51 protein-coding genes and 5 pseudogenes (2 of these 56 cut by a window edge) are annotated in these 56,275 nt (G+C 62.2%); 22 read left to right on the top strand and 34 right to left on the bottom strand.

Annotated features, from left to right (window positions below; translation table 11 throughout):
- The 4 genes and pseudogenes from CSV86_RS27345 to ggt form a co-directional block, all read left to right on the top strand.
- Window positions 1–445, top strand: the end of a protein-coding gene (locus tag CSV86_RS27345; protein ID WP_009396758.1) for a GMC family oxidoreductase. The gene continues 1,184 nt to the left of window position 1, outside the view; the window shows 445 of its 1,629 coding nt (coding positions 1,185–1,629); its start codon lies off the left edge, out of view; its stop codon occupies window positions 443–445.
- Between the two features lie 72 nt (window positions 446–517).
- Window positions 518–997 (top strand): pantetheine-phosphate adenylyltransferase, encoded by a 480-nt coding sequence (gene coaD, locus CSV86_RS27340; RefSeq protein ID WP_009396756.1) that lies wholly within the window; start codon window positions 518–520, stop codon window positions 995–997.
- A 111-nt stretch (window positions 998–1,108) separates the two neighbouring features.
- Entirely contained in the window at window positions 1,109–1,360 is a 252-nt protein-coding gene (locus tag CSV86_RS27335; protein WP_009396754.1) for a YfhL family 4Fe-4S dicluster ferredoxin, read from the top strand.
- Window positions 1,360–3,018, top strand: a pseudogene (ggt, locus tag CSV86_RS27330) (gamma-glutamyltransferase); the annotation flags it as partial. The gene CSV86_RS27335 and the pseudogene ggt, both read left to right, overlap by 1 nt.
- 148 nt (window positions 3,019–3,166) lie before the next feature.
- Here ggt and CSV86_RS33915 read toward each other — a convergent pair.
- From CSV86_RS33915 to CSV86_RS27320, 3 genes are all read right to left on the bottom strand, one after another.
- Entirely contained in the window at window positions 3,167–3,217 is a 51-nt protein-coding gene (locus CSV86_RS33915) for a zinc finger domain-containing protein (RefSeq protein WP_512700234.1), read from the bottom strand.
- Between the two features lie 164 nt (window positions 3,218–3,381).
- Window positions 3,382–3,978 carry a bifunctional DNA-formamidopyrimidine glycosylase/DNA-(apurinic or apyrimidinic site) lyase gene (gene mutM, locus CSV86_RS27325; protein WP_512700235.1) on the bottom strand — a complete coding sequence of 199 codons (597 nt, stop codon included), beginning with the start codon at window positions 3,976–3,978 and terminating at the stop codon, window positions 3,382–3,384.
- A gap of 3 nt (window positions 3,979–3,981) precedes the next feature.
- Complete coding sequence (locus tag CSV86_RS27320; RefSeq protein WP_170395222.1) at window positions 3,982–4,794, bottom strand: HDOD domain-containing protein; 813 nt, start codon at window positions 4,792–4,794, stop codon at window positions 3,982–3,984.
- 195 nt (window positions 4,795–4,989) lie between these two features.
- On the opposite strand from CSV86_RS27320, the gene CSV86_RS27315 reads away from it, so the two are divergent.
- Both CSV86_RS27315 and CSV86_RS27310 read left to right on the top strand, forming a co-directional pair.
- Window positions 4,990–6,186 carry a class I SAM-dependent rRNA methyltransferase gene (locus tag CSV86_RS27315; RefSeq protein ID WP_009396750.1) on the top strand — a complete coding sequence of 399 codons (1,197 nt, stop codon included), beginning with the start codon at window positions 4,990–4,992 and terminating at the stop codon, window positions 6,184–6,186.
- A gap of 180 nt (window positions 6,187–6,366) precedes the next feature.
- A complete protein-coding gene (locus tag CSV86_RS27310) occupies window positions 6,367–7,533 on the top strand; it encodes an MFS transporter (RefSeq protein WP_009396749.1) in 1,167 nt (388 codons plus the stop codon).
- On the opposite strand, the gene CSV86_RS27305 is transcribed toward CSV86_RS27310, so the two are convergent.
- The 3 genes from CSV86_RS27305 to CSV86_RS27295 all read right to left on the bottom strand — a co-directional run bounded on the left by CSV86_RS27305 (window position 7,489) and on the right by CSV86_RS27295 (window position 8,925).
- Window positions 7,489–7,890, bottom strand: a complete 402-nt coding sequence (locus CSV86_RS27305) for a type II toxin-antitoxin system HicB family antitoxin (RefSeq protein WP_009396748.1) — start codon at window positions 7,888–7,890, stop codon at window positions 7,489–7,491. The two genes, CSV86_RS27310 and CSV86_RS27305, sit on opposite strands and share 45 nt — an antisense overlap.
- Window positions 7,891–7,916: 26 nt before the next feature.
- The gene (locus CSV86_RS27300) at window positions 7,917–8,099 is read right to left on the bottom strand and encodes a type II toxin-antitoxin system HicA family toxin (protein WP_009396747.1); all 183 of its coding nucleotides are present in this window, start codon (window positions 8,097–8,099) and stop codon (window positions 7,917–7,919) included.
- Between the two features lie 343 nt (window positions 8,100–8,442).
- Window positions 8,443–8,925 (bottom strand): DUF2867 domain-containing protein, encoded by a 483-nt coding sequence (locus CSV86_RS27295; RefSeq protein WP_009396746.1) that lies wholly within the window; start codon window positions 8,923–8,925, stop codon window positions 8,443–8,445.
- Between the two features lie 320 nt (window positions 8,926–9,245).
- Here CSV86_RS27295 and ilvD point away from each other — a divergent pair, with 320 nt between their 5' ends.
- Window positions 9,246–11,087 (top strand): dihydroxy-acid dehydratase, encoded by a 1,842-nt coding sequence (gene ilvD, locus CSV86_RS27290; protein ID WP_009396744.1) that lies wholly within the window; start codon window positions 9,246–9,248, stop codon window positions 11,085–11,087.
- Between the two features lie 54 nt (window positions 11,088–11,141).
- On the opposite strand, the gene darG is transcribed toward ilvD, so the two are convergent.
- From darG to CSV86_RS27270, 4 genes and pseudogenes are all read right to left on the bottom strand, one after another.
- Window positions 11,142–12,233, bottom strand: coding sequence for a type II toxin-antitoxin system antitoxin DNA ADP-ribosyl glycohydrolase DarG (darG, locus tag CSV86_RS27285; protein ID WP_009396742.1), 1,092 nt, complete (start codon window positions 12,231–12,233; stop codon window positions 11,142–11,144).
- Window positions 12,230–12,873: pseudogene (gene darT, locus CSV86_RS33100) on the bottom strand (type II toxin-antitoxin system toxin DNA ADP-ribosyl transferase DarT). The gene darG and the pseudogene darT overlap by 4 nt, the downstream one beginning before the upstream one ends.
- Complete coding sequence (locus tag CSV86_RS27275; protein ID WP_051032680.1) at window positions 12,870–13,451, bottom strand: DarT ssDNA thymidine ADP-ribosyltransferase family protein; 582 nt, start codon at window positions 13,449–13,451, stop codon at window positions 12,870–12,872. The pseudogene darT and the gene CSV86_RS27275 overlap by 4 nt, the downstream one beginning before the upstream one ends.
- A gap of 99 nt (window positions 13,452–13,550) precedes the next feature.
- Window positions 13,551–14,606, bottom strand: coding sequence for a hypothetical protein (locus tag CSV86_RS27270; RefSeq protein WP_009396738.1), 1,056 nt, complete (start codon window positions 14,604–14,606; stop codon window positions 13,551–13,553).
- A gap of 243 nt (window positions 14,607–14,849) precedes the next feature.
- Between CSV86_RS27270 and CSV86_RS27265 the strand changes: the two genes are divergently transcribed.
- Window positions 14,850–16,238, top strand: a complete 1,389-nt coding sequence (locus CSV86_RS27265; RefSeq protein ID WP_009396737.1) for an L-cystine transporter — start codon at window positions 14,850–14,852, stop codon at window positions 16,236–16,238.
- Between the two features lie 113 nt (window positions 16,239–16,351).
- On the opposite strand, the pseudogene CSV86_RS27260 reads toward CSV86_RS27265, so the two are convergent.
- A pseudogene (locus CSV86_RS27260) lies at window positions 16,352–16,869 on the bottom strand (dihydrofolate reductase).
- A 66-nt stretch (window positions 16,870–16,935) separates the two neighbouring features.
- Between CSV86_RS27260 and CSV86_RS27255 the strand changes: the two are divergent.
- Window positions 16,936–18,314: pseudogene (locus tag CSV86_RS27255) on the top strand (DUF2868 domain-containing protein).
- On the top strand, window positions 18,307–19,671 hold the full coding sequence (locus CSV86_RS27250; protein ID WP_009396734.1) for a GTPase/DUF3482 domain-containing protein: 1,365 nt from the start codon (window positions 18,307–18,309) through the stop codon (window positions 19,669–19,671). Before CSV86_RS27255 ends, CSV86_RS27250 begins: the two are co-directional and overlap by 8 nt.
- Window positions 19,672–19,703: 32 nt before the next feature.
- Here CSV86_RS27250 and CSV86_RS27245 read toward each other — a convergent pair whose 3' ends face one another.
- Window positions 19,704–21,956, bottom strand: a complete 2,253-nt coding sequence (locus tag CSV86_RS27245; protein ID WP_009396733.1) for a heavy metal translocating P-type ATPase — start codon at window positions 21,954–21,956, stop codon at window positions 19,704–19,706.
- Window positions 21,957–22,040: 84 nt separating this feature from the next.
- Between CSV86_RS27245 and cadR the strand changes: the two genes are divergently transcribed.
- On the top strand, window positions 22,041–22,484 hold the full coding sequence (gene cadR / locus CSV86_RS27240) for a Cd(II)/Pb(II)-responsive transcriptional regulator (protein WP_009396732.1): 444 nt from the start codon (window positions 22,041–22,043) through the stop codon (window positions 22,482–22,484).
- Window positions 22,485–22,629: 145 nt separating this feature from the next.
- Here the strand turns inward: cadR and CSV86_RS27235 are convergent.
- From CSV86_RS27235 to CSV86_RS27225, 3 genes and pseudogenes are all read right to left on the bottom strand, one after another.
- Window positions 22,630–23,600: pseudogene (locus CSV86_RS27235) on the bottom strand (thymidylate synthase).
- Between the two features lie 49 nt (window positions 23,601–23,649).
- Window positions 23,650–24,459: a prolipoprotein diacylglyceryl transferase gene (gene lgt, locus CSV86_RS27230; RefSeq protein WP_009396730.1), complete on the bottom strand. Its 810-nt coding sequence runs from the start codon at window positions 24,457–24,459 to the stop codon at window positions 23,650–23,652.
- Window positions 24,460–24,473: 14 nt separating this feature from the next.
- Window positions 24,474–25,256, bottom strand: a complete 783-nt coding sequence (locus CSV86_RS27225) for a sulfite exporter TauE/SafE family protein (protein WP_009396728.1) — start codon at window positions 25,254–25,256, stop codon at window positions 24,474–24,476.
- Between the two features lie 133 nt (window positions 25,257–25,389).
- On the opposite strand from CSV86_RS27225, the gene CSV86_RS27220 reads away from it, so the two are divergent.
- The gene (locus CSV86_RS27220; protein WP_009396726.1) at window positions 25,390–26,133 is read left to right on the top strand and encodes an NRDE family protein; all 744 of its coding nucleotides are present in this window, start codon (window positions 25,390–25,392) and stop codon (window positions 26,131–26,133) included.
- Between the two features lie 103 nt (window positions 26,134–26,236).
- Here the strand turns inward: CSV86_RS27220 and ptsP are convergent, their stop codons facing one another.
- Window positions 26,237–28,501, bottom strand: a complete 2,265-nt coding sequence (ptsP, locus tag CSV86_RS27215) for a phosphoenolpyruvate--protein phosphotransferase (protein WP_009396724.1) — start codon at window positions 28,499–28,501, stop codon at window positions 26,237–26,239.
- Between the two features lie 22 nt (window positions 28,502–28,523).
- Entirely contained in the window at window positions 28,524–29,003 is a 480-nt protein-coding gene (locus tag CSV86_RS27210; RefSeq protein ID WP_009396722.1) for an RNA pyrophosphohydrolase, read from the bottom strand.
- Window positions 29,004–29,146: 143 nt separating this feature from the next.
- On the opposite strand from CSV86_RS27210, the gene CSV86_RS27205 reads away from it, so the two are divergent.
- The gene (locus CSV86_RS27205) at window positions 29,147–29,803 is read left to right on the top strand and encodes a histidinol-phosphatase (protein WP_009396720.1); all 657 of its coding nucleotides are present in this window, start codon (window positions 29,147–29,149) and stop codon (window positions 29,801–29,803) included.
- A gap of 9 nt (window positions 29,804–29,812) precedes the next feature.
- Here the strand turns inward: CSV86_RS27205 and CSV86_RS27200 are convergent, their stop codons facing one another.
- Together CSV86_RS27200 and ilvA are read right to left on the bottom strand one after the other, a co-directional pair.
- On the bottom strand, window positions 29,813–30,241 hold the full coding sequence (locus tag CSV86_RS27200; RefSeq protein ID WP_009396718.1) for a DUF2269 family protein: 429 nt from the start codon (window positions 30,239–30,241) through the stop codon (window positions 29,813–29,815).
- Window positions 30,242–30,281: 40 nt separating this feature from the next.
- Window positions 30,282–31,796: a threonine ammonia-lyase, biosynthetic gene (gene ilvA / locus CSV86_RS27195; RefSeq protein ID WP_009396716.1), complete on the bottom strand. Its 1,515-nt coding sequence runs from the start codon at window positions 31,794–31,796 to the stop codon at window positions 30,282–30,284.
- 131 nt (window positions 31,797–31,927) lie between these two features.
- Here ilvA and rpiA point away from each other — a divergent pair, with 131 nt between their 5' ends.
- Window positions 31,928–32,599 carry a ribose-5-phosphate isomerase RpiA gene (gene rpiA, locus CSV86_RS27190; RefSeq protein ID WP_009396714.1) on the top strand — a complete coding sequence of 224 codons (672 nt, stop codon included), beginning with the start codon at window positions 31,928–31,930 and terminating at the stop codon, window positions 32,597–32,599.
- Window positions 32,600–32,704: 105 nt separating this feature from the next.
- On the opposite strand, the gene CSV86_RS27185 is transcribed toward rpiA, so the two are convergent.
- From CSV86_RS27185 to CSV86_RS27170, 4 genes are all read right to left on the bottom strand, one after another.
- On the bottom strand, window positions 32,705–33,604 hold the full coding sequence (locus tag CSV86_RS27185; protein WP_009396712.1) for an SdiA-regulated domain-containing protein: 900 nt from the start codon (window positions 33,602–33,604) through the stop codon (window positions 32,705–32,707).
- A 90-nt stretch (window positions 33,605–33,694) separates the two neighbouring features.
- Window positions 33,695–34,633 (bottom strand): SdiA-regulated domain-containing protein, encoded by a 939-nt coding sequence (locus CSV86_RS27180; protein ID WP_009396710.1) that lies wholly within the window; start codon window positions 34,631–34,633, stop codon window positions 33,695–33,697.
- Window positions 34,634–34,777: 144 nt separating this feature from the next.
- A complete protein-coding gene (locus CSV86_RS27175; RefSeq protein WP_009396708.1) occupies window positions 34,778–35,443 on the bottom strand; it encodes a fumarylacetoacetate hydrolase family protein in 666 nt (221 codons plus the stop codon).
- Between the two features lie 16 nt (window positions 35,444–35,459).
- Window positions 35,460–36,857, bottom strand: a complete 1,398-nt coding sequence (locus tag CSV86_RS27170; RefSeq protein ID WP_009396706.1) for a D-2-hydroxyglutarate dehydrogenase — start codon at window positions 36,855–36,857, stop codon at window positions 35,460–35,462.
- Between the two features lie 172 nt (window positions 36,858–37,029).
- Between CSV86_RS27170 and serA the strand changes: the two genes are divergently transcribed.
- Together serA and CSV86_RS27160 are read left to right on the top strand one after the other, a co-directional pair.
- A complete protein-coding gene (gene serA / locus CSV86_RS27165) occupies window positions 37,030–38,259 on the top strand; it encodes a phosphoglycerate dehydrogenase (RefSeq protein WP_009396704.1) in 1,230 nt (409 codons plus the stop codon).
- 207 nt (window positions 38,260–38,466) lie between these two features.
- The gene (locus tag CSV86_RS27160) at window positions 38,467–39,243 is read left to right on the top strand and encodes a transporter substrate-binding domain-containing protein (RefSeq protein ID WP_009394000.1); all 777 of its coding nucleotides are present in this window, start codon (window positions 38,467–38,469) and stop codon (window positions 39,241–39,243) included.
- 88 nt (window positions 39,244–39,331) lie between these two features.
- Here CSV86_RS27160 and CSV86_RS27155 read toward each other — a convergent pair whose 3' ends face one another.
- The 4 genes from CSV86_RS27155 to CSV86_RS27140 all read right to left on the bottom strand — a co-directional run bounded on the left by CSV86_RS27155 (window position 39,332) and on the right by CSV86_RS27140 (window position 42,933).
- Window positions 39,332–39,826: a 2-thiouracil desulfurase family protein gene (locus tag CSV86_RS27155; RefSeq protein ID WP_037058270.1), complete on the bottom strand. Its 495-nt coding sequence runs from the start codon at window positions 39,824–39,826 to the stop codon at window positions 39,332–39,334.
- Window positions 39,816–40,448, bottom strand: coding sequence for a 2OG-Fe(II) oxygenase (locus CSV86_RS27150; protein WP_009394002.1), 633 nt, complete (start codon window positions 40,446–40,448; stop codon window positions 39,816–39,818). The genes CSV86_RS27155 and CSV86_RS27150 overlap by 11 nt, the downstream gene beginning before the upstream one ends.
- A gap of 190 nt (window positions 40,449–40,638) precedes the next feature.
- The gene (locus tag CSV86_RS27145) at window positions 40,639–41,916 is read right to left on the bottom strand and encodes an ISL3 family transposase (RefSeq protein WP_000610830.1); all 1,278 of its coding nucleotides are present in this window, start codon (window positions 41,914–41,916) and stop codon (window positions 40,639–40,641) included.
- 12 nt (window positions 41,917–41,928) lie between these two features.
- A complete protein-coding gene (locus CSV86_RS27140) occupies window positions 41,929–42,933 on the bottom strand; it encodes a permease (protein ID WP_040363373.1) in 1,005 nt (334 codons plus the stop codon).
- Window positions 42,934–43,074: 141 nt separating this feature from the next.
- Between CSV86_RS27140 and CSV86_RS27135 the strand changes: the two genes are divergently transcribed.
- Both CSV86_RS27135 and CSV86_RS27130 read left to right on the top strand, forming a co-directional pair.
- Window positions 43,075–43,389, top strand: a complete 315-nt coding sequence (locus CSV86_RS27135) for an ArsR/SmtB family transcription factor (RefSeq protein WP_000349485.1) — start codon at window positions 43,075–43,077, stop codon at window positions 43,387–43,389.
- Window positions 43,390–43,552: 163 nt separating this feature from the next.
- On the top strand, window positions 43,553–44,305 hold the full coding sequence (locus tag CSV86_RS27130) for a DUF2059 domain-containing protein (protein WP_037058951.1): 753 nt from the start codon (window positions 43,553–43,555) through the stop codon (window positions 44,303–44,305).
- On the opposite strand, the gene bipL is transcribed toward CSV86_RS27130, so the two are convergent.
- Window positions 44,306–45,238 (bottom strand): phospholipase BipL, encoded by a 933-nt coding sequence (gene bipL / locus CSV86_RS27125; RefSeq protein ID WP_009395580.1) that lies wholly within the window; start codon window positions 45,236–45,238, stop codon window positions 44,306–44,308.
- Window positions 45,239–45,336: 98 nt separating this feature from the next.
- Between bipL and CSV86_RS27120 the strand changes: the two genes are divergently transcribed.
- The 3 genes from CSV86_RS27120 (at window position 45,337) to CSV86_RS27110 (ending at window position 48,460) form a co-directional block, all read left to right on the top strand.
- Window positions 45,337–45,897, top strand: a complete 561-nt coding sequence (locus tag CSV86_RS27120) for a DUF6436 domain-containing protein (protein ID WP_009395582.1) — start codon at window positions 45,337–45,339, stop codon at window positions 45,895–45,897.
- Window positions 45,898–45,998: 101 nt separating this feature from the next.
- The gene (locus CSV86_RS27115; RefSeq protein WP_080604710.1) at window positions 45,999–48,188 is read left to right on the top strand and encodes a pyocin-S2/colicin E7-DNase domain-containing protein; all 2,190 of its coding nucleotides are present in this window, start codon (window positions 45,999–46,001) and stop codon (window positions 48,186–48,188) included.
- Window positions 48,185–48,460: a bacteriocin immunity protein gene (locus CSV86_RS27110; RefSeq protein ID WP_009395586.1), complete on the top strand. Its 276-nt coding sequence runs from the start codon at window positions 48,185–48,187 to the stop codon at window positions 48,458–48,460. Before CSV86_RS27115 ends, CSV86_RS27110 begins: the two co-directional genes overlap by 4 nt.
- 240 nt (window positions 48,461–48,700) lie before the next feature.
- Here CSV86_RS27110 and CSV86_RS27105 read toward each other — a convergent pair whose 3' ends face one another.
- Window positions 48,701–49,249, bottom strand: a complete 549-nt coding sequence (locus tag CSV86_RS27105; RefSeq protein ID WP_009395587.1) for a sugar O-acetyltransferase — start codon at window positions 49,247–49,249, stop codon at window positions 48,701–48,703.
- 96 nt (window positions 49,250–49,345) lie between these two features.
- Here CSV86_RS27105 and CSV86_RS27100 point away from each other — a divergent pair, with 96 nt between their 5' ends.
- Window positions 49,346–51,727 (top strand): penicillin acylase family protein, encoded by a 2,382-nt coding sequence (locus CSV86_RS27100; RefSeq protein ID WP_009395589.1) that lies wholly within the window; start codon window positions 49,346–49,348, stop codon window positions 51,725–51,727.
- Between the two features lie 98 nt (window positions 51,728–51,825).
- Here the strand turns inward: CSV86_RS27100 and CSV86_RS27095 are convergent, their stop codons facing one another.
- The 5 genes from CSV86_RS27095 to CSV86_RS27075 all read right to left on the bottom strand — a co-directional run.
- Window positions 51,826–52,707 carry an ABC transporter permease subunit gene (locus tag CSV86_RS27095; protein ID WP_009395591.1) on the bottom strand — a complete coding sequence of 294 codons (882 nt, stop codon included), beginning with the start codon at window positions 52,705–52,707 and terminating at the stop codon, window positions 51,826–51,828.
- On the bottom strand, window positions 52,704–53,624 hold the full coding sequence (locus CSV86_RS27090) for an ABC transporter permease subunit (protein ID WP_009395593.1): 921 nt from the start codon (window positions 53,622–53,624) through the stop codon (window positions 52,704–52,706). The genes CSV86_RS27095 and CSV86_RS27090 overlap by 4 nt, the downstream gene beginning before the upstream one ends.
- A complete protein-coding gene (gene potA, locus CSV86_RS27085; RefSeq protein ID WP_009395595.1) occupies window positions 53,621–54,763 on the bottom strand; it encodes a polyamine ABC transporter ATP-binding protein in 1,143 nt (380 codons plus the stop codon). Before potA ends, CSV86_RS27090 begins: the two co-directional genes overlap by 4 nt.
- Before the next feature lie 59 nt (window positions 54,764–54,822).
- Window positions 54,823–55,917, bottom strand: coding sequence for a polyamine ABC transporter substrate-binding protein (locus CSV86_RS27080; RefSeq protein WP_009395597.1), 1,095 nt, complete (start codon window positions 55,915–55,917; stop codon window positions 54,823–54,825).
- A 163-nt stretch (window positions 55,918–56,080) separates the two neighbouring features.
- Window positions 56,081–56,275: the 3' portion of a polyamine ABC transporter substrate-binding protein gene (locus tag CSV86_RS27075; protein ID WP_009395599.1), read on the bottom strand. Its footprint extends 900 nt past the window's final position; the window shows 195 of its 1,095 coding nt (coding positions 901–1,095); its start codon lies beyond the right edge, outside the window — the gene reads right to left on this strand; its stop codon occupies window positions 56,081–56,083.

Raw genomic sequence — 56,275 nt, 5'->3', positions numbered from 1 at the left:
GCCGGTGCTGGACTATTCGGTTTCGCCGTACGCCTGGGACGGGGTGCGCCGGGCCTTCCATAGCATGGCCGAAATCCAGTTCGCAGCCGGCGCCGAAAGCGTGCAGCCGCTGCACGCCGCCAGCCGACCCGCGCACAACCTGGCCGAAGCCAGGGCAATGATCGATGGCCTCGATCTGCAACTGTTCCTCACCCGCCTCGGCAGCGCCCACGTGATGGGCGGTTGTGCGATGGGCAAGGACCCGGCCCAGAGCGTCTGCGACAGCCTGGGCCGCCATCACCAACTGGAAAACCTGTCGATCCACGACGGCTCGCTGTTCCCCACCAGCATCGGTGCCAACCCGCAATTGTCGGTGTACGCCATCGCCGCGCGCCTCAGCCAGTTGCTCGGCGAACGCCTCGCAACCCCATCCGGCGACCTTGTCCATAGTGCCTTTGGCCGATGATGGCGACTTGGCCCGGGCGTATCGGCTGCGCTACCATCCGAGTCCCTAACGCACTCCTGCCAGGACGACGCGATGAACCGAGTGTTGTACCCGGGTACTTTCGACCCTATTACCAAGGGCCATGGCGATCTGGTCGAACGCGCCTCGCGTCTGTTCGATCATGTGATCATCGCGGTCGCCGCCAGCCCCAAGAAGAATCCGCTGTTCCCCCTGGAACAACGGGTCGAACTGGCGCGTGAAGTGACCAGGCACCTGCCCAACGTCGAAGTCCTCGGCTTCTCCACCTTGCTGGCGCACTTCGCCAAGGAGCAGCAGGCCAACGTGTTCCTGCGCGGCCTGCGCGCGGTGTCCGACTTCGAGTACGAATTCCAGCTGGCGAACATGAACCGGCAATTGGCGCCCGACGTCGAGAGCCTGTTCCTCACCCCGTCGGAACGTTATTCGTTCATCTCCTCGACCCTGGTCCGCGAGATCGCGGCACTGGGCGGCGATATCAGCAAGTTCGTCCACCCGGCGGTGGCCGACGCGCTGACCGAGCGTTTCAAGAAGTAATCTCATCCGGCCAGGAAAACCGCTGCCCGCGTGCAAGATCGGCGCTAATACGGCACAATCGCGCCCATTGGTTTTCAATTGCCAGGGCCTGACAACCTGGCCGGAGTCCCCATGTCCCTGATCATCACCGACGATTGCATCAACTGCGACGTCTGCGAACCCGAGTGCCCGAACGCCGCCATCTCCCAGGGCGAAGAGATCTACGTGATCGACCCGAACCTGTGCACCCAGTGCGTCGGCCACTATGACGAACCCCAGTGCCAGCAGGTCTGCCCGGTAGACTGCATCCCCCTCGATGAAGCCCATCCGGAAACCGAAGAAGAGCTGATGGCCAAGTACCGCCGTATCACCGGCAAGGCCTGATGACCGGCGCCGCCGCGCTGCGTAACCTGGTTCTTGGCGCCGGCCTGGCGCTATGCAGCGTCGCGGCCCTGGCCGACGGGCCAGGTCGCGCGGCGCTGGCCACGCCCCATCCTGCCGCGACCGCTGCGGCACGGGAAGTCCTCGAGCAAGGCGGCAATGCCTTCGACGCGGCGATTGCCATCAGCGCTGCGCTGGCCGTGGTCGAGCCCTACGGTTCGGGCCTTGGCGGCGGTGGTTTCTTCCTGCTGCGCCAGCCCGGCAATCCAACCGCCTATCGCTTTATCGACGCCCGTGAACGCGCGCCCGGCAGGGCCACGGCGGACATGTACCTGAAGGACGGCAAGGAACAACCCGGGCTATCGATCAACGGTCCGCTGGCCGCGGCCATTCCCGGCCTGCCGGCGGCGCTGGACGAATTGGCGGCGCGCTACGGCAAGCTGCCGTTGAAGAATTCCCTGGCCCCGGCGATTCGCCTGGCCAACCAGGGGTTTGCCGTTGATCGCATCTACCGCGACCGCGCCGAAATGCGCCAGGGCGCCATGCGCGACGACGCGGAAACCGCGCGGCTGTTTCTCGACCAGGGCCGGGTGCCTGCGCAAGGAACGCTGATTCGTCAACCGGAACTGGCGGCCACCCTGCAACGACTGGCCGAGCATGGCCGCGACGGGTTCTATCGCGGGCCAGTGGCGGCGAAGCTGGTACAGGAAGTGAACGCATCGGGCGGCATCTGGAGCCAGGACGACCTGGCCGATTACCGTGTCGTCGAACGCGAGCCGCTGCGCTACCGCCTGGCCAACCAGCGCGAGCTGATCAGCGCCCCGCCGCCCTCTGCCGGCGGTGTCGCCATCGCCCAGAGCCTGGCGATGCTGCAACGCCTGCCGTGGCAAAGCGCGGACCGCATCCAGCGCGCCCACTATGTGCTGGAAGTGCTGCGCCGGGCCTACCGTGATCGCGGCCTGCTCGGCGATCCGGACCATGTGGATAACCCGGTCCCGCGCCTGCTTTCGCGCCATCACCTGACGACCCTGGCCGACAGTATCGATGTCCACGACGCCACGCCCAGCGCCAGCCTGCCGCCCGCGCCGCCCTGGCGCGAGGGTGATCACACCACGCACTTTGCGGTGATCGATGCCGAGGGCAATGCGGTGGCCGCGACCCTGTCGGTCAACCTGCCATTTGGCGCAGCCTTTACGCCGGTAGGAACCGGTGTGGTGCTGAACAACGAAATGGACGACTTCGCCGCCGATCCCCAAGGCAGCAACAGCTACGGGCTGGCGGGCAGCCAGGCCAACGCGGTGGCGGCGGGCAAGCGGCCGCTGTCGAGCATGAGCCCGAGCTTCATCGAAAGCCCCAGGGAATTCGCCGCCTTCGGTACGCCAGGGGGCAGCCGGATTCCGAGCATGGTGCTGCTGTCGATGCTGGAATACCTGGACGGACGACCGGTGAGCACCTGGCCGGCGGTGCCGCGTTATCACCACCAGTACCTGCCGGATGTGGTGGAGCACGAGCCGGGAGCGTTCACGGCAGCCGAAATGAAGGACCTGCAGGGCCGGGGATACAACCTGAAGGATGTGGGGCGCAGCTACGGGAACCAGCAGGTGCTGTTCTGGGATAAGCAGGACGGGCGGCTGGAGTCGGCCAGCGATCCACGGGGGTTGGCAGTTCAGAGGTGCTGGAGCACTGAGCTTTTGGGTGTTCTTACTGGCCTCATCGCTGGCAAGCCAGCTCCCACAGGGACCGCGTGCACCGCTGAACCTGTGGGAGCTGGCTTGCCAGCGATGAGGCCAGCTAATCCAGCACAAAACCCTACTTCTGGCACCGCGGACAAAACACACTGGCCCTCTGCCCCAGCTTCACTTCCCGCAAGGTCGAAGCACACACCTTGCACGGCTCCCCGCCCCGCCCATAGACGAACAGCTCCTGCTGGAAATACCCCGGCTGCCCGTCGCCGCCGATAAAGTCGCGCAAGGTGGTGCCGCCACGCTCGATCGCCGCCGCCAGGACGCGCTTGATTTCCACGGTCAGGCGCAGGTAGCGCGCCGGGAAATGCTCCCCGCCTCGCGCCGCGGATCGATACCGGCCGCGAACAGCGCTTCGGTCGCATAGATATTGCCCACGCCCACCACCACCGCGTTGTCCATGATGAACGGCTTGACCGCCATCGACCGCCCGCGCGACATCTGGAACAGGCGCTCCCCTTCGAACAGGTCGGTCAGCGGCTCCGGCCCGAGCCTGGCCAGCAGTTCATGCTCCAGCGGCGACTGACTCCACAGCATCGCGCCGAAACGCCGTGGATCGGTGTAGCGCAGTGCCAGCCCGGACTCCAGCTCGATATCCACATGCTCGTGCTTTGCCGCTGGCAGGCCGATTTCCACCAGGCGCAGGTTGCCGGACATGCCCAGGTGACTGATCAAGGTCCCCACCTCGGCATTGAGCAAAAGGTACTTGGCCCGTCGCTCGACCGAGACGAAGCGCTGCCCGGACAGGCGTACGTCGAGGTCCTCCGGGATTGGCCAGCGCAGGCGCCGGTCGCGGACGATCACGCGGCTGACGCGCTGGCCTTCGAGATAAGGGGCAATGCCGCGGCGAGTAGTTTCGACTTCAGGTAATTCAGGCATGGATCAGTGGCTACCCAGTTCCTGGATGGTCTGCTTGAGGTTATCGAAGTCGTATTCCGACAGGCCGATATAGTCCAGCACCAGGTGCCCGACCGTGTTCCATTCGTGATCGACGTTCTGGTTGCCCAGCACCCGGTACGAGGCGCAGATATGCTCGGCCATCTTCAGGATCGCCAGCAGGTTCTTCAGCGGCGCGGTGCGCGGCGACTCGTCGCTGAACACCGCCAGGGCGTTGTGGTGGTTGGCGATGGCGCTGCTGACATGCTCCGGAAGGCGCCACGACTTGGCGGTGTAGTAGCCGACCACCGCATGGTTGGTGTTGAACACCTGGTTTTCCGTGTCCACCACCCGCTGGCGCTCGCCGGCGCTGGCGTAGGCGTCTTCCAGCACGCTCATGTAATCGGGGAAGCGCTTGTGCATCAGCGGCACCCCGCAGTCGTGGAACAGCCCCAGCGCATAGGCCTCGTCCACCGCCTGGGAGCCGAAGCGCTTGGCCAGGGTCAGGCAGGTCATGGCCACGTCCTGGGCGGTGTCCCAGAAACGGTTGAGGGTAACGATGGTTTCATCGCTCATCTCGCCCTTGATCGACTGGGCGTTGATCAGGTTGATGATCGAGCGGCTGCCCAGCAGGTTCACCGCGCGCTGGATCGAGGCGATCTTGTTGGTCAGCCCGTAGTGCGCCGAATTGACGATCTTCAGCAACGCGCCGGAGAGCCCGGGGTCCTGGGAGATCAGCCTGGCGATCACCTCCAGGTCGGGGTCAGGCATGTACTGCTCCATCTGCAGGTCGACCATGATCTGCGGTTGTGGCGGCACGCTGATGCCTTGCAGGGCTTGCTGGATCTGTTCGGCTGAAAGTTCCTGGGTCATGGCTTCATACTCGGGGCTGACGGGCGATTCTAACCCGATCGCCCGACCGAGTGACGGCCAGTCGCCATGCAATTTGTCGCAGCGGCGGGCGCGGCAAGGGTCGGCACGCTATACTCCCGCTCTTTTTTCCGGAGCGACGTCATGTCCCTGCCCAGCCTTCGTCTCAAAGCCAATGCCGACCGCCGTCTGCGCGCCGGCCACCTGTGGGTGTACAGCAACGAAATCGACGTCGCCGCCACCCCGCTGCACGGTTTCAAGGCTGGTGACCAGGCGGTGCTGGAAGCGGCGGGCGGCAAGGCCCTGGGCATCGTCGCCCTGAGCCCGAACAACCTGATCTGCGCCCGTTTGCTGTCGCGCGACACCAAGCTGGCGCTCGACAAGTCCCTGCTGGTGCACCGCCTCAACGTCGCCCTGTCGCTGCGCGAGCGCCTGTTCGACAAGCCGTTCTATCGCCTGGTCTATGGCGACTCCGACCTGCTGCCGGGGTTGGTGGTCGACCGTTTCGGCGACATCCTCGTGGTCCAGCTGGCCTCGCCGACCATGGAACGCCACCGCGACGACGTTCTCGCCGCGCTGATCCAGGTGCTCAAGCCGAGCGGCGTGCTGTTCAAGAACGACTCCTCGGCGCGGGACGCCGAAGGACTGGAACGGTATGTCGAGACCGTCTACGGCGAAGTACCGGAGTGGGTCGCGCTGGAAGAGAACGGCGTCAAGTTCGAAGCCCCGGTGATGGAAGGCCAGAAGACCGGCTGGTTCTACGACCACCGCATGAACCGCGCGCGCCTGGCGCCGTACGTCAAGGGCAAGCGCGTGCTCGACCTGTTCAGCTACATCGGTGGCTGGGGTGTGCAGGCCGGTGCCTTCGGTGCCAGCGAAGTGTTCTGTGTCGATGCCTCGGGCTTTGCCCTGGATGGCGTGGAGCGCAACGCCGCGCTCAACGGCTTCGCCGAGAAGGTCACCTGCATCGAAGGTGACGTCTTCGCCGCCCTGCGCGAGCTGAAGGCCGCCGAAGAGCGCTTCGACGTCATCGTCGCCGACCCGCCCGCCTTCATCAAACGCAAGAAGGACCTGAAGAACGGCGAGGCCGCCTATCGCCGCCTGAACGAGCAGGCCATGCGCATGCTCAGCAAGGACGGCATCCTGGTCAGCGCCTCGTGCTCGATGCACCTGCCGGAAGACGACCTGCAGAACATCCTGCTGACCAGCGCCCGCCACCTGGACCGCAATATCCAGTTCCTCGAGCGCGGCGGCCAGGGGCCAGACCACCCGGTGCACCCGGCGATTCCTGAGACTCGCTATATCAAGAGCATTACTTGCCGGTTGTTGCCTAACAGCTGATAAGCAACTGAATGAAAAATCCCGGCCTGGTGCCGGGATTTTTTGTTTGGGGCCGGGCCCTGATGCCAGTAATCGACTGACAACTGTGCCGGAAATGCCCTCTCCGATATCCAGCGATTCGTGGGAAGACTGCCGACTAGCGTGGAAGGACTGCCTCAACAAGCTGTTTCCGGAGTCTCCATGCATCATGCTGTCATCGCGTTCCTTCTGTTGCTGACGCTCCTTGGCGCCTTTCCGCTGGATGTCATCCTTCCTTCTTTCCCCGCAATCAGTGCCCATATGTCCGTGGATACCGCCCACGTCGCCTTGTCGGTCAGTCTGTTCGCACTGGTGGTCGCGATAGCGCAACTGATCGTCGGGCCACTTTCAGACCAGTTAGGGCGCCGTCGCTTGTTGTTGGCGGGATTGGCACTCTCCATCACGGGCGCGCTCGGCTGCACGCTGACAGCGCACTACCCGAGCTTTCTGGCGTTCCGCATGGCGCAGGCACTTGGATGTGGTTGTTTCGTACTGTCGCAAGCGCTGATTCAGGACGTGTTCAGTGCACGGCAGAGGAATGGCTTGAGGATTCTGCTCACCACCGCCAGCGGGCTCTTCATTTCGATATCGCCGTTGCTGGGGAGTTGGTTGCAGAGCAGCTTCGATTGGCAGGCCAGCTTTGTCGTCTTTGCGGTTCTGTCGGGGGTGGCCTGGGTGATGTGCCTGTCGATGCTGCCCAAGGACCACCGACCGATGGGTATTCGAACAGGTCTGATCGAGGCCTACGGCCCGTTGCTCCGGGACCGTTCATTTCTGCGTCTGGGCGCACTCGCCTCCGTGGCCTTCTCCTGCCATTTCGCGTTCATCGTGATTTCGCCACTGGTGTTCATGGAGCAGCTTGGGTTGTCGGCGGAGCGTTTTGGGGAGTTCTTTCTGCTTTTCGGTCTGGCTTACCTGGCTGCAGGGCTCTTGGCGCAGCGACTGAACAAATACCTGAAGCCGTTGCAACTGATGAGGCTGGGACTTGTGTTGATAGCTCTAGCGGGGACGATGCTGGTTTTCCAATGGCAGGCGCTGACGCCTTTGCGATTTCTCGTTCCAGTGATGGTAGGGACTACAGGTACGACGCTGGTTCGTCCGGCGGCGACCAGTTGTGCGCTGGCGTTGCATCCGAACCGGGCTGGGGCAGCAGCGGCGCTGGTCAGTACGCTGGTATTTGCGGCGGGAGCGCTTGCCAGCGCCGCAATTACCTTGTTCAGCGACCAATTACCCAGAAGCCTGGGCGCTGGCTTCCTGATTCTCGCCGCTGCCGGAGCACTGCTTTTAGCGCCCCAGTTTCTCCATCGCCGCATCGGCAAGGAAGGATGAACGGCTCTTTACATTGTGATCGCGGACATAACGGTCAATCCGTTGGATCACAAAGCCTGGGAGGGTGACATTGACCTTTTCGGTCTTGCCCAGATAAGGGGTGATATCGATTTCCAGCATTCCCCAACCCATTCCGGCGAAGTCAGGATTGCTCCGGTGAACGGCGGTCCTGGTGGGCATGGGGATGGGCTCACCATTGCCGGCAATCTCTTCGAGCATGATGTGAGCGACTTCGATTGCTGCGGCGTAGGCCTCCTCGAAGGTGTCGCCAGCGGTGACGGCTCCCGGGATGTCGGGGATCTGGATTCCGGTGGCGGTGTTGTCGTCGCCCCATTCGATGCAGATTGGGTATTGCATTGTCATCTCCTGCAAAGGTGCACTCGCTAGTTCAGGCCAGCCCTGTCCCGAATGCTTTTGACCGTGCCTATCGGCAAGTCTTTCTTGGGGTGAGGAACCGGTATCGAGTTCGGGTTGTTCGGGTGCTTGAAGATATGGTGGCTTCCAGTCACACGCTTCAGAACCCAGCCAGCCGCTTCAAGCTCCTTGATTAATTGCCTGCTTTGCACCTTCGTCTCCTAGCCGGATCGCGAAGGGGCAGACCATATCCCGAGACAAATCAGAACACCCTGAAAAAGATGTGTCTAGAGTTATCTTTTAAGATACTGGCCCGAATTTAGGGAGGGCGATTGACCGAGAGAGCGACGCGGACCGTGTGGGAGCTGGCTTGCCTGCGATGGACCGCAAAGCGGTGCTAAAACCATCCAGCACGAGTTCAGTGCTATATCCGATTTCGGACTCGGTGCGCCCAGCAGATTGCATCAATCCAGACGGTCCGGTTTGGCAGGTTTTAGGACCGCTGCGCGGTCCATCGCAGGCAAGCCAGCTCCTACAGGGGAGCGGCGTCGGTTATCAGAGCCCACCCAGCATCGTCTTCACCACCCGCCGATGCATCGGCAGGATCAGGCGCATGTACATCCGCCCCAGCAGGTTATGTGGTTCGACGATGGAGGTCAGGCTGAGCTGGTTGTTGGGGTCGAGGTGCACCGAGATCAGCACATCCAGGTGACTGTCCTTGAGCGACAGCACCAGTTCCCGGTCGGTCACCGCGGCGATCTGGAAGAAATCCAGCTGTTCGCCGACCTTCGGGGTCTTCTGCTCGCGGAGGTTGAAGCCGGCCACCGGCTTGAGCCCGAACGGCCGCACCAGCAGGTCACGCAGGCGCAGCGCACGGTTGATCCAGCCTGGCACGGCGCGGCTCATGCGCTGGTAGGCATCCAGCGCCGTGAGGCTTTGCTCCGGGGTGATGCGCCGGGCGAAGCAGTCGAAGAACCAGGCCGTGGTAGAGAGCATGCGCAGCACGCTGCTGGCGGGAACATCGGCTGGGTGGACCATATTTCCTCCGTGAAAATGCGGTCAGGAAGACGAAGGCGACCACGGTAGCGCCCCGGCCGACGGAAAGCGAGCGCGCCGGCAAAATCGTGAGCCTGCGAACCAACTGTCCATTGCGCCATTCCTTCCGCCCGCCAGCGGTGTAGAATCGGGCCTATTCATCGCCAGTCATCCCCCGGCGGGTTTATGAGCTCTGGCCAAGCGTGCGGCGATCCCGCGACGTCTTTGCCTCATCCGTACCAGCGGCCACCTGCCTTCCGGTACCAAGGACAAGAGAAGCTCACTCCCCTTTTTGTTACCTGATTAGCCGCCAGGAGTGCTTCATGCCTGATTACCGTTCCAAAACGTCCACCCACGGCCGCAACATGGCCGGTGCCCGCGCGCTGTGGCGTGCCACCGGCATGAAGGACGAGGATTTCAAGAAGCCGATCATCGCCATCGCCAACTCCTTCACCCAGTTCGTCCCGGGCCACGTGCACCTGAAGGACCTGGGCCAGCTGGTAGCCCGTGAAGTCGAGCGCGCCGGCGGCGTGGCCAAGGAATTCAACACCATCGCGGTGGATGACGGCATCGCCATGGGCCACGACGGCATGCTGTATTCCCTGCCGAGCCGCGAGATCATCGCCGACTCCGTCGAGTACATGGTCAACGCCCACTGCGCCGACGCGATCGTCTGCATCTCCAACTGCGACAAGATCACCCCCGGCATGCTGATGGCCGCCCTGCGCCTGAACATCCCGGTGATCTTCGTTTCCGGCGGCCCGATGGAAGCCGGCAAGACCAAGCTCGCCAGCCACGGCCTGGACCTGGTCGACGCCATGGTCATCGCCGCCGACTCCAGCGCCAGCGACGAAAAAGTCGCCGAGTACGAACGCAGCGCCTGCCCGACCTGCGGTTCCTGCTCCGGCATGTTCACCGCCAACTCGATGAACTGCCTGACCGAAGCCCTGGGCCTGTCCCTGCCGGGCAACGGTTCGACCCTGGCGACCCACTCCGACCGCGAGCAGCTGTTCCTCACTGCCGGCCGCACCATCGTCGAGCTGTGCAAGCGCTACTACGGCGACAACGACGCCAGCGTGCTGCCGCGCAATATCGCCAGCTTCAAGGCGTTCGAGAACGCCATGACCCTGGATATCGCCATGGGCGGTTCGACCAATACCATCCTGCACCTGCTGGCCGCCGCCCAGGAGGCCGAGGTGGCCTTCGACCTGCGCGACATCGATCGCCTGTCGCGCAAGGTGCCGCAGCTGTGCAAGGTGGCGCCGAACATCCAGAAGTACCACATGGAGGACGTCCACCGCGCCGGTGGCATCTTCAGCATCCTCGGCGAGCTGGCCCGTGGCGGCCTGCTGCACACCGACGTGCCGACCGTGCACTCGGCGAGCATGGAAGAAGCCATCGCCAAATGGGATATCACCCAGACCAGCGACGAAGCGGTGCACCACTTCTTCAAGGCAGGCCCGGCCGGCATCCCGACCCAGACCGCCTTCAGCCAGTCGACCCGCTGGGACACCCTGGACGCCGACCGTGAAAACGGCTGCATCCGCAGCGTCGAGCACGCCTACTCGCAAGAGGGCGGCCTGGCCGTGCTGTACGGCAACATCGCCCTCGACGGCTGCGTGGTGAAGACCGCCGGCGTGGACGAGTCGATCCATGTCTTCGAAGGCAACGCGAAGATCTTCGAGTCGCAGGACAGCGCCGTGCGCGGCATCCTCGCCGACGAAGTGAAGGAAGGCGATATCGTCATCATTCGCTACGAAGGTCCGAAGGGCGGCCCGGGCATGCAGGAAATGCTGTATCCGACCTCCTACCTGAAGTCCAAGGGCCTGGGCAAGGCCTGCGCCCTGCTGACCGATGGCCGCTTCTCCGGCGGTACCTCGGGCCTGTCCATCGGCCACGCCTCGCCGGAAGCGGCAGCGGGCGGCGCCATCGGCCTGGTGCAGGACGGCGACAAGGTGCTGATCGACATCCCGAACCGCTCGATCAACCTGCTGGTCAGCGATGAAGAGCTGGCGGCACGGCGCATCGTGCAGGACCAGAAGGGCTGGAAACCGGTGGAACAGCGTCCGCGCAAGGTGACCACCGCGCTGAAGGCCTACGCCCTGCTGGCGACCAGTGCCGACAAGGGTGCCGTACGCAACAAGGCCCTGCTCGACGGGCTGTGAGTGCTAGCCAGGCGGTATAAAAAACCGGCGCCTTGGGCGCCGGTTTTTTTATGGTCATTTTACTGTTGAACGCACCCTACCCGGGTCTACAGTCGATAGTCGGTTCAAGGCAATAGTCAGTGACTCATCATCAAAGATCTTGCTCTTTCTTTTTCCAGCATCAGCCCCACCGGACCAGTTTTTCAAAGCCTCTCGAATAGCCGCAACATCGGGCGCAACGCCTTCTCGACTCAACAACCAGTCCACCGTCGCCAAGAGCTCCATTCCGAAAGGCGACTCGAATCCATCAATCAAATCAGCAGTGAATTCCAAAGCAGGCAGATGTTCCTTAGCCTCACTATTCAGATACGCATGCACGAAGGACTTGCGCCCATCATCGAACCAAATCACATCCGCAGGGCCTGCATCGCCTATGCGCTTTCCACAATGCAGATAGCTTCCATCAAGGTTGTCGAGCAAATGCTCCAAGCGGTTGGCGTAGGGTCCGTATTTATGTGCTACGAACTTGAGCGCGAGAGGATTATTGTCTGGAGTAAAACGCTCAATCGAGCGTTCCAGAAACCATGCCAGCTTCTGTATTTCCAGAAGACTGCACTCCATCCCCAGCACCCAGTAGCGCCTTACAAGCTCGGCAATCAAGGCACGGGCAGGAGTCAGTTGTTCGACCCCGCTACGCTTTGACACGTTCTGGTATTTGTCGGTAGGTTCAAAAACCAGAACATCTGCATCGAGATCACTGAGAACCGCCTCGATCTGCTCTCGCACAGACGACCAAGGCAACCCACCGTTACCCGCTCCTAAAGGGGGAATCGCGATCGAAGAAACATGATTGGCAACTATAAACCTTCGTAGATCATGCAAACCATCTACGATCCAGGCGAGCTGCGAGGGCGACCGCCAGTGCTGCTTGGTGGGAAAGTTCACGATCCAGCGTGGTCCATCCAGCTCGCTGACCTCTGTGACAAACATTTTCCCGATGACCACTTCGTTCGCTTTGCAGGCAGCCCCATAGAGACGATAGTTCTCGGTGAAGCGCTCCTTGAACATCAGCGCTATCCCCTTACCCATCACCCCTACGGTATTGACTGTATTAACCAGTGCTTCGGCCTTCGCCTCCAGCAGGTTACCTTGTGCAAAGCGAATCATTGGAAATACCACCCCGGTCGAGCATGAACGGGAAGGTCCAGCTGACATTGCTGAACCTCCTTGTCGACGCGTCGTTTTACATTTTCGTTGTAGCAGACTATCCCCAGAAGGCCAGCAACGGGGACATGCTCATGGATCAACGCCTCAGCTTGATAGCGCTCCATTTTACGCGGGTCATCCGGATCGCGCTTGAAGTCCCTATGCTGCAGAAGGGCCCAGTCGACTTTGTCCAAATGCTGCAGATCACTATAGTACCTACTCCAGTTGGGGTAGGCGTGAGCGTCAGTAAAGAGGAACTGCAAGTCCATGGATTGGAGATGATACAGGCTCGAGACCAGGATCACGATCTCTTCGTTGCGCCGCTGCTGAACCCCCATCCAGAGTGAATATTTTTCATCATCACCGAAAACGGCGTGAAATAGAACGGAACGTAGTCCGCCAACGTTCCCCCAGGGGCGATCTGTACTTTGCGCTGTGAACGCTTGCTGATCAGATCAGGGTTACCAATGCTTACATAATGTTCAGTGAGCCGACCGGACCCAACGGCATCCAGCCCATTGGACAGGACCCATGGCAGATTGTCCCTATGGATGATTCTCCAAATGAGAGCTTTCTGAGGGTTGAGGTTCTTGAAAATCATCTGATTAGAAACATATTGGGGTTCGCTTCGATCCAAAGCCTTGGGTGACCCAGTTCGGCCGCCAAGGCTGCAAGCCTCCGCCTTAGCGCGTCAGAGGGCGTGTAAATTTTGGCGAAGTCGGCTACCGGTACGGGACTTGGGGAAAGACATTCTGCCATGCAGACATGGCGACAGGCAGGGTCCAAATAGTCTCTTTGGTCCATGAGCGCCCAATCAATGGCTTTGATGCCGTCTTCGTATCCCATTATGTCCGGACGGCCTCCCGCGAGCGGGTGGCGGGGGATGATGCGCCAGTCCTGCCTTTGTGCATGATCACGGTAGACCGCAATCAACACGAAATCCCTGCCGGGGTGGTCAGCTTGAACCCTTCCATCGAACGGGTTTCTGGAGAACCAATGAAAAGGAACAAAAGTTTCCAAAGCGTTGTGCGTCCTCCCTTCGATGATCTCAGCATCTGCCACATCCGTGAACTCATGACCTTGTAAATTTGCCCTAGGCTGCAATCCCCTCTGAAGAATTGAAAAAGCATTTTCAAAGCTGCTCAGGTGGTAAATAAAGCGTTTATCGCGAATGCTCACCACTGACACCTCATAAATGGCCATCAAAATAATGGCCACTTATGGCATTGGATCCAAAACCAAGCAAGATGCAGAAATGGGTGCTTACAACATCTTGAATTATTGAATTTCCTCTGGAGTCACCACCACCCAGTTCTTGTCCGCCGTTACCGGCAAGCCTTCCTTGGCCTGGGCTGCGGCGTTTTTGGCCATCATCCCGTTGATCTGGTCCATGTACTTGGCCTTGCGGTTGATCCACAGGTGAATCCCGCCCTTGGCCACATCGACACCATGGAACAGCATGTAGCCGTCGCTGTTCGGCGTGTCACCGCCTACCAGCACCGGCTTTTTCCATTCATCGATATAGGTGAGGATGGCCGCCTGCTTGCCGGCCATCCAGGTCGCCGGGGTCCACAGGTACGGGGTGAGTTCCAGGCCCATGTTGGCCGCCGCGTCGTAGTGGCCGGCGCTGATCTGCTTGCGCGCGGTGGTCAGGGCGCCGCTGGTGCGGTCCTTGAGCAGCAGGCTGACGCCGATGACGTTCTGCGGCTTGACGTTGTAGCCGTACTTCGGATCCGAAGCGACCATGCGCACCAGTTCCTCGGACGCTGCGGTCATCACGTAGACCTCGATGCCGTTCTCCATCAGCTTGTTGTACAGCTCGGTCTGCCCGGTGAAGACCTTGGGCGGGTTGACCTCGATGGTCTTGACCTGGTCGCCGTCGAAGTAGGTACTCGGCACCGGCTTGCCCGAGGCCATCAGCTCATCGACGTAACCCTTGAGTTCCTTGAGGGTGAAACCGGAGAACACCTGCGCCACCCATGGGTAGCAGACCATGTCGTCGATTTCGCATAGGCGGTAGTAGTAGCTGAACAGGCTTTCCTTGTGCTCGGCGCTGTCCTTGAACGGCATCAGCTTGAGCGAAGGGTCGAGCTTGTCGCGGGTCAGCACGCCCTTGTTCTCCAGGAACGGCAGCAGCGATTCCTCGAGATCGAAGCGGTAGCTGGTGTTGTCCATGTCGAAGACCGCGTAGTTACCCTTGTGGGCATTGGCGGCGATCATCGCGTCGAGTTGTTTCGCGGCCTCGGCAGGCCAGTGTTTCAGTTCGACGGCCTGGGCTTGCCAACTGAGCAGCACGGCCAGGCCGGCAGCGAGGAATTTCGGAGCGAACGTCATGGGCGGTTCTCCTGAAGAATGAACGCCTCACCCTAAGCACTCCCGTCCCACCGCTCCGCTCTGGCAACGACGCCAAAAGCGCCCACAAGCGGCACGCACATGTTCAAAAGCGACCAGGGTTTATTCCAGAAACGACGGCAATCATTCCATATCGATATAAATTCGTTTGTTTTCATACTGTTAGCATTTTCGTTTCAGCAACCGCCCCTCCAGGCGGTTGCTTCGTTTTTGTATGGAGCTTCGATGAATCTGCCGCTGTTTCTCAATCTGCTGGTGTTCCTGGCGCTGCTGCTGGGCCTGGCCAAACTCAACCCGGGCTGGAGCCTGGCGAAGAAGGTGCTGGCCGGGCTGGTGCTCGGCGTACTCTTCGGCCTTGCCCTGCATACGTTCTACGGCGCCAGCACCCCGGCCCTGAAGGCCACCATCGGCTGGCTGGACCTGGTCGGCATCGGCTATGTGCAACTGCTGCAAATGATCGTCATGCCGCTGATCTTCGTCTCGATCCTGTCCGCCGTGGCCCGCCTGCACAATGCCTCGACCCTGGGCCGGATCAGCGTGCTGACCATCGGCACCCTGCTGTTCACCACGGCCATCGCCGCGTTGATCGGCATCGTCCTGACCAACCTGTTCGGCCTCAGCGCCGAAGGCCTGGTGGCCGGTACCCAGGAAAGCGCACGCCTGGCGACGATCCAGAGCGATTACGCGGGCAAGGTCGCCGACCTGAACATCCCGCAATTGCTGCTCTCGTTCCTGCCGAGCAACCCTGTGGGCGACCTGGCCCGGGCCAGGCCGACCTCGATCATTGGCGTGGTGATCTTCGCCGCCTTCCTCGGCATCGCCGCCCTGCAACTGCTCAAGGACGACGCAGAGAAAGGCAGCCGTGCCCTGGCCGCCATCGACACCCTGCAAGCCTGGGTCACCCGCCTGGTACGCCTGGTGATGAAGCTCACGCCGTACGGAGTGCTGGCGCTGATGGCCAAGGTGGTCGCCAGTTCCAACCTCGACGACATCATCAAGCTGGGCAGTTTCGTGGTGGTGTCCTACCTCGGCCTGGCGCTGATGTTCGGCGTGCATGGCGTACTGCTGGGGCTGGCCGGGATCAATCCGCTGCGCTTCCTGCGCAAGGTCTGGCCGGTACTGACCTTCGCCTTCACCAGCCGCTCCAGTGCCGCCAGCATTCCGCTGAGCATCGAAGCGCAGACCCGGCGTCTTGGCGTGCCGCAGGCGATTGCCAGCTTTGCCGCCTCGTTCGGCGCGACCATTGGCCAGAACGGCTGTGCCGGCCTGTATCCGGCGATGCTCGCGGTAATGGTCGCGCCAGCGGTGGGAATCGATCCGCTGGATCCGCTATGGATCGCTACGTTGGTGGCGGTGGTGACCCTGAGTTCGGCCGGCGTGGCCGGGGTCGGCGGTGGTGCGACCTTCGCCGCGCTGATCGTGCTGCCGGCGATGGGCTTGCCGGTGGAACTGGTGGCCCTGCTGATTTCGGTGGAACCACTGATCGACATGGGGCGGACGGCGCTGAATGTCAGCGGCTCGATGACCGCCGGGACCATTACCAGCCAGATCCTGGGGCAGACCGACAAGGCTGTTTTGGCTGGGGATGAGCAGGTTCAGTTGAGTCATTCCTGAAATTTTTTGGGCCGCTTTGCGGCCCTTCGCGGGCAAGCCACGCTCCTACAGGTGACCGCGTTTCTGTAGGAGCGTGGCTTGCCCGCGAAGGCCTGCAAAGCAGGCCCGGAATTTCAGACCTGTTCCCAAACCTCGAAGTGATAGGCCGGCTTCCCTTCCTCAACCGGTCCTTGCTGGCTCGATACCTTCTTCCAGACGCGCTCGTCCACCTCGGGGAACCACGCATCCCCTTCAGGATTCATTTCCACCCGGGTCAGGTACAGGCGATCCACCAGGCCCTTCTCCAGCCCCTGCGCATACAACTGCGCGCCGCCGATGAGCATCAGTTCGTCGACGCCCTGCTCGCGCGCCCATTGATCGGCGCGAACGATGGCATCTTCCAGCGAAGCGAACACTTCGGCGCCTTCCAGTTGCAGCCCCGGCTGGCGGCTGACCACCAGGTTCAGGCGGCCCGGCAGCGGCCGGCCCAGCGAGTCCCAGGTCTTGCGCCCCATGATGATCGGCTTGCCCAGGGTGGTGGCCTTGAAATACTTGAAGTCCCCGGCAGGTGCCAGGGCATGCGGTTGTCGAGGCCAATGACGCGGTTCTCGGCGAGCGCCACGATCAGGCTGAGGGGGAGTGGTGTTTTCATGGCGGCGAGGATAGCAAAGGATGCCTGGGTTATGCTTCCCCGGTGAATGGTTCAAGGAAGCTGTACGTGACTGGACTGACCGATCTGGACAAACGCTGGCTGACCGAAGCAGTGCGCCTGCGTGAAGAACATACCGGCCCCCTCGACGACCAGGAAGCCAACCGTCGCGCCCGCCAGCAAGGCGGCGACCTGGCGCAGCGGATCGAGACCCGCGCCCTGTGGCTGGCCGAACGCGATGGCCTGCGCCAGGCGCTGGAACATTACAGGCGCGGCGCGCGCCTGGCCTTGCTGGCGCTGCTGGTGCTGGCGGTGGTCAGCGGTAGCGGGCTGGCCTTCGCCGCGCTGGGCGACGGGCAGCGCCCGGTCAATGTGTTCTGGGCCCTGGGCAGCCTGCTCGGGCTGAACCTGCTGTTGCTGCTGGGCTGGGCTGGCGGTTTTTTCCTGGCCGGCGACCAGGGCGCGAGCCTCGGCCGCCTGTGGCTGTGGCTAAGCGAGAAACTCGCCCGCGACGCCAAGGCCGCCCATCTCGCCCCTGCCTTGCTGGTGCTGCTGCAGCGCCAGCGCCTGACCCGCTGGCTGCTCGGCGCGCTGGTTCATGGCCTGTGGCTGCTGGCGCTGTGCAGCGCGCTGGTGTTGATGCTGATGTTGCTGTCGACACGCCGCTACGGCTTCGTCTGGGAAACCACCCTGCTCCAGCCCGATACCTTCGTCAGCCTGACCCAGGCCCTGGGCGCCGTGCCTTCGCTGCTCGGCTTCGCGACGCCGGACGTGGCGATGATCCGCGCCAGTGGCGACAGCCTCCCCGCCCTCGACCCCAGCCGCCAGGCCTGGGCCGGCTGGTTGCTGGGCGTGCTGGTGGTCTACGGCATCCTGCCGCGGCTGGTGCTCGCCGCGCTGTGCCAGTGGCGCTGGCGCCAGGGCCGCGCCCGGCTGGCGCCAGACCTCAAGCTGCCCGGCTACAGCAGCCTGCGCGAAGCGCTGATGCCGAGCAGCGAGCGCCTCGGCATCAATGACGCCGCCCCGAGCAGTTGCCGCAGATCCGCCTTGACCAGGACGATGTCCGCCATGAGGGCGCGCTGATCGTCGGCCTCGAACTGGACGACCAGCGCCCCTGGCCGCCCGCCCTGCCCGCCTCGGTCACCGACGCCGGGGTACTCGACAGCCGCGAGTCCCGCCGCCGCCTGCTGGAACAGATGAGCCATTTCCCGCCCGCCCGCCTGGCCGTCGCCTGCGACCCGCAACGCTCGCCCGATCGCGGCAGCCTGGCGCTGCTCGCCGAGCTGGCGCGCAGCGCGGCGGCAACGCGGATCTGGCTGCTGCTGCCCCCGCCGGGCCAGCAACTGGATGCCGAACGCCTGGACGACTGGCACCAGGCGCTGGACCGGCTGGGCCTGGCCTACGCCGATACCCCACCGCTGCACTGGCTGGAGCATGGTCATGACTGAGGCCCTGAAACTCGCCGTGGTTGGCCATACCAATGTCGGCAAGACGTCGCTGCTGCGCACCCTGACCCGGGACGTCGGCTTCGGCGAGGTGTCCCATCGCCCCAGCACCACCCGCCATGTCGAAGGGGCGCGGTTGTCGGTGGATGGCCAGCCGCTGCTGGAGCTCTACGACACCCCCGGCCTGGAAGATGCCATCGCCCTGCTCGACTACCTGGAACGCCTGGAGCGCCCGGGCGAACGTCTGGATGGTCCGGCACGCCTGGAGCGCTTCCTGCACAGCAGCGAGGCACGCCAGCGCTTCGAGCAGGAAGCCAAGGTAGTGCGCCAACTGATGGCCAGCGATGCCGGACTCTACGTGATCGACGCTCGCGAACCGGTGCTGGCCAAGTACCGCGACGAGCTGGAAGTCCTCGCCGGCTGTGGCAAGCCGCTGCTGCCGGTGCTCAATTTCGTCGCCAGCAGCCAGCACCGCGAGCCTGACTGGCGCGAAGCCCTGGCCCGCCTCGGCCTGCATGCGCTGGTGCGCTTCGACAGCGTGGCGCCGCCCGAAGACGGTGAACGACGGCTGTACGAAAGCCTTGCCCTGATGCTGGAGAACGCCCGCCCGGCCTTGCAGCGGCTGATCGACGACCAGCAGGCGCAACGACAGGTGCGCCTGCACAGCGGCAAGCGCCTCATCGCCGAACTGCTGATGGACTGCGCGGCTGCCCGGCGTAGCGTGGAAGCGAAACCCGAAGCAGAGGCCGCCGCGATCGAGGCCCTGCGCAATGCCATCCGCCAGCGCGAGCAGCGCTGTGTCGAGGCGCTGCTCAAGCTCTACGGGTTTCGTCGCGATGACGCCAATGCCGGCGACCTTCCGCTGCTGGATGGACGCTGGGGCGATGACCTGTTCAATCCGGAAACCCTCAAGTTGCTGGGTATACGCCTGGGCGGCGGGGCCATGGCCGGGGCGGCAGCCGGCGCCGGGATCGATCTGGCGGTGGGCGGCCTGACCCTTGGCGTCGCCGCACTGGCCGGGGCGATTGCCGGTGGTGCGCTGGGCACGGTACGCAGCTACGGTGCGCGCTTGCTCGGCAAATTGAAGGGCCAGCAGGAGCTGACGGTGGATGACGCGGTGCTGCGCTTGTTGGCACTGCGCCAGCGCCAGCTGTTGCAGGCGCTGGACAGCCGGGGGCATGCGGCGATGAACCGGATCAACCTGGAAACCCCGCCCGACCAGACGTGGCGCGAGGGCAAGCTGCCGGCGGCATTGGCCAAGGCACGGGCCCATCCGCAATGGTCTTCATTGAATCCGGGAGCCAGGCTGAGCCAGGCGGAGAGACTGGAGCAGATCGAGGGGCTGGTACTGGAAATCTAGATAACCCGGCGCCCCTCATCGTCGTATCCGTCCTACTTCCTCAGCAGGCGCAGCCCGTTGAAGACCACCAGCAGGCTGACGCCCATGTCGGCGAAGACCGCCATCCACATGGTGGCCATGCCGGCAAAGGTGATGGCCAGGAAGATCGCCTTGATACCCAGGGCCAGAACGATGTTCTGCACCAGGATCGCCGCGCTTTGCCGCGAAAGCCGCACGAAAGCCGGGATTTTCCGCAAATCGTCGTCCATCAGGGCGACATCCGCGGTCTCGATGGCAGTGTCGGTGCCCGCCGCCGCCATGGCGAAGCCGATCTCGGCGCGGGCCAGGGCCGGGGCGTCGTTGATGCCGTCGCCGACCATGCCGACCCGGTGGCCCTTGGCATACAGGTCCTCGATGGCCGCCAGCTTGTCCGCAGGCAGCAGGTTGCCACGGGCCTCGTCGATGCCCACCTGGGTGGCGATGGCGTCGGCGGTATGCGGGTTGTCGCCGGTGAGCATGACGGTGCGAATGCCCAGCTCGTGCAGTTCGGCGATGGCTTCGCGACTGGTCTGCTTGACCGTGTCGGCCACGGCGAACAGGGCCAGCGGGCCGGAACCGTCGAGCAGCAGGACAACGGTCTTGCCCTGACGTTCGAGCACATCCAGCCTGGCCTCCAGCTCCGGCGAGCACAGGCCCAGCTCTTCCACCAGACGGTGGTTGCCGAGGTGGTAGAGCACACCCTCCACCTGACCGCTGACACCACGTCCCATCAAGGCCTGGAAGTCGCTCACCTCGTCACGGGCCAGACCGTCTTCCTCGCCCTTGCGGGCGATGGCCATGGACACCGGGTGGTCGGAGCGGCCGGCGAGGCTGGCGGCGATGCGCTGGGCACGAGTGGCGTACAGCGGGTCGAGCACCTCGGCATTGGTCTGCACCGGCTTGCCGTGGGTCAGGGTGCCGGTCTTGTCGAGGGCGATGAAGTCCAGCTTGCGCCCGCCTTCCAGATACACGCCGCCCTTGATCAGGATGCCCTTGCGTGCCGCAGCGGCGAGGCCGCTGACGATGGTCACCGGGGTCGAGATCACCAGGGCGCAGGGGCAGGCGACCACCAGCAGGACCAGGGCGCGGTAGATCCAGTCGAACCAGGCGCCGGCCATGAACAGCGGCGGGATCACTGCCACGGCCAGGGCGAAGGCGAAGACCGCCGGGGTGTAGATCCGCGAAAACCGGTCGACGAAGCGCTGGGTCGGCGCTCGCGCGCCCTGGGCTTCTTCGACTGCACGGATGATTCGCGCCAGGGTCGACTCACCGGCGGCGGCGGTCACCCGGAACTCCAGGGCGCCGGACTGGTTGATGGTACCGGCGAAAACCTTGTCGCCCGGGCCTTTTTCCACTGGCAGGCTTTCCCCGGTAATCGGCGCCTGGTCGATGCTCGACTGGCCGCTGAGCACGTCGCCATCCAGCCCGACCCGCTCGCCTGGACGCAGGCGTACCAGGGCGCCGAGCGGCACCTTGGCGACTTCCATCTCCAGCCACTGGCCGTCGGCTTGCTGCACCGTGGCCATGTCCGGGCTCAACTGCATCAGGCCGCCGATAGCGTTGCGCGCGCGGTCCAGCGACCGGGCCTCGATCACCTCGGCGAGGGTAAACAGCACCATCACCATGGCCGCTTCCGGCCACTGCCCGATCAGCACGGCGCCGGTCACGGCAATGCTCATCAGCGCGTTGATATTGAGGTTGCGGTTCTTCAGGGCGATCCAGCCCTTCTTGTAGGTGCCCAGGCCGCAGCCAAGGATCGCCGCCAGGGCCAGGGCGGCCACCACCCACTCCGGCGCAGCAGAGGTGAAATGCACGATTTCCGCAGCCAGCGCGGCGACGCCGGACAGCGCCAGCGGCCACCAGGATTTCTTCACCGGGGCCGGCCTGGCTTCGGCGGAATCATCGGTCAGCGGCTCGGCCTGCATGCCCAGCGAGGCGATCGCCTGCTCGATGCCCCGGGTGTCGCCGTGGGTGTGGCGAACGCCGAGGATGCGGTTGATCAGGTTGAATTCCAGTTGTTCGATGCCGTCCAGCTTGCCGAGCTTGTCCTGGATCAGGGTCTGTTCCGTCGGGCAATCCATGGCATCGATGCGGAAGCGGCTGAGCCGGGCGTCGGCGCTGGCCTTTTCGCGCAGTTGCACCAGGGCCGGCGCTTCGCTGCCGGAGCAGCAGGAATGCGCGGCCGGCTTCGGCGCGCAGCAACCCGAGGGCTTATGGCCATGATCGTGGTGCTTGTGGGAATGATCGTGAGTGACAGGCTGGTTCATAAGGGTTCACCGGAAAGGTCCTGTTGCCAAGTGAACACCCTGTAGCCACTATAGGGTCAAGCACACCTATCGAGGTATTTGCAGATGAAGATCGGCGAACTGGCCAAGGCCACCGATTGCGCGGTAGAGACAATCCGCTACTACGAGCGGGAGAACCTGTTGGCGGAGCCGGCGCGCAGCGAGGGCAACTATCGGGTGTACACCCAGGCTCATGTCGAGCGCCTGACCTTCATCCGCAACTGCCGGACGCTGGACATGACGCTGGAAGAAATCCGCAGCCTGCTGAAGCTCAAGGACAGCCCGCAGGACCAATGCGGCAGCGTCAATGCGCTGATCGACGAGCACATCGAGCACGTGCAGGCCAGGATCGACGGGCTGGTCGCGCTGCAGGAGCAACTGGTGGAACTGCGCAGGCGCTGCAACGCCGAAGGCGAACATTGCGCGATCCTGGAGAGGCTGGAGGTGAACGGGGCGGTTTCAGTGCCGGAGGGAGAACACTCCCATGTCGGTAGAAGTCACGGCCACTAAGGCCGGCCGCTCACCCTGTGGGAGCTGGCTTGCCAGCGATGGGGCCGTCATGAGCAATGATGTCGTCTGATCTGGCGAAATCGCTGCGGTTCGGCGGTCCGACAAGCCAGCTCCCACAGGGATTGTGTGTACTGTTAGAGCCGGCCTAGACAGCCATCGGCGCCGTCATCGGCGCGTGGTGCTCATACCCTTCCAGGCTGAAATCGCTCGGCTCGATCTTTTCCAGCCACTCCGGCTCGTACCTGCCAGTCTTGGCGAACTCCGGCACCCGGTCCGAAATCACCAGCTTCGGTGCGTCCAGCGGCTCGCGCCGGAGTTGCTCGTTGAGCATGTCCAGGTGGTTTTCATACACATGGGCATCACCGATGAAATAGGTGAACCAGCGTGGCGTGTAGCCGGTCAGGCGGCCGACCAGCGATAGCAGCGCCGCACCTTCGGTGAGGTTGAACGGCGTGCCCAGGCCCAGGTCGTTGGAGCGGATGTAGAGCGTCAGGGAGATCTCTTTGGTCTGCGTGTTGGGGTGGAACTGATACAGCAGATGGCAAGGCGGCAGGGCCATTTCGTCCAGTTGCGCGCAGTTCCAGCCGTGGAACAGGATGCGCCGGCTGTTGGGGTCGTTGACGATGGTGTCGACGCACTGGCGGATCTGGTCGATGGCCTTGTACAGCACGACGAAGGCTTCGCCGTTTTCCTCGGACTCGGCGATCTTCACGAAACCGTTCTTCTGCGCCAGCTCGATGGCCGCCGGGTTAGCCAGCGGGATGCGCTTGTAGGCCGGCCATTGGCGCCACTGCACGCCGTAGATCTCGCCGAGGTCGTCATGCCCCTGGCGGAACGGGTTGGCCAGCCACTGGGCGTTTTCGTTGGCGTTCTGGTCCCAGACCTTGCAGCCCAGCTCGCGGAACTCGGCGGCATTCCTGACGCCACGGAGGAAGCCGACCATCTCGCCGATGGCCGACTTGAACGCCAGCTTGCGCGTGGTGATGGCGGGAAAGCCCTTCTGCAGGTCGAAACGCAGCATGGCCCCGGCAGGGCGATGGTGCGCACGCCGGTGCGGTTTTCCTGCAGGGTGCCGTTCTCGATGACGTCGCGGACCAGGTCCAGATACTGTTTCATAGCGTTCCTGTAACTAGGACGGCAGGGGGATCGCCCCTGCCGTGGAAAATCAGACCGCGGGTTTTACCGACGGGTTGCGATTATAGGCCCACCAGATCAAGGCGAGGCCGCCGATGATCATCGGTACGCAGAGAATCTGACCCATGGTCAGCCAGCCCCAGGCCAGGTAGCCGAGCTGGGCGTCCGGAACGCGGACGAACTCGACGATGAAGCGGAAGATCCCGTAGAACAGGGCGAACATGCCCGATACCGCCATGGTTGGCCGCGGTTTGCGCGAGTACAGCCAGAGGATCAGGAACAGCGCCACGCCCTCCAGGGCGAACTGGTACAGCTGCGAGGGATGCCGCGGCAGTTGCGCCGGGTCGCTGAACGGCGGGAAGACCATGGCCCACGGCACGTCGGTAGCCTTGCCCCACAGTTCGGCGTTGATGAAGTTGCCGATCCGCCCGGCACCCAGGCCGATCGGTACCATCGGCGCGACGAAGTCCATCAGTTCGAAGAAGGTCTTGTTGTTACGCTTGCCGAACCACAGCGCCGCCAGCATCACGCCGATGAAGCCGCCGTGGAACGACATGCCGCCCTTCCAGACTTCGAAGATCAGGGTCGGGTTGGCCAGGTAGGCGCTCAGGTCGTAGAACAGCACGTAGCCGAGCCGTCCGCCGACGATGACGCCCATCGACAGCCAGAACACCAGGTCGGAAAGCTTTTCCTTGGTCCAGGTGGGGTCGAAGCGCTTGAGCCGGCGCGAGGCCAGCAGCCAGGCACCACCGATACCGACCAGGTACATCAGGCCATACCAATGGATTTTCAGCGGCCCGATGGCCAGTGCCACGGGATCGATCTGCGGGTAAGGCAGCATGATGACTCCTCTCGTTAAAGCAAAAAGCTCAGGCCGACGCAGAACAGCAATGCGGCGAACAGGCGTTTGAGCAAGCGCGGCGACAGTTTGTGCGCCAGACGCGCGCCGAAGCGGGCAAAAAACATGCTGGTCACGGCAATGCCGATCATTGCCGGCAGGTACACGAAGCCCAGGCTATGGGGCGGCAGATGCTCCTCGTGCCAACCCAGCAGCATGAAGCTCAGGGCACTGACCAGGGCAATCGGCAGGCCGCAGGCCGACGAAGTCGCCACCGCCTGCTGCATCGGCAGGCTGCGCCAGGTCAGGAACGGTACGGTCAGCGAGCCGCCACCGATGCCGAAGATCGCCGAAGCCCAGCCGACCACGCTGCCGGCCAGGGTCAATCCGGCCTTGCCGGGCACGCTGCGGCTGGCCTTGGGCTTGAGGTCCAGGGCCATCTGCACGGCAACCACCAGGGCGAACACGCCGATGATCTTCTGCAAGTGCGGGCCCTGGATCAGCGAGGCCGTCTTGGAGCCGATAACGGCGCCGATCAGGATGCCCAGGGTCATCCAGGCGAAGATCGGCCATTGCACCGCACCCTTGCGATGGTGCTCGCTGATGGCATTGATCGAGGTAAAGACGATGGTCGCCAGCGACGTGCCGACGGCCAGGTGGGTCAGTACCGAAGCATCGAAGCCTTGCAGGGTGAAGCTGAAGACCAATACCGGCACGATGATGATGCCGCCACCGACGCCGAACAGCCCGGCCAGCACGCCTGCGCAGGCTCCCAGCAGCAGGTAGAGCACGAATTCCATTGTCGCTCCCGGAAAATTCAGTCCGGCATGGTAACGGAAGCCGGGCACTTGCCTCCACTACAGGCAGATGAAGACCTTGTCAGGACGGTCTGAGGTAGAGTGAGGCACCACCGACAAGACAATGGGACACACGATGTGCCTGATCGTTTTCGCCTGGCGGCCGGGACATGCCCGGCCGCTGATCGTCGCGGCCAACCGTGACGAGTTCTACGCCCGCCCGACCCAGGCCCTGGCCTCGTGGGACGAGGCCTCCGGCGTGCATGCCGGGCGTGACCTGGAAGCCGGCGGGACCTGGTTGGGCGTGGGGCCGCAGGGTCGGTTCGCGGCGCTGACCAATATCCGTGACCCGGGGCAAGCCCTGGGCGCCCGGTCGCGGGGCGAACTGGTGGCGGGCTATTTGCGCGGGGAACTGTCGGTCGAGGCTTATCTGGACAAGGTGGCCGGCGAGGCCCGGCTTTATTCCGGGTTCAACCTGCTGGTGGGGAATGCCGGGCAATTGGGGTATCTGCATGCCGGGGATACGCCGAGGATGCTGGAGGCCGGGGTGTACGGACTATCCAACGCCGCCCTGGATACGCCGTGGCCGAAGCTGGTCAAGGCGCGGGAGGCGCTGCGGGAGCGGCTGGATGATCCGCAGCCGGAAGAGCTGTTCGAACTGCTGGGGGATGCCCGGCCGGCGGCGGACGCGGAGCTTCCCAGCACCGGGGTGGGCCTGGCAACCGAGCGGCTGCTGTCCAGCGTGTTCATTGCCAGCCAGAACTATGGGACGCGGGCGAGTACGGTGCTGGTAGTTGAAGCGGATGGGCGGCGCAGGCTGGTGGAGAGGAGCTTTGGGCCGTTCGGGGGGCATCTGGGCGAGGTCGACTTGAAGCTTTAGCAAGGACCTTGTGGGAGCGGGTTCACCCGCGATTGCAGTAGTGGATTCACTATAGTAATCGCGGGTGAACCCGCTCCCACAGGGGCTGTGGTGATCAACACATTCAGTGCGGATTGATCATCCGCGACAGGCCCAGGTTCTTCAGGGCCAGGTGCAAGGTGCTGTGGATAACCTGCGGGTTGTCGATCTCCATGACCTGCGCGAGCATTTCCTTCGATTTGCCCATGCTGATCTGGCGCAGCATCCATTTCACCTTCGGCAGGTTGGTGGCGTTCATCGACAGGCTGTCGAAGCCCATCGCCATCAGCAATACCGCAGCCGCCGGGTCACCAGCCATTTCACCACAGATGCTCACCGGCTTGCCTTCGGCATGGGCCGCCGTGACCACATGCTGCAGGGCCTGGAGCACCGCCGGGTGCAGGTAGTCGTAGAGGTCGGCGACGCGCGGGTTGTTGCGGTCCACCGCCAGCAGGTACTGGGTCAGGTCGTTCGAACCGACCGAGAGGAAGTCCACCTGGCGCGCCAGTTCGCGGGTCTGGTACACGGCCGCGGGGATTTCCACCATGACGCCCACCGGCGGCATCGGCACGTCGGTGCCTTCGTCGCGCACCTCGCCCCAGGCACGGTGGATCAGGTGCAGGGCTTCTTCAAGCTCGTGGATGCCGGAGATCATCGGCAGCAGGATGCGCAGGTTGTTCAGGCCTTCGCTGGCCTTGAGCATGGCGCGGGTCTGGACCAGGAAGATCTCCGGATGGTCGAGGGTAACGCGGATGCCGCGCCAGCCAAGGAAGGGGTTGTCTTCCTTGATCGGGAAATAGGACAGCGCCTTGTCGCCCCCGATGTCCAGGCTGCGCATGGTCACTGGCAACGGGTGGAAAGCAGCCAGTTGCTCACGGTAGATGGCCAGCTGTTCCTTTTCGCTGGGGAAACGCTGGTTGATCATGAATGGCACTTCGGTGCGGTACAGGCCGACACCCTCGGCGCCACGCTGCTGCGCCCGGGCCACATCGGCGAGCAGGCCGGTGTTGACCCACAGCGGCATGCGGTGGCCGTCGGTGGTTTCGCACGGCAGTTCGCGCAGGGCATCAAGGCCCTGGGCCAGCTGGCGCTCCTCCTCGACCACATCGGCGTACTGCTTGCGCAGCACATCGCTGGGGTTGGTATAGACGTCGCCCTTGTAGCCATCGACGATCATCTGGATGCCGTCGACCTTGGAATACGGCAGGTCGACCAGGCCCATCACCGTGGGAATGCCCATGGCTCGGGCGAGGATCGCCACATGGGAGTTGCCCGAACCCAGCACCGACACCAGGCCCACCAGCTTGCCTTCCGGCACTTCGCCGAGCATGGCCGGGGTCAGTTCTTCGCTGACCAGGATGGTGTTGTCCGGGTAGACCAGCGACAGCTGGCGGGCCTCCTGGAGGTAGGCCAGCAGGCGCCGGCCGAGGTCCTTGACGTCCGAGGCACGCTCGCGCAGGTAGGCATCGTCCATCAGTTCGAAGCGGTTGACGTGCTCGCCGACCACCTGGCGCAAGGAGCCCTGCGCCCATTGGCCGGTCTTGATGACCTCGACCACCTCGCCGCCCAGGGCCGCGTCGTCGAGCATCATCAGGTAGACGTCGAACAACGCCCGCTCTTCCGGGCGCAGCTGGGTCGCCAGCTTGGCCGAGAGGGTGCGCATGTCGCTGCGCACGCCTTCGAGGGCGTTGTTGAAAAGCTTGAGTTCAGCGTCGATGTCGGTGACGGTCTTGTCCGGCACTACATCCAGGTCGGCCGGCGGCAGCATGACCACCGCAGTACCTACCGCGGCTCCCGGCGAGCCCGGCACGCCGACGAACTTGGCTTCCTGGATACCCTTGCCCTGGCGACCCAGGCCGCGGATCGAACCGGTGGCCTCGGCGTGGGCGATAACCCCGGCGAGCTGCGCGCTCATGGTGACGAGGAAGGCTTCTTCCCCTTCGTCGAACTGGCGCCGCTCCTTTTGCTGGATAACCAGCACCCCGACCACGCGACGGTGGTGGATGATCGGCGCACCCAGGAAGGAGGCGAACCGCTCCTCGCCGGTCTCGGCGAAGTAGCGGTAGCGCGGGTGGTCGGCGGCGTTTTCCAGGTTCAGCGGCTCTTCCCGGGTACCGACCAGGCCGACCAGGCCCTCGTTCGGCGCCATGCTGACCTTGCCGATGGAGCGCTTGTTCAGGCCCTCGGTGGCCATCAGGACGAAACGGTTGGTTTCCGGGTCGAGCAGGTAGACCGAGCAGACCTGGCTGCCCATGGCCTCTTTGACGCGCAAGACGATGATCCCCAACGCCGTCTTGAGATCCTTGGCGGAGTTAACTTCCTGGACGATCTTGCGCAGCGTATTGAGCATGGCTCGGGGTCGAACTCCGTCGTCAGTCGCGCGCCAGAAGGCGCGGGGCAAGCTCTTTGAGCGCGCGGCGGTACACTTCGCGCTTGAATGTCACTACCTGGCCCAGCGGATACCAATAGCTGACCCAGCGCCAGCCATCGAACTCCGGTTTGCCGGTGAGATCCATCCGCACCCGCTGCTCGTTGGAAACCAGCCGCAGCAGGAACCACTTCTGTTTCTGGCCGATGCACAGCGGTTGGCTGTGGGTACGGACCAGACGTTGGGGTAAACGATAACGCAACCAGCCACGGGTGCAGGCAAGTATTTCCACGTCCTGACGCTCGAGACCTACTTCTTCATTCAACTCGCGGTACAGAGCATCTTCCGGTGTTTCATCGGGGTTGATTCCCCCTTGTGGAAACTGCCAGGCATCCTGGTTGATTCGCCGGGCCCATAGCACCTGTCCAAGATCATTCGTGAGAATGATCCCGACATTGGGGCGAAAACCATCGGGGTCGATCACGGCAGCAACCTCGCAAACGCATGTCGCCGCATTGTTCCACAAAGCCAGCAAGCCCAGCAACGCGCCCGCCATACCTTATGTGCAGCGTTGTGAAAAGTCCGTATTCTGTGGGACTTTTCAGATGTTATGCGAGTGACTCTTCGATGCGCCTGGCTTTATTCGATCTGGACAACACCCTCCTCGGCGGCGACAGCGACCACGCCTGGGGCGACTACCTGTGCGCCCGCGGCATTCTCGATCCGGTCGAGTACCAGAACCGCAACGACGCCTTCTACCAGGATTACCTGGCCGGCAAGCTGGACCTGCAGGCCTACCTGAACTTCAGCCTGGAGATCCTGGCCACCACCGAGATGGCCCAGCTCGACGAATGGCATGGCGACTTCATGCGCGACTGCGTCGAACCGATCATCCTGCCCAAGGCCCTGGCCCTGCTGAAGAAACACCGCGACGCTGGCGACAGGCTGGTCATCATCACCGCCACCAACCGCTTCATCACTGGGCCGATCGCCAAGCGCCTGGAGGTGGAAACCCTGCTCGCCACCGAATGCGAGCTGGTCGACGGCCGCTACACCGGGCGCAGCATCGACGTGCCGTGCTTCCGCGAAGGCAAGGTGACGCGCCTGAAGCGCTGGCTGGAAGAGAACGGGCTGACACTCGAAGGCAGCTACTTCTATAGCGACTCGATGAACGACCTGCCGCTGCTGGAACAGGTGGACAATCCGGTGGCGGTCGATCCCGACCCGAACCTGCGGGCCGAGGCCGAAAAACGCGGCTGGCCGGTGATCAGCCTGCGCGATTAAGCCAGGACGTCAGACCGGCTTGGCGCCCATCAAGCCGGCGATGGCGATGAAACAGATGCCGCTGAACAACGCCAGGGCCAGGGTGAACCGGGGTTTGCCCGCGTCCGGCGCGCTACGCATGTGATTGATCCGGGCCAGCAGCCAGAACCAGGCCAGCGCGCCGAAGGTATACAGCAGGCTCGAACCCAGCACCCAGGTCTGCCCCAGCGGCCAGCCCACCAGGTGGACCAGCCACCAGCCGGTAAACGGCAGGCTCACCAGGCCGATGCCCATCGACAGCCAGAGAAAACCCTGCGGCCGCGCCAGCAGCCGCCCGCCCGCTGCCGCATCACCCGTGCGCCGGGCTCTCCAGGTCCAGACCGCCAGCCCTAGTGCGCTGCCAAGCAGCAGCACGGTAGCCAGTACATGAGCGGTTTTCAGGGCGGTCAGCGGTTCCATGGGGGCGATTTCCTCGGGGCGTTGCTCAAAGCGTAGCCGCTTAGCCGAGGAACAGCCGGTACGCCGGGTTGTCGGTTTCGTCCCAGTACGGGTAGCCGATCTTCGCCAGCGCCGCCGGCACCAGGTGGCGCTCGTCTTCCGGCACTTGCAGGCCGGCGACCACGCGGCCGTCCGCCGCGCCATGGTTGCGGTAGTGGAACATCGAGATATTCCAGCGCCCGCCCAGCTTGTTGAGGAAATTGAACAGCGCTCCCGGACGCTCGGGGAACTCGAAGCGCAGGACCATTTCATCGCTGACCCCAACCGCGTGACCACCGACCATATGGCGGATATGCAGCTTGGCCAGCTCGTTGTCGGTCAGGTCGGTGACCGGGAAGCCCTTCTCCGTGAGTTGCTGGATCAGCGCGCTGCGCGGATCGTTGTCCGGGTGGGTCTGTACGCCGACGAAAATGTGCGCTTCGCTGCCGGAATGGTAGCGGTAGTTGAATTCGGTGATCTGGCGCTTGCCGATCGCCTCGCAGAACGCCTTGAAGCTGCCCGGCTGCTCGGGAATGGTCACCGCGATGATCGCCTCGCGGCCCTCGCCCAGTTCGGCGCGTTCGGCGACATGGCGCAGGCGGTCGAAGTTGACGTTGGCGCCGGAGTCGATGGCCACCAGGGTCTGGCCGGCCAGGCCGTGCTGCTCCACGTACTTCTTGATCCCGGCAACGCCCAGGGCGCCGGCCGGCTCGGTGATCGAGCGGGTATCGTCGTAGATATCCTTGATGGCTGCGCAGATCTCGTCGGTATTGACGGTAATCACTTCATCGACGTGCTCCTTGCAGATGTCGAAGGTGTGCTGGCCGATCTGCGCCACCGCCACGCCATCGGCGAACAGCCCGACCTGCGGCAGGATCACGCGCTCGCCGGCGGCCATGGCGGCCTGCAGGCAGTTGGAGTCGTCCGGTTCGACGCCGATGATCCTGATCTCGGGGCGCAGGTACTTGACGTAGGCGGCGATGCCGGCGATCAGCCCGCCGCCACCGACCGGCACGAAGATCGCGTCCAGGCGGCCCGGGTGCTGACGCAGGATTTCCATGGCCACGGTGCCCTGGCCGGCGATGGTGTGCGGATCGTCGTAGGGGTGGACGTAGACGAAGCCCTTTTCCTCGACCAGTTTCAGCGAATAGGCCAGCGCCTCGGGGAACGAATCGCCATGCAGCACCACCTTGCCGCCGCGGGAGCGCACACCTTCAACCTTGATTTCCGGGGTGGTGCGCGGCATGACGATGGTCGCCTTGACCCCCATTTCCCGCGCTGCCAGGGCCAGACCCTGGGCATGATTGCCGGCCGAGGCGGTGACCACGCCGCGCGCGCGCTCCTGCTCGCTCAACTGCGCCAGCTTGTTGTAGGCGCCGCGGATCTTGAAGGAAAACACCGGCTGCAGGTCTTCGCGCTTGAGCAGGATCTGGTTGCCCAGGCGCTTGCTGAGCTGGCCGGCAGCCTGCAGAGGGGTTTCCACGGCGACGTCATAGACGCGCGAGGTGAGGATCTTCTTGACGTACTGTTCGAGCATCGGGAAAGCATCACGGGCGGCTGGACGGGGGATCGGAGTCTACCGCAGCGCCTTGTCGGGCGACCACAGCAAACCCGGGGTTTTAGCCGCTATAATGCCCGGCTTCACGATACTCCCGCTTCGGAGCCCGCATGACCCAGGACCAACTCAAACAGGCCGTCGCCCAGGCCGCTGTCGATTTCATCCTGCCGCACCTGGATGCCAAGAGCATCATTGGTGTCGGCACCGGCTCGACGGCCAACTGCTTCATCGACGCCCTGGCCCGGCACAAGACCGCCTTCGACGGCGCCGTGGCCAGCTCCGAGGCCACTGCCACACGCCTGAAGGGCCATGGCATCCCGGTCTACGAGCTGAACACCGTGAGCGAGCTGGAGTTCTACATCGACGGTGCCGACGAGAGCGACGAGCGCCTCAACCTGATCAAGGGCGGTGGCGCAGCCCTGACCCGCGAGAAAATCGTCGCGGCAGTGGCGAAAACCTTTATCTGCATCGCCGACGCCAGCAAGCTGGTGCCGGTGCTGGGTGCCTTCCCGCTTCCGGTCGAAGTCATCCCGATGGCGCGCAGCCATGTGGCGCGCCAGCTGGTGAAACTGGGCGGTGACCCGGTGTACCGCGAAGGTGTGGTGACCGACAACGGCAACATCATCCTCGACGTGCACAACCTGCAGATCACCAATCCGGTGGAGCTGGAAAGCCAGATCAATGCGATCGTCGGCGTGGTCACCAACGGCCTGTTCGCGGCGCGTCCGGCAGACCTGCTGTTGCTGGGCACCAGTGAAGGCGTGAAGACCCTCAAGGCCTGACGGGGCGACGCGATCCCCTGTGGGAGCGGGTTCACCCGCGATTACGATAGTGGATTCACCGACGCAATCGCGGGTGAACCCGCTCCCACAGGGTTCGGTGTTACTCTACCGATCTGCCTTCCTGAAGACATAGAACAGGTTCGGCTCACTCACCAGATACAGCGTTCCGTCCCCATCCATGGCGATCCCCTCCGCCTGCGGCACGCTCTGCTTCAAGCCCTGGAACCCCTTGCGCAGTGACAGACTGCCCACCGGCCGCCCTTGCACATCCAGTTCCAGCACCAGCTTGGACTCATCCGACAAGGCCAGCAGATGCCCGCTGCGCTCGTCGAACTGCAGGCTCGACAGATCCCGCACGAACAACCGCGAATCCCGCTTGCGGTCCTGCACCACATGCACCGCGTACGGCTGTTGCGGGTTGCCATGAGGGAAACCATGCACCTCGTAGATCAGCATCGGGTCGCGTTCCTTGGCGACGAACAGGCGCTTGCCCTGCTGGTCCCAGGCCAGCCCTTCGAAGCCCTTGTTGCCGTTGAGGCCGATACCCAGCGTCAGTTGCTCGGCATCCTTGGCATCGAGGAACGGCGTGTCATCCGTCAGCCGCACCCGGATCAGACGCTGCTGACGCTCGTCGGTGATCACATAGCTGTCACGCCCGACATACTCCACCGCCTCCGGATCACCAAACCCGGTCAATGCCACCCGACGCAGAACCCGACCTTCCAGCGACAACTCGATCAGCTCGGGGTTGGTGTTGGTCACGGTAAACAGGCTTTTGCGGTCGGGGTCGTAGGTCAGGGCCGACAGATCGTCCGACAGGCCTTCAATGGGACGGGCCTCGATCACCACGCGATAACGGTCGAGGCCAATGCTCTGGCCGGACGGCTGCATCCAGGTCTTCAGGTTGAACCAGCCGCGCTCGTACAGCCGATAGTGCTGCCCGGCATAGGCCAGGACGGCCAGCAGGGCAACGAGGAACACAAGGAGAGGAATACGCAGGCGCATCGGCAAGACTCAGGCAGGAAACGGAACGGCCTGAATCTCACCATAGTCAGCTGAAATGAAGCTTAATGCCACTATCGGAAAAATCTTCCGTCATTGCTTGTGGAAGCGATAGAACAGGTTCGGCTCACTGACCATGTACAGGGTGCCCGCTTCATCCATGGCCACGCCTTCGGCCCGTGGAATGCGGTTCTTCAGGCCATTGAAACCGCCAAGCAGGGTCATGAAGCTGACCTGCTCGCCCTGTTTGTCCAGTTCGAGCAACATGTTGGAGTCTGCCGACAGTACCAGCAGATGGCCCGTACGCGGGTCCACGCCAAGGCCCGAGAGATTGCGCAGGTCCAGGTCGTCGTTGGCCAGCTCCTGCTTGGTCCCGGCCAGGTCCGAACGACCGTCGGTACGCCAGCTGAACAGCTTAGGCGGACGCTCTTCACCGAGGATCAGCCGCTGTTGCGCCGGATCCCAGGCGATACCCTCGAAACCCTTGTTCTGGTTAGCCGAAGGGCCGAGATCGTAGTGCGGGAAGTCCTTGATATTCAGCTCGGTGGTGGCGTCGTCGAGGCTGACCAGCGTCAGACTGTGCTGGCGCTCGTCGGTAATGGCCAGGCGACCATCGGCCAGCACCGCGACGCCCTCGGGGTTGGACCAGCCGTGCAGCGGGATCTTGCGCAGTACGTCGCCGTCGAGGTTGAGCTCGACCAGGAAGGGGTTCTTGCCCATGACCGCGAACAGGGTCTTGCGCCCAGGATGGTAGGACAGGTCGGAGGCCTCATCGTCCTCCATGCCTGGCAGCACCTTGGCATCGATATCGACCTGGTAGTCAGGCAACCAGACACTGGCCTTTTGGGTAACCTGGTTCTGGAAGCGCTCCTGCAGCCACAGCATGCCGCGGTCGTCCCAATGCATCGCAATGGCCACGCCGTAGCCGATCACGGCGGCCGTCACCAACCAGGTGGACCAGCGCAGGGCGATGGGGCGCTTGCGCGCGGGCGACAAGGAGTCGCCTGAAGAGCCGGAAGTCAGGGTGGCCATCGGAGAAATTCCTGTTGTTGTGTCCGGCTGACGCAAGCAGCCGCAAGACCGGGTGGGAATTATCCAGATGATTTGTGAAAAAAACGGGAAAACCGACGAATGAATGGACAAATGGGGCAGCCATTGCGGCTGCCCCATTCCGGGTCAGAGCACCTTGCCTTCGAAACGGCTGGCGCCTGGCAGCTCCAGTACCAGCTCATCGCCCGGGTTCAGCGGGCCGACGCCTACCGGGGTGCCGGTGAGGATCACATCGCCAGCCTGCAGGGAAAACTGCGATGCCATGTGCTGGATCATCGGCACGATCGGGTTGAGCATCAGCGCACTGTTGCCGTCCTGGCGCACTTCGCCGTTGATGGTCAGGCGGATACCGATATCGGCGAGGTCTTCGAAGGTGCTGCCAACCACGAACGGCGGCAGGACACAGGCACCATCGAAGCATTTGGCGCGTTCCCAGGGCAGGCCCTTGTCCTTCAATTGCGACTGCAGGTCGCGCAGGGTCAGGTCCAGGGCCGGGGCGAAGCCGGAAATCGCGTCCAGCACTTCTTCCTCGGAGGGCTTCGGCGACAGGGACTTGCCCAGCAGCACGGCGATTTCCGCCTCGTAATGCACCGAGCCACGCTCGACCGGAATGGCGAAACCACCTTCCAGGGGCACCACGCAACTGCCCGGCTTGATGAACAGCAGCGGCTCGGTGGGAATCGGGTTGTCCAGTTCCTTGGCATGTTCCGCGTAGTTGCGCCCGATGCATACCACTTTACCCAGCGGGAAGTGGATGCGCGTTCCGTCTACATATTGGTGCTGATAGCTCATTTCCGGCTCCTGTGGGTCATTCGGGGGCGAAGATCTTGCCCGGGTTCATGATCCCGTTGGGATCGAACACCGCCTTGACTGCCTTCATGTAGTCGATTTCCGCCGCCGAGCGGCTGTAGGCGAGGTAGTCGCGCTTGGTCATGCCGACACCATGCTCGGCGGAAATCGATCCGTTGTACTTCTCGACGACTTCGAACACCTGCTTGTTGACCACCGCGCATTTGGCGAAGAACTCGTCCTTGCTCATGTCGTCGGGCTTGAGGATGTTCAAATGCAGGTTGCCATCACCGATGTGGCCGTACCAGACCACGATGAAATTCGGGTAGCTTGCGTTGACGATCACGTCTATATCCCGCAGGAACGCCGGGACCTTGGCCACGGTGACGGAGATATCATTCTTGTACGGGGTCCAGTGCGAGATGGTTTCCGACAGGTATTCGCGCAGTTTCCACAGATTGCGCAACTGCTGCTCGCTCTGGCTCATCACCCCGTCCAGCACCCAGCCCTGCTCGACGCAGTGTTCGAACAGCGCCAGGGCGTCGTTGCCGACATCCTCGGTGGTGGCCTCGAACTCCAGCAGGGCATAGAAAGGACATTCGGTGGCGAACGGCGCCGGTACATCGCCACGATCGAGGATCTTGGCCAGGCCCTTGTCGGAGAAAAACTCGAACGCCGTCAGGTCCAGCTTGCTCTGAAAGGCGTGCAACACCGGCATGATCGAGTCGAAATCCGGGGTGCCGAGGACCATCGCGGTCAGGTTCTTCGGCGCGCGATCCAGGCGCATGGTCGCTTCGACCACGAAGCCCAGGGTGCCTTCGGCGCCGATGAACAACTGGCGCAGATCGTAGCCGGTGGCGTTCTTGATCAGGTCCTTGTTCAGTTCCAGCAGGTCGCCCTTGCCGGTGACCACCTTGAGCCCGGCAACCCAGTTGCGGGTCATGCCGTAGCGAATGACCTTGATTCCGCCGGCATTGGTACCGATGTTGCCGCCAATCTGGCTGGAACCCGACGAGGCGAAATCCACCGGGTAATACAGCCCCTGTTCCTCGGCGAAGGCCTGCAATTGTGCGGTAACCACACCAGGCTGGCAGACCACGGTGCGGTCGAAGGCATTGAAGTCGAGGATGCGGTTCATGGAGTCGAAGGACACCACCACCTCGCCATTGGCCGCGACGGCGGCGGCGGACAGGCCGGTGCGTCCGCCCGAGGGCACCAGGGCGATCCTGTGCCGGTTGGCCCAGAGGACGATGGCCTGTACCTGCTCGACGGTCCTGGGAAAGACGATGGCCGATGGCGCGGGCGGGAAGTGCTTGGTCCAGTCCTTGCCATACGCTTCCAGGGAAGGGGCATCGGTCAGGACCTTGCCGGGCTCGACAAGGGACGTCAGTTCAGCAAGCAGAACGGGATCGATCATGATGGAACTCTCGAACTATTCATGGTCACCCTGAGCACACTTCACGTGCCGGGGATGGTCTGAGCGCGGCGCCGGTATGCTAGCATACGCCCCCCGCTGATCGTGCTTCCCCGCCGATTCTGCGACAGCTTCACTTCCCAGCCATTTTTCTCCGGGACACAGGTTTACGCAGATGAGCAAGACTTCTCTCGATAAGAGCAAGATCAAGTTCCTTCTTCTCGAAGGGGTCCACCAGAACGCCGTGGACGTCCTCAAGGCCGCCGGGTACACCAACATCGAGTACCTCACCGGCTCCCTGCCGGAAGCCGATCTGAAGGAAAAGATCGCCGATGCCCACTTCATCGGTATCCGCTCCCGCACCCAACTGACCGAAGAGATCTTCGACTGCGCCAAGAAACTGGTTGCCGTCGGCTGCTTCTGCATCGGCACCAACCAGGTCGACCTGGACGCAGCCCGCGAGCGCGGCATCGCCGTGTTCAACGCGCCGTACTCCAACACCCGCTCCGTTGCCGAGCTGGTGCTGGCCGAGGCCATCCTGCTGCTGCGCGGCATCCCCGAGAAAAATGCGTCCTGCCACCGTGGCGGCTGGATCAAGAGTGCGGCCAACTCCTTCGAGATCCGCGGCAAGAAGCTGGGCATCGTCGGCTATGGCTCGATCGGTACCCAACTGTCGGTCCTGGCCGAAAGCCTGGGCATGCAGGTGTTCTTCTTCGATCCGCTGACCAAGCTGCCGCTGGGCAACGCCACCCAGGTCACCAGCCTGCACGAACTGCTGGGCCTGGCCGATATCGTCTCGCTGCACGTACCTGAGCTGCCATCCACCCAGTGGATGATCGGCGAGAAGGAAATCCGTGCGATGAAGAAGGGCTCGATCCTGATCAACGCCGCCCGCGGTACCGTGGTCCAGCTGGAACACCTGGCTGCCGCGATCAAGGACAAGCACCTGATCGGCGCCGCCATCGACGTGTTCCCGGTCGAGCCGCGCTCCAACGACGAAGAGTTCGAAAGCCCGCTGCGTGGCCTGGACAACGTGATCCTGACCCCGCACATCGGCGGCTCCACCGCCGAAGCCCAGGCCAACATCGGCCTGGAAGTGGCGGAGAAGCTGGTCAAGTACAGCGACAACGGTACCTCGGTGTCGTCGGTCAACTTCCCGGAAGTCGCCCTGCCGGCCCACCCGGGCAAGCACCGCCTGCTGCACATCCACGAAAACATCCCGGGCGTGCTCAGCGAGATCAACAAGGTCTTCGCCGAGAACGGCATCAACATCTCCGGTCAGTTCCTGCAGACCAACGAGAAAGTGGGTTACGTGGTAATCGACGTGGACGCCGAGTACTCGGACCTGGCTCAAGAGAAACTGCAACAGGTCAAGGGCACCATCCGTTCCCGCGTTCTGTTCTGAGCTCCTTGCGCTGTTGAAAAGGGAGGCCTTGATGGCCTCCCTTTTTTATTTGCCTTGAAAACATGAAGTTGCATGATTCCGACGGAAATATTTCAACTAGGGTTAAACATCCGGGGAAGGATGCGGTCACAAGGGGCTCTTGATCGGGGCCATGACAGAAGCCGCGGCAACCCTGTGTTTAATTGCCAATGAGAAGAAGGGGCTCAGATGCGTTTCTTTACCGGGGCACTATTGGCCGCCAGCCTGCTCAGCCCGTGGGCACATGCGGATATTCTCGACGAAATCGCCGACCGCAACGAATTGCGAATCGCCATTGAAGCTAAAACGCCGCCGTTCAACTTCCGTGATACCGCCGGGCAACTGAGCGGGTTCGAAGTGGAACTGGGGCAGATGCTCGCCAAAGAGCTGGACGTAAATGCCGACTTCATCGTGGTGGACCCGGCCGAACTTCTGCCAGGTGTGGAGAGCGGCAAGTACGATGTGGCGATTAATCAGATTGCCACTACCGCAGAACTGAAAGAGCGCCTGGATTTCAGCAATCCCTACAGTTACACCATCGCCCAACTGATCGTGCGCCAGGAAGAAAAGCGCCCGCTGCATGACCTCGAAGCCTTCAAGGGCCACAGCCTCGGGGTGGTCCAGGGCAGCTCGTTCGCCGCCCAGGCACAGAGCGTCGAGGGCGTGGACCTGCGCAGTTACAAGGATGCGATCCAGCCGATCAAGGAAGTGGCGGACGACCAGATCGACGGCGCCGTCAGTGATCGGCTGCTGATTCCCTATGCAATCAAGGAACGCAACCTGCCGGTTACCGAGGGCGCGACGGTGGGGCCGGTGCTGAAGCTGGCGATTCCGTTCCAGAAGGGCAACCCGGCGTTCCAGAGTGCGCTGGACAACGCGTTGCAACGGGTCAAGGACGATGGCCGGCTGAGCGAATTGTCGAAGAAATGGTTTGGGGTGGATGCGAGCGAGCCGCCCAAGCACTAGATATTCAGCGCTGCTGATGGCCTCATCGCTGGCAAGCCAGCTCCCACACCCTGTGGGAGCTGGCTTGCCAGCGATGAGGTCCTGAAGATCACAGCGAATCCAGCGCCCGAGCCGCTTCTTCCAGCTCCAGCTCACTGAACACCAGCACCCCTTCGCGCCGCAGCAAGGCACTGGTCACCCCCTCACCGGCAACCTTGTTGCCACTGAAGGTCCCTTCATAAACCAGCCGGTTGCCACAGGACGGGCTCCCCGCCTTCAACACCGCCACGCGGATCCCGTGCCGCCGCACCAGCTCCAGGGCCATCCGCGCCCCGGCGAGAAACTCGGCGCTGACATCCTCCCCGAGCACCGTCACCACCTGCACCTCGCCATCCAGCACCGCCCCGCCCTGCCCGCCGGGAATTTCCGCCGGCGGCCGAGGCGTCGGCAGCCCACCCGCCACCTCCGGACACAACGGCACCACCCGCCCCTGCTTCTGCCAGGTCTGCAACAGATCGGGATGACCACTGGCACGCCCGTCATAGCGCACCGGCTGGCCGAGCAGGCAGGCGCTCACCAGCACCCGCGACAGATCAGAAGGGATCGTTGCCACGACGGCGGAACCAGCCAGTGACCGAAAGACGCTCGCGATGTGCCATCAGCACCTCATGGGGCAGGTCGGCGGACATGAACACGACCAGGCTGCCGCCTACTGGCGGGATATCCCGCTCGCTGCCGTCCGCCAGGTAGATGCGCAGTTCACCGCCGTCCTGCGCCGCCCATTCCTCGTTGAGGTAGATGATGGCCGAGACGGTGCGGCGGTCATCGTCACGGAAGCGGTCGAGGTGCTTGCGATAGAAGGTGCCTGCCGGGTAACGGGCAAAGTGGCATTCGAAATCCTCCAGCCCCAGGTAGAAGTCGCGATTCAGCGCTTCGCGCAGGCCGTCCATCAATGCCAGGTAGTGGTCGCAGGCCTCGGACTGCCCGGGTTCGATCCAGAGGATATGGTCGCCACGTATGCCTTCGCGCACTTCCTGGCCCTGGCCACGCCCCACGGCCGCCGGGGCCAGCTCGCCTTGTTCAGCGCGTTGCCGGCATTCGGCCGCCAGGGCCCGGGTCAACGCCTCGGGCAGGAAGATTGCCTGGTGCGACCAGCCCTGATTGGCGAGGTCGTCGACAATACCGGGAATCTGCGGATGTTCGGAGGATATGTGCATGGCGCGCATGGTAACGGGCCGGCGGCCAAACCGACAGCGCCACTTGGTCGCATCGACGCACTGGCGTCTCGACAAAGCCCCGCAAGGCCACGGACAATAGCCGCCTGCCGACAGGAGTCCTGAATGCGCCGTTTGTTTTTTGGGTATACGGATTTAATGGTTGATGGGGCACCTTTACCCCACCAACCTGATACCATTATCAGATGGTTGATAGATCGACTCCGTAGTTGAGTTCCTCTGCGAAGTCCGGCAGTCCGTAACCGATGGTTTTCTTGTAGAAAGGAGAGACCTTCGCAGTCGGTGCCTTCTTCTTGTGCTTCGTGGTGTAGAGCATTCGTGCCCGCATCACCTCGAAGGAGTAACCGCGCCCTTCACGGTTCTTGTCCTTGGCCAGTCGGTTGATGGACTCCGTGTAAGCGTTGGTGACGGGCATGTCCGTCTCGAAGTAGGTCATGGTCTCTTCGCGCCAGTTTCCCACTGCCCTGACCAGATCGCTCCAGACTTCCTTTTGGCCCTTCGGGATGGTGGCTATCCACTCGTCCAGGGCGGCTTCTGCCTGGAGCCGTGTGGTGGCGTCCCAGATGCCGTAGAAGCGCTCCTTGTGCTCGTAGGCGGCCAGCAGTTGCGGGAACGCGCCTGTCCAGGTCTCCATGATGAGGCGCTCCCGGTCTGAGACTTCGTGAGCGCGTTTCAGCAGGATTTTCCGGTCTCCCTTGAGAGTCCGGCTCTGGGACGGTTTCAGCTCCTTTCTGAGGCCCTTGCGCACTCTCTCTAGGGCATCGTTGGCCATGCGCACCACATGGAACTTATCGACCACGATACGGGCCTGGGGCAGCACAGCCTTGACCGCTGCCCGGTAGGGGTTCCACATGTCCATGCTGACGATCTCGACCTTCTGCCGGTCTTTCAGCTTCATCAGGTAGTTGGTCACCACGTCCTGGCGGCGGGTGGCCAGCAGGTCGAGCAGGGTTCGCTCCTCAATGTTGGTCAGAATGCAGCGGTAGCGCTTGTTCAGGTATAGCTCGTCAATGCCCAGGATGCGGGGCGTCTCGAAGCGGTGCCAGCGCCCCAGGAACTCGGCGCGGGCGTTGAAGATGTCGCGCACCGTCTTCTCGTCCAGGCCGGTCTGTGCCGCCACAAAGGTGTAGGGGTGGTTGAAGGATTCCTTCTCCACGTACTCATGCAGCCGCAGTGTCATACGGAATCCGTCCACCATCTCCGGTAGCTGGGGCCTGAATGTTGTCTTGCAGGCCCGGCAGGTGTATCGGCGGCGGACCACCCAGAGAGTGACCCGCTTGCCGTGGATGGGCAGATCACGATAGGGAACGTCACGCTTGCCGAACCGCACGAACTCACCCTGCACGCCGCACCCCTCGCAGGCTACTGGTGTAGGTGCTTCAAGCCGAAAATGTATGTCTTCATTCTGCTCATCAGAATCCACCAACTGGTACCCAGGAAGGCTTAACGAATTAATCATCTCCCGCCTTGATCAGAAAAACAGGTAGGTGGCGTAACCGGCAATCATCGCCATAGCAAAAATGACTGCTAAAAACGCCGCTAAAAGCTTCAGCGTGAACAAAGAGCGCAACAGAATGAGCTCAGTCAGGCTGGCTCCGGCACTGCCGATGATCAACGCTAGCACCGTCCCGGCACCCACGCCTTTGGCCATCAGAGCCGCTGCCAGAGGTATGACGGCTTCAGCGCGAATATACAACGGCACGCCGATGACAGCGGCAACTGGAATGGCAAAGGGATTATCTGGGCCTGCATACTGCTCCAATAAGTCAGTGGGCATGAAACCATAGATCACGCTGCCAATCGCAATACCGATGAGCAGGTAAGGCAACACATCGATAAAGTCCGACCAAGCTTCCCGCCACACACCACTGTACTTCCCTTCTTTCTTAACCGTGACAGTGGGTTGACTGTCACAGCATTCGCTAGACGTAGAGACTGTTGTCTTCCTATCAGCCCCGCAAGAAGCCGTCTTCGGAGTGGTGTCGCAGCTGTTGGTGCCGCAACTCGATGCGGTCGATGTAGCACTGCACGGGCTTGCTGATGAACTACATCCACTGCTCTCTTGTGTCGCCGTCCGGCGCACATAACGCTCGAAGCCAAGCGTGTGAAGCAGCCATCCGGCACCTACCGCGACCACCAAAGCGGCGAGCACATAGATAGCAGTAAGTGTCCATCCAAACGTGGCAACCAGCAGGCCGACGACGATAGGATTCAGCAACGGAGATGAGAAAAGAAACACCATCATCGGCCCAAAACCGGCCCGTGCCCGAATCAACCCTTTCAACATGGGGATAGTCGAGCAACTACAGAAGGGCGTTATAGCTCCTAAACCAGCAGCAAGAAAATAGCCTCGCTTCCCACTGGAAGTCAGTAACGCTTCCACCTTGGATGGTGGGATGTGACGTTGAAGAACTCCGACCAGCAAGCTAATGCCAATGAATAAAACCGATAGCTCGATAGCGAGAAAGGCGAACATGCCTAGAGCGTCTTGGAGTTGAGATGACATTCAATATTACTCCTATATTTCTAGTATTGTCGAAATGATGTACGCAGCCTACTTGCGTTTATCCGACCTGTCAACTATAATTCTAGAAACATCGAATTATTGGGGCGTGCTATGGATCACGAAAAGGTTGCAGCCAGCTTAGCTGAGCTAGGGAATAGTCACCGACTGTCCGTGTTCCGCTTTCTGGTCAAAGCTGGCCATGATGGGGCTTCGGTCGGAGATATCCAGAAGGGGCTGGGTATTCCTGCTTCGACGCTATCACATCACCTTGCGCGCATGGCCAAGGTAGGGCTGATCCGGCAGGAGAAACATAGCCGCACGATTGTCTGTATACCCGAGTATGGGCACCTAGAGAATTTGATCGGTTTCTTACAAGAGGAATGTTGTGCAGGTGTCCGGATTGCGCATGAACCAGAACCGCTTTGACGCTTGCCCAGCTCTCGCTGTCCTCCCTAGTCAGCATCGCTATGAAGACTCAGGCGAAGGTGGAAACAGAAAATTGGCAGTAGAGTAGGCTGAAGAGGATCAATCAGATAATCCGCTGAGAAAGATTTTCTTCTTTACATCTTTGGCATTTTATCAACCAGAAATTCCGGATACCCTGTTTTTTCTGCTGTTGATCATCTGCACCACGCCTGTCAGGGCAGACTCCCTCGATCAGCTGTACAAGGTCGCCGGCTGGCCCGAGCAGCGCGCCCACTTCTCCGATGCCATCGCCGCCGCCCAGCAGCGCTACCAGAAAAGCCTGCCGCCCGCGGTGTTCCAGGCGCTGGTGGACAACAGCAACCAGCGTTTCGAGGCCAAGGCCGTGGATCGCCGCGCCGCCGCCCAACTGCGTGCCAACCTGAAAGACCCGTCCCCCGCCCTGACCTTCTTCCAGTCGCCACTGGGGCGCAAGGTGGTGGCCGCCGAACTGCTCGCCACCCGCCGCGACCAGTTGGCGAAGAACGCCAAGGGCCTGCCGAAGATGCAGGCCAGCGACAACCGCCTGCTCATCATCGGCCACCTGGCCCAGGCCCTGCCCGCCCGGGAAGCCGGCGCCGAGGTTAGCCTGGCAATCGCCGGCGTCGCCGCCGACAGCCTCAGCCAGATGATTCCCGGCCTGTTCGGCGGCGGTCAGGCCCAGGGCATGCTGGACGGTCAGCGCCAGCGCCTGATGCAGCAGATCGGCGAAGACCTGAACAACACTCTGCTGTACGTCTATCGCGACCTTTCCGATGCCGAGCTGGAGGAGTTCGCCACCTTCGCCGAATCCGCCGAAGGCCAGGCCTACTACAAGGCCGCGCTGGCCGCGATCCGTGCCGGCCTCGCTGTGGGCCAAAGCTCCTCGGACCTGAGGTGATCAGCCCAGGCGCTGTTCGATGAAGGCGAAATAGCGCCGGCGAATGTCCGGCAGCTCATTGGCCAGATGATGCCGGGCCTCGGGCAGCAGCAATATCTTCGGCGCGTCGAACTTGGCCTTGAGCACCTCGAGGTTGTAGCGCCAGTCCACGGTCATGTCCGCTTCCCCTTGCACGATCAGCGGCTGGCGCGGGCTGCCGGGAGCCGTCTCGATCCGCCGTATCCACTGGACCAATGCACCCACCCAGGCAGTAGGCAGGCGACGCGGCTGCAAAGGGTCGGCGAGCAGGAACGGAAGGAAGGTCGGGTCGTTGCTGTTCTCGCTGAAACGCCGGGCGATGCCATTGACGAAGGGTTTGAGCATGAAGTAGCTGAGCTTCGACCAACCCCAGGCACGCGGTCGCACCAGCGGCGACAACAGGATCACCTCGCCGCTGACCGGGCTGCCTTCGCCGCGGTGCAGCAGGTGATCGACCGCAATGGCGCCGCCGGTGCTCTGCCCGCAAAGGTGCCAGGGCTGCGGCAATTGCAGGCCGGCGGCCTGGCGGAACACTTCGTCCAGAACCTGCTGGTACACCGCGAAATCATCGATGCTGGCGCGTTCGCCGCTGGACAGGCCATGCCCGGGCAGATCGCAGGAGATCACAGCGAAGCCTTGTTGCAGTGCCCAGTCGATCACGTGGCGGTACAGGCCCATGTGATCGTAGAAGCCGTGCAGCAACACCAGCGTCGCCACCGACTCGGCGGGCAGCCAGACCTGGCTGACGACCTCGAAGCCCGCGCAGGAGAAACGCCCCAGCCAGCTCGCCGCGCAAGGCACCCGGTCCAGGCCATAGAAACGCTGGTACGCCTGGCCCTCGACCGACAACGGCTGACGCACCGCCAGGGGTAGCAGGCTGGTACGCAGGGGATCGGCTTGGAACAAGGCGGACATGGAAGGCTTCCGGAAAGGTACTGAAGGATTGACCTGCGATATTCATCTGTCGGCGGAGGCATGGCAAGCTGGCCCCCTTTTATTTGCCGGTATTGCCCATGTCGGGGAAAACACTGCTCGCCGCCCTCACCCTCGCCCTTTGCGCTGCCGGGCTGTGGCTGGCCTATGACAACTTCCAGAGCCGCTACCGGCGCCCCTTCGACAACCAGACCGCGCTCTTCGCCGGCGACCACCTGCGCCTGCCGCCCGAACTTGCCGGCCCCGGCCCGATCCGCCTGGTGCACTTCTGGGACCCGGCCTGCCCATGCAACGTCGGCAACCAGCAGCACCTGGGCGAACTGATCGAACACTACGGCCCGCAGGGCGTGGCCTTCCATGTAGTGCAAAAGCCAGGCACCCACGGCCAGCTTCCCGCCAACCTGGGCGCACTGAAGCCCATCGCCAGCCTGCCCGGCGCCGACCACCTGCCGGCCAGCCCTGCCGTGGCGATCTGGGACAAGGAAGGCAACCTTGCCTACTTCGGACCCTACAGCGAAGGGGCGACCTGCAATGCCAGCAACAGCTTTATCGAACCGATTCTGCAGGCGCTGACCGAGGGCCGGCCGGTGAAGGTGACGCAAACGATGGCGGTGGGGTGTTATTGCCAGTGGGCAAGATGAAATAAAGCGAAATAAATGAGACCCCCTCTATAGTTATTTACAGCACCTAGAAAAATCAGAAAACTAAATTTTTGCGCATACATGGAGAAGGAGCTACCTGTATGCGACAGCAAAATTCAACTTCTTTACCTGCAGTAACGATCACTGCGACGCACCCCGACAATAACTCGGGCCATATTTCATCAGAAATAACGCGCTGGGAACATGAAACAATCCCTGGGGCCCATTATCTTTCACGATTCCAGCCAGGATCACTGATAATCGAAATCGTCACAGACCACGACGCAGACAAGACTCAAGTCGAAGAGGAATACTTCCAACAAAACAAAGACCTTACATCCAGCCTGGATGACACACTAAAAAAAATGACTCCACCGCCTCACGGACTTTCAGAACTTGAGGTAATAGGAAACAAGCTCACGGCCGCGCGCGATCTGCTTGCACAAAAGCAAAATGCTTTGACCAACGCCAGGAAAACCGCTCTGGATTTTTTTGGAACAGATCCCATAGATAAAAATTTTGTAGACTATCTAAGAACTGCCAACCGTCCAAAGGATACCAGAAACCCTAGAGAGGCATGGCTTTCATCCTATAAGGCAGCTTATGAAGCGCGCCTGCTCGAGAGCTCAATCGCTCAGCTTGGCCTTCGCGTAAAAAGCCTTGCTCTTGCCCATAGGCACGCTCAAGACCCAACAACAAAAAAGTCCTACCCGCTGGAACAAAACGTAAAATCAGTTGAGTTAGAGTCAACCAAGCTTGAGTCGGCAAAAAATGATTACGAGATTGCAATCGATACTCTAAGAGCACAGATCGAAAGTGCTAACACCAGTCTGATCAGTGCGACAGCACCGATGCCTTCTCTGTCCTCAAAACAAATTGAGCAGATAGCCTCGGATATATCCCAAGCGAAATCCGAAGTCACCAATGCTCGACAACGTGAAAGCGGCCATGCAAAAACGCTCGAACTCCAAACTCAACTATTAGATTCAGAAATTGTCTTTGCCTTGCATGCGCGTGTATCGAGAGAAAAGAGAAATTCAGCTGAAGCGGCCTTAATTTCAGCGACAAAAAAACTTTCCGAGCTTGAGTCGAGCAGAGAAGCCAACGACAGACTGGTCGAAAAATATATAGCGCAAGCTAATTCAGTAATCACAGCTGCATATGCGGAGCTGATACGCCTCGAGTTCGCATCCAAAGAAGACCGAACGGGAAATTCCGTGGTCTTTTCCCTCAGCACGGCAGCCATCGCCCACCCGCATCTAATAACGTTGGCCGCCTCCTCTGTTGTAAACCCTGCCGATTTGCAAGTTGCCCTCAGAACTACCCTGCGGGCCATTAAAAAATACATAAAAGGGCCGGCACGTGGAGTATTGGAGGTCGCCTCCATCCTGCTACTTTCTCTCAAGCTTGAACGAGATGAACCATATGGCCTAAGCATTCCCTTCACTGATCTGAACCTTAGCGTCGACTGGAAAGAAGTACTGAGCCAAATCGAAGAAGATTTTCCTCTGCCGATGCGACTGATCTCTGAATGGAACAAAGAAGAAACTCATTTACGGTTAATTTCTACCGGAATTGATGGCATCCCGGAACGAGTACCTGTACGAACAGCCATATGGGATAGCGAGCACGGCGCCTATCGTTTCACAAGCGAAGGGCCGGACCCAATTACTATTTACTGGCTACCTCAGGCTGGTACGCCCGAAAACTCTACATCGCTCCCAATCGAAACTCAGCCCGATGGGCTCTACCCCGGAGTCATCAGCACGCCTGCTCCTCTCGGTCTATTACCGCTGCCTGCCGAGGGTGATGCTCACTTCAATGACTACATAGTTACATTTCCGACGGACTCAGGGCTTGAGCCGGTCTACGTCATGTTCAAGGATCCTCGGGATTACGCCGGGGTAGCAACAGGGAACGGTCAATCCGTCTCGGGGCTCTGGCTCGGGACAGCAGATACTCGGGAGGGCTCGCCAATACCGTCACGCATCGCCGACCAGTTAAGGGGGCTAACCTTCAGTAACTGGGATCGAATGCGTGAGGCCATCTGGAAAGCGGTTGCTGCTGATACGGAGCTGAGTCAGCAGTTTATTCCTTCAAATCTGCAAAGAATGCGAGAAGGCGGTGCGCCGAAATCAGCTGCGTCAGGACACAACAAGTCAAAGAAATCTTTCGAGCTACATCACGTTCATCAGATTGCCAAAGGGGGCGCGGTATATGACATTGACAACATTGTGGTGATGACTCCGAAACAACATGCCGAAATCCACAGCGGGAAAAACAACCAATGAATGTCAAACAGAAACTTGAAGAGTATACGGAAGCTGAATTCGTCCAGCTGGTGGGTGAGTTTTTCGAAAACCGCTCAGGCTTGCATGGAAAAGCATTCATCGACTACCAGGACTACCTCTCGGACGAGTTCGAACGCTTGACCGAACATCCTGCAAAATCGGATCTCATCTACTATCCGGAAGAAGGGCACAGCGTAACCCCTCAATCGATCGTCAATCACGTCAAGGAATGGCGCGCAGCCAACGGCAAGCCTGGCTTCAAGTCCACCTGACCCGAGAGCGACGCGTACCCTGTGGGAGCTGGCTTGCCAGCGATTTGGCCCGACCTGACAACATCGTTGCTCAAGCCGGCCTCATCGCTGGCAAGACCAGCTCCCACAGGGTTTTGAGCCAACCCTGGAATCAGGGTCCACCGCGGACACTGTGGGAGCTGGCTTGCCAGCGATTGCTATGGTGGATTCACCACTGCTATCGCTGGCAAGCCAGCTCCCACAGGTTACGCGTCCACCCTTCTACTGCGCTCGGGCAGGGTTACCCATCACCGTCGCCCCCGCCGGCACATCCCGGGTTACCACGCTGCCTGCACCGATGATCGCATCATCCCCCACCGTCACTCCGGGCAGGATGATCGCCCCGCCACCAATCCAGACATTCCTGCCGATCTTCACCGGCTTCCCGCTCTCCAGGCCGCTGCGCCGCACCACCGGATCGCGCGGGTGGTCCGCCCCGTAGATCTGCACCGCCGGCCCGATCTGGCAGTCGTCGCCGATGCTCACGCTGCAAATGTCGAGAATCACGCAGTTGAAGTTGATGAACACATTGGCGCCGATCTCGATGTTGTAGCCGTAGTCGCAGTAGAACGGCGGGCGGATCACCGCGCCGGGGCCGACCCTGGCGAAGTGTTCCACCAGCATGGCGTGCCGCTGCTCGTTGAGCAGGTCGGCGGAGTCGTTGTAGCGCTGCATCCAGTGCTTGTTGGCGATCTGTTCGGCTTGCAGCTCCGGGCACGTCGCGCGATACAGCTGTCCGGTCAGCATCTTGTGTTTTTCACTGATGTCCATTGGCCCTCACTCCTGGCTGATCTCTCGGCTGGCAAAGTCTATCCTCTGTCCGATCATGACCGACTCGCTGGCTGAAAGATTCCCCAAGGAGCTTCGATGAAACGCCGCCTTACCCTTCTCGCCGTTGCCATAGCCGTTGCGGCAGCCGGCGCCGGTTATCTGTATGTGCAAGGCAAGCAGCCGCAACGTGACGGCGAAGTCGCCCTGGCGAAGCTCCAGGCGCCGGTCAGCGTGCGCTACGACGAACGCGGCGTGCCGCATATCCAGGCGCAGAACGAGAGCGACCTGTATCGCGTCCTGGGCTACGTGCACGCCCAGGACCGCCTGTTCCAGATGGAGATCACCCGGCGCCTGGCCAAGGGCGAGCTGGCCGAGGTGCTGGGACCTAAGATGGTCGCCACCGACATCCTGTTCCGCAGCCTGCGCATCGGCGAACAGGCGCAGGTGATGGTCGATCGGCAGGACAAGCAGTCACCCGCCTGGAACGCCCTGCAGGCCTACCTCGAAGGCGTAAACGCCTGGCAGGACACGCATCCGCAGCCGATCGAATTCGACGTGCTGGGCATCACCCCACGCCCCTTCACCGCCCAGGACACCCTGAGCATCGCCGGCTTCATGGCCTACAGCTTTGCCGCCGCGTTCCGTACCGAACCGCTGCTGACATTCGTGCGCGACCATCTCGGCGGCGAGTACCTGAAGGTCTTCGATCTCGATTGGCATCCCGACGGCATGCTGCAACACCCGCCTGCTTTGGTCGATGCCGACTGGAAAACCCTGGGCCGACTGGCGACGCTCAGCCAACAGGCCTTGAGCGAGGCCGGCCTGCCGCAGTTCGAAGGCAGCAACGCCTGGGCCGTCAGCGGCAGCCGTACCCGCAGTGGCAAGCCGTTGCTGGCCGGCGATCCGCATATCCGTTTTTCGGTCCCGGCAGTGTGGTACGAGGCCGAGCTGTCGGCACCGGGCTTCCATCTGTACGGCTACCACCAGGCGCTCAACCCCTTCGCTTCCCTCGGGCACAACCGCGAGTTCGGCTGGAGCCTGACCATGTTCCAGAACGACGACGTCGACCTGATCGCCGAAAAGGTAAACCCGGACAACCCCGGACAGGTCATGGTCCACGGCCAGTGGCAGGAGCTGGTCCGCAGCGAGCAGCAGATCAAGGTCAAGGGCGAGCCAACGCAGGCGGTCACCCTGCTGCGCTCGCCCCATGGCCCGATCGTCAACAAGGTACTGGGCGAAGACGCCGGGCCGACACCGGTCGCCATGTGGTGGGCCTTCCTTGAAAGCGAGAATCCGATCCTCGATGGCTTCTACGAGGTCAACCGCGCCAGCACCCTGGAGGCCATGCGCAGCGCCGTGCAGAAGGTCCAGGCACCGGGGCTGAACTTCGTCTGGGCCAACGCCCGTGGCGATATCGGCTGGTGGGCGGCGGCGGCCCTGCCGATCCGGCCGGACGGGGTCAACCCGGCCTTCATTCTCGACGGCAGCAGCGGCGAGGCGGACAAGTCCGGTTTCTACCCGTTCAGCGTCAACCCACAGTCGGAGAACCCGGCCAGCGGTTATATCGTCTCGGCCAACTTCCAGCCGCTATCGCCCACCGGCGTGCCGATTCCCGGCTATTACAACCTGCCGGACCGCGGTCGCGAGCTCGACCGGCAACTCGCAAACAACCAGGTGAAATGGGACCTGCAGAACAGCCAGGCGCTGCAACTGGGCACCACCACCGATTACGGCCCGCGTACCCTTGGCCCGCTGTTGCCGGTGCTGCGCCAGGTGGTGCAGGACGCCCGGGGCCGCGAGCTGGTGGAGCAACTGGCGGCCTGGCGCGGCGACTATCCGCTGGATTCGGTCAATGCCACGCTGTTCAACCAGTTCCTCTACGAGCTGGCCTACGCAGCGATGCACGATGAACTGGGCGATGCCTGGTTCCAGGCGCTGATCTCGACCCGGGTGCTCGACGATGCCCTGCCGCGCCTGGCAGCGGATGTCGATTCCCCCTGGTGGGACACCCAGGGCAGCAGCGAACGCGGCAGCCGCGCGGCGGTGGTCAAGCACGCCTGGGACAGGACCGTGGCGCATCTGGGCGAAACCCTTGGCAAGGATCCGGCGGGCTGGCAGTGGGGCAAGGCACATACCCTGACCCACGGGCATCCGCTGGGCATGCAGAAACCCTTGGACAGGCTGTTCAATGTCGGACCATTCGCGGCGCCGGGAACCCACGAAGTGCCGAACAACCTGTCGGCGAAGATCGGCCCGGCGCCATGGCCGGTGAACTACGGGCCGTCCACGCGGCGCCTGATCGATTTCGCAGATGCCGGGACAGCGCTGAGCATCAACCCGGTCGGGCAAAGCGGGGTGTTGTTCGATCGGCATTATGGGGATCAGGCCAGGCCCTATATCGAAGGGCGGTACCAGAGGGCCTGGCTGGGGTTGGCCGGGGAGACCGAGGGGACGTTGAGGTTGGTGCCAAGCAAGTAGATTTGTTTTGGGTTTGAGGGCCTCATCGCTGGCAAGCCAGCTCCCACAAGGACCTGTGGGAGCTGGCTTGCCAGCGATGAGGCCTTCAAGGCCTCAGATCAAGCCTGAGCCGGACGCCGCACTTCAGGCTGCTTCCAGCCATCCGCCGCGGCTTCCTCGATGGCCTGCTGGATCGCGCGTTTGCGGCGCTCTTCGGCACGGCGGCTGAAGTACCAGACCAGGAAGGTCGCCAGCGATACCGCCAGCAGGATCAGGCTGGCCACGGCGTTGATTTCCGGCTTCACGCCCAGGCGCACGGCCGAGAACACTTCCATCGGCAGGGTGGTGGAGCCCGGGCCGGATACGAAGCTGGCCAGTACCAAGTCATCCAGCGACAGGGCGAAGGACATCATGCCGCCCGCCGCCAGCGACGGCGCGATCATCGGGATGGTGATCAGGAAGAACACCTTCCATGGCCGTGCACCGAGGTCCATGGCCGCTTCTTCGATGGACAGGTCCAGCTCGCGCAAGCGAGCCGACACCACCACGGCTACGTAAGCTGCGCAGAACGTCGTGTGGGCGATCCAGATGGTGACGATGCCACGCTCCTGCGGCCAGCCGATCATCTGCGCCATGGCCACGAACAGCAGCAACAGCGACAGACCGGTAATGACCTCGGGCATGACCAGCGGCGCGGTGACCAGACCGCCGAACAGGGTACGGCCCTTGAAGCGGGTGACCCGGGTCAGCACGAACGCGGCCAGGGTACCCAGCGCCACTGCGGCGACCGCCGTGTAGCAGGCGATCTCCAACGAGCGCATCACCGAACCCATCAGTTGGGTGTTGTCGAGCAGGCCGACATACCACTTCACCGACCAGCCGCCCCAGACCGTCACCAGCTTGGAGGCGTTGAACGAGTAGATCACCAGGATCAGCATCGGCAGGTAGATGAACAGCAGGCCGAGGACCAGCATTACATTGGAAAATCCGACGCGCTTCATGCCCGGCCCTCCATCTCTTTCGCCTGGCTGCGGTTGAACAGCAGGATCGGCACGATCAGGATCGCCAGCATCACTACCGCCAGGGCCGAGGCCACCGGCCAGTCACGGTTGTTGAAGAATTCCTGCCACAGCACCTTGCCGATCATCAGGGTTTCCGGGCCGCCCAGCAGTTCAGGAATGACGAACTCGCCCACTACCGGGATGAACACCAGCATGCAGCCGGCGATGATGCCGTTCTTCGACAGCGGCACGGTGATCTTCCAGAAGCTGTTGAAACGGCTCGAACCCAGGTCGGATGCGGCTTCCAGCAGGCTTTGGTCGTGTTTCACCAGGTTGGCGAACAGCGGCAGGATCATGAACGGCAGGTACGAATAGACCACGCCGATATACACCGCCAGGTTGGTGTTGAGGATCTGCAGCGGTTGGTCGATCAGCCCCAGCCACATCAGGAAGGCATTGAGCAGGCCGTTGTTGCTGAGGATGCCCATCCAGGCATAGACGCGGATCAGGATCGCGGTCCAGGTCGGCATCATGATCAACAGCAGCAGGACGGTCTGGATGTCCTTGCGCGCGTTGGCGATGGCGTAGGCCATCGGGTAGCCGATCAGCAGGCAGAGGATGGTGCTGAAGAAGGCCATCTTCAACGAGCCCAGGTAGGCCGAGATATACAGCTCGTCCTGGGTCAACAGGCCATAGTTGGCCAGGTTGAGCACCACCTGGATCTTGTCCTCGACGTAGCTGTAGATCTCCGTGTACGGCGGGATCGCTACGTCCGCCTCGGCGAAACTGATCTTCAGGACGATGAAGAACGGCAGCATGAAGAACAGGAACAGCCAGAGGAACGGGATCCCGATGACGACGTGGCGTCCCTCGGGCGTTACGCGGTTGAGTGCTCGCTTGAGCTTGCGCATGTTCATGAACGCAGTACCACGCCGCTGTCGTCTTCCCACCAGACGTAGACTTCGTCGCCCCAGGTCGGACGCGAGCCCTGGCGTTCGGCGTTGGCGACGAACGACTGGACGATCTTGCCGCTCGGCAGTTCGACGTAGAACACCGAGTGGCCGCCCAGGTAGGCGATGTCGTGGACCTTGCCGCGCGACCAGTTGTATTCGCAGGTCGGCTGTTGCGCGGTGACCAGCAGTTTCTCCGGACGCAGCGCGTAGGTGATGTGCTTGTCTTCCACCGAGGTGGTGATGCCGTGGCCGACGTAGATCGGACGCTCCAGCTCGGGGCTGGCGATCAGCGCGTGGCCTTCGGCGTCGTCGACCACTTCACCCTCGAACAGGTTGACGTTGCCGATGAATTCGCAGACCAGGCGGCTGGTCGGGGTCTCGTAGACGTCAATCGGGCTGCCGATCTGGGCGATCCAGCCCAGGTGCATGATGGCGATGCGCTGGGCCATGGTCATGGCCTCTTCCTGGTCGTGGGTAACCATCACGCAGGTCACGCCGACCCGCTCGATGATTTCCACCAGTTCCAGCTGCATCTGCGAGCGCAGTTTCTTGTCCAGCGCCCCCATGGGTTCATCGAGCAGCAGCAACTTCGGCCGCTTGGCCAGGGAGCGGGCCAGGGCCACGCGCTGGCGCTGGCCGCCGGAAAGCTGGTGCGGCTTGCGCTTGGCGTACTGGGTCATGTGCACCAGCTTGAGCATCTCGGCCACCCGGGCCTCGATCTCGGCCTTGGGCATCTTGTCCTGCTGCAGGCCGAAGGCGATGTTCTGCGCCACGGTCATGTGCGGGAACAGCGCGTAGGACTGGAACATCATGTTGATCGGCCGCTCGTAGGGCGGCATGTCGGTGATATCGACGCCATCGAGGAAAATCCGCCCTTCGGTCGGACGCTCGAAACCGGCCAGCATGCGCAGCAGGGTCGATTTACCCGAGCCGGAGCCGCCGAGCAGGGCGAAGATCTCGCCTTTCCTGATTTCGAGGGAGACATCGTCCACCGCGACGGTTTCGTCGAACTTCTTCGTGACCCGATCGATCTTGACCAGCACCTGCTTGGGTTGCTGGTCGCCTTCGAGGGCTTTCTTGTAGGCGCCGGAGGCAACTGCCATGTGTGAAACTCCCAACAGAATGTTCTGCACCCGCCCCTGCCGTGGCGGGTCCGGATTTATTATTTGCCCGACTTGACCTTGGTCCAGATGCGGGTCATCAAACGCTGCACTTTGGGCGGCAATTCGGAATTGACGTACAGCTTGTCGATCACTTCCTGCGGTGGGTAAACCGCCGGATCCTTGCGGACATCCTGGTCCATCAGCTCGCCAGCCCTGGGGTTCGGGTTGGCGTAACCAACGTAATCGCTGACCTGGGCGATAACCCCGGGTTCAAGCAGATAGTTGATGAAGGCATGGGCCTCCTTGACGTTGCCGGCATCCTTGGGGATGGCCAGCATGTCGAACCAGAGGTTGCCGCCTTCCTTGGGAATCACATAAGCCACGTCCACGCCCTTGCCGGCCTCTTCGGCGCGGGCCTTGGCCTGGAAGACATCGCCGGAGAAGCCGGCGGCCACGCAGATATCGCCATTGGCCAGGTCGGAGATGTACTTGGAGGAGTGGAAGTAGGTCACGTAGGGGCGAATGGCGAGGAGCTTGTCCTCGGCCTTTTTGTAGTCCTTGGGGTCCTGGCTGTTGGGGTCGAGGCCCAGGTAGTTGAGCATCGCCGGGAGCATCTCGTCCGCCGAGTCGAGGAAGGCGACGCCGCAGCTGGACAGCTTCTTGATGTTCTCGGGCTCGAACAGCGTGGCCCAGGAATCGATCTTGTCGGTGCCGAGCACTGCCTTGACCTTCTCGACGTTGTAGCCGATGCCATTGGTACCCCAAAGGTACGGCACCGCATACTGGTTGCCCGGGTCGTTACGCTCGAGGCGCTTGAGCAGGGCCGGGTCGAGGTTGTTCCAGTTCGGCAGCTGGGCACGGTCGAGCTTCTGGAATGCGCCCGCCTTGATCTGCTTGCCGAGGAAATGGTTGGACGGCACCACCACGTCATAGCCGGTGCGACCGGCCAGCAGCTTGCCTTCCAGGGTTTCGTTGGAATCGAAAACGTCATACTTCGGCTTGATGCCGGTTTTCGCTTCGAAGTCCGCGAGGGTGGTCTGGCCGATGTAGTCCGACCAGTTGTAGATATGCACCGTGGGCGCCGCTTGGACGCTGCAAGCCAGCGTCAGACCCGCTCCAGCCATGACAGCCTTGCGAAACATGGAAATAGACAAGTGGGAGGCCCTCTACATTTAGTGCTCGTGTGGCGAACGGCAGTCCTGACTGCCGGATCACCGAACCGGCGCGCAACTTACCTGCGATACACCCATCCAGCAAAAAAAATTGTGTTACCCGCTCAAGGACGCGGCTTGCGCCGCGCCCCTGGCCCAGGTCGGCTTACTTGCCCGACTTGATCTTGGTCCAGCTGCGGGTGATCAAACGCAGGGTGGTGGCATCCTGGTCGGCGATCGCGTACAGCTGTTTCTTCACTTCATCCGACGGGTAGATGCTCGGATCGCTGGTGATGTCCTTGTCCACCAGCGGGGTCGCCGCCTTGTTGCCGTTCGGGAAGCGCACGGCGTTGGTGATCTC

Origin of the sequence: Pseudomonas bharatica CSV86 (assembly GCF_000319305.2) — a bacterium.
Lineage (GTDB): Bacteria > Pseudomonadota > Gammaproteobacteria > Pseudomonadales > Pseudomonadaceae > Aquipseudomonas > Aquipseudomonas bharatica.
The sequence above is the reverse complement of the archived record's forward strand: the minus strand, read 5'-3'. Positions and strand labels throughout refer to the sequence as shown.

Coding starts and splice junctions, on each gene's coding strand:
- coaD (WP_009396756.1), top strand. CDS start 518: ATGAACCGAGTGTTGTACCCGGGTACTTTCGACCCTATTACCAAGGGC.
- mutM (WP_512700235.1), bottom strand. CDS start 3,978: ATGCCTGAATTACCTGAAGTCGAAACTACTCGCCGCGGCATTGCCCCT.
- CSV86_RS27115 (WP_080604710.1), top strand. CDS start 45,999: ATGCGACAGCAAAATTCAACTTCTTTACCTGCAGTAACGATCACTGCG.
- CSV86_RS27310 (WP_009396749.1), top strand. CDS start 6,367: ATGCATCATGCTGTCATCGCGTTCCTTCTGTTGCTGACGCTCCTTGGC.
- CSV86_RS27295 (WP_009396746.1), bottom strand. CDS start 8,925: ATGGTCCACCCAGCCGATGTTCCCGCCAGCAGCGTGCTGCGCATGCTC.
- darG (WP_009396742.1), bottom strand. CDS start 12,233: ATGATTCGCTTTGCACAAGGTAACCTGCTGGAGGCGAAGGCCGAAGCA.
- CSV86_RS27250 (WP_009396734.1), top strand. CDS start 18,307: ATGACTGAGGCCCTGAAACTCGCCGTGGTTGGCCATACCAATGTCGGC.
- CSV86_RS27110 (WP_009395586.1), top strand. CDS start 48,185: ATGAATGTCAAACAGAAACTTGAAGAGTATACGGAAGCTGAATTCGTC.
- serA (WP_009396704.1), top strand. CDS start 37,030: ATGAGCAAGACTTCTCTCGATAAGAGCAAGATCAAGTTCCTTCTTCTC.
- CSV86_RS27220 (WP_009396726.1), top strand. CDS start 25,390: ATGTGCCTGATCGTTTTCGCCTGGCGGCCGGGACATGCCCGGCCGCTG.
- CSV86_RS27145 (WP_000610830.1), bottom strand. CDS start 41,916: ATGATTAATTCGTTAAGCCTTCCTGGGTACCAGTTGGTGGATTCTGAT.
- CSV86_RS27315 (WP_009396750.1), top strand. CDS start 4,990: ATGTCCCTGCCCAGCCTTCGTCTCAAAGCCAATGCCGACCGCCGTCTG.
- CSV86_RS27270 (WP_009396738.1), bottom strand. CDS start 14,606: ATGACGTTCGCTCCGAAATTCCTCGCTGCCGGCCTGGCCGTGCTGCTC.
- CSV86_RS27135 (WP_000349485.1), top strand. CDS start 43,075: ATGGATCACGAAAAGGTTGCAGCCAGCTTAGCTGAGCTAGGGAATAGT.
- CSV86_RS27205 (WP_009396720.1), top strand. CDS start 29,147: ATGCGCCTGGCTTTATTCGATCTGGACAACACCCTCCTCGGCGGCGAC.
- lgt (WP_009396730.1), bottom strand. CDS start 24,459: ATGCTGCCTTACCCGCAGATCGATCCCGTGGCACTGGCCATCGGGCCG.
- CSV86_RS27140 (WP_040363373.1), bottom strand. CDS start 42,933: ATGTTCGCCTTTCTCGCTATCGAGCTATCGGTTTTATTCATTGGCATT.
- potA (WP_009395595.1), bottom strand. CDS start 54,763: ATGGCAGTTGCCTCCGGCGCCTACAAGAAAGCCCTCGAAGGCGACCAG.
- CSV86_RS27305 (WP_009396748.1), bottom strand. CDS start 7,890: ATGCAATACCCAATCTGCATCGAATGGGGCGACGACAACACCGCCACC.
- ptsP (WP_009396724.1), bottom strand. CDS start 28,501: ATGCTCAATACGCTGCGCAAGATCGTCCAGGAAGTTAACTCCGCCAAG.
- CSV86_RS27170 (WP_009396706.1), bottom strand. CDS start 36,857: ATGATCGATCCCGTTCTGCTTGCTGAACTGACGTCCCTTGTCGAGCCC.
- CSV86_RS27120 (WP_009395582.1), top strand. CDS start 45,337: ATGTCGGGGAAAACACTGCTCGCCGCCCTCACCCTCGCCCTTTGCGCT.
- CSV86_RS27160 (WP_009394000.1), top strand. CDS start 38,467: ATGCGTTTCTTTACCGGGGCACTATTGGCCGCCAGCCTGCTCAGCCCG.
- CSV86_RS27225 (WP_009396728.1), bottom strand. CDS start 25,256: ATGGAATTCGTGCTCTACCTGCTGCTGGGAGCCTGCGCAGGCGTGCTG.
- CSV86_RS27105 (WP_009395587.1), bottom strand. CDS start 49,249: ATGGACATCAGTGAAAAACACAAGATGCTGACCGGACAGCTGTATCGC.
- rpiA (WP_009396714.1), top strand. CDS start 31,928: ATGACCCAGGACCAACTCAAACAGGCCGTCGCCCAGGCCGCTGTCGAT.
- CSV86_RS27095 (WP_009395591.1), bottom strand. CDS start 52,707: ATGAAGCGCGTCGGATTTTCCAATGTAATGCTGGTCCTCGGCCTGCTG.
- CSV86_RS27180 (WP_009396710.1), bottom strand. CDS start 34,633: ATGGCCACCCTGACTTCCGGCTCTTCAGGCGACTCCTTGTCGCCCGCG.
- bipL (WP_009395580.1), bottom strand. CDS start 45,238: ATGTCCGCCTTGTTCCAAGCCGATCCCCTGCGTACCAGCCTGCTACCC.
- CSV86_RS27090 (WP_009395593.1), bottom strand. CDS start 53,624: ATGAACATGCGCAAGCTCAAGCGAGCACTCAACCGCGTAACGCCCGAG.
- CSV86_RS27335 (WP_009396754.1), top strand. CDS start 1,109: ATGTCCCTGATCATCACCGACGATTGCATCAACTGCGACGTCTGCGAA.
- CSV86_RS27175 (WP_009396708.1), bottom strand. CDS start 35,443: ATGAGCTATCAGCACCAATATGTAGACGGAACGCGCATCCACTTCCCG.
- CSV86_RS27265 (WP_009396737.1), top strand. CDS start 14,850: ATGAATCTGCCGCTGTTTCTCAATCTGCTGGTGTTCCTGGCGCTGCTG.
- CSV86_RS27150 (WP_009394002.1), bottom strand. CDS start 40,448: ATGCGCGCCATGCACATATCCTCCGAACATCCGCAGATTCCCGGTATT.
- CSV86_RS27245 (WP_009396733.1), bottom strand. CDS start 21,956: ATGAACCAGCCTGTCACTCACGATCATTCCCACAAGCACCACGATCAT.
- ilvA (WP_009396716.1), bottom strand. CDS start 31,796: ATGCTCGAACAGTACGTCAAGAAGATCCTCACCTCGCGCGTCTATGAC.
- CSV86_RS27200 (WP_009396718.1), bottom strand. CDS start 30,241: ATGGAACCGCTGACCGCCCTGAAAACCGCTCATGTACTGGCTACCGTG.
- ilvD (WP_009396744.1), top strand. CDS start 9,246: ATGCCTGATTACCGTTCCAAAACGTCCACCCACGGCCGCAACATGGCC.
- cadR (WP_009396732.1), top strand. CDS start 22,041: ATGAAGATCGGCGAACTGGCCAAGGCCACCGATTGCGCGGTAGAGACA.
- CSV86_RS27100 (WP_009395589.1), top strand. CDS start 49,346: ATGAAACGCCGCCTTACCCTTCTCGCCGTTGCCATAGCCGTTGCGGCA.
- CSV86_RS27185 (WP_009396712.1), bottom strand. CDS start 33,604: ATGCGCCTGCGTATTCCTCTCCTTGTGTTCCTCGTTGCCCTGCTGGCC.